Genomic DNA, 57671 nt, shown 5'->3' with positions numbered 1-57671 from the left:
ACTCTTGTTTTTCATCATCTTTCTTCTCCTTTTCATTTTTTTATTACAACAAATATTTACAGATGCAAGAGAAATATTTTATTTTCCTGCCTTCTACTATATAAGACAGGGGCAAATGGAAAAAGGTTTTAAAGTTTTCAAATTTTTTAAAAATTTTTTTCACCTTGACTCATACTGTCCAGATAAAACGAAAACGCCGTCTGTAATATTCCTACCACAAACGGCGTCCTTTGCTTTTACTGTTATTTTGTTATTTTGTTACATTGACCTTGGAAGATAAGCCTTTGCTCTTAAACAGCTTCTGATAAGAGGAAACCTTCTTCTTAGGTACCTTGATCGTTGTAACCTTGGTTATACCCTTAAACGCATTTTTAGAAAGCTTCTTTGAGGTTATCTTTGAAGACTTAATTGTAATTGTCTTCAGCTTCTTACATCCGCTAAATGCCTGATCTCCGATCTTCGTTGTCTTCGCCGGAAGCGTAATACCGGTAAGAACCTTACAGCCCTTAAATGCATTTGCTCCGATCTCCGTTACGTTCTGTCCCATAGTAACGGTTTTAAGTTTTATTGCTCCATTGAAAGCATTCTTGGAGATCTTACTAACATTGCTTCCAATTGTAACCTTTGTTACCTTCTTATTATTCTTGAAAGCACCCTCTGCGATCTGTGTTACTTTATATTTCTTACCTCTGATCTTCACGGTTGCCGGAATGCTGACAGTCTTAGCCTTTTTATTTACAGGTGCTTTATATGCAACTGTTTTCTTGGATGTGCTTATAACCTGAACCTTTGCAGCTTTACTGTCATCAGAAACCACATCCCCCTTCTTGAGCGGTTTTACTATTGGTTTTTCCGGTGTCGGTTCCTGAAGCTTTGCGATTGGCTCTGTTCTTGTCTTTTTGCAGACGCTGCAGGTATATGTCTTTACACCCTCTGTCTTTGTAGTTGGCTGTGTTGTAACCTTTCCTTTATCCCATGTATGTCCGGTTGCCTTCAGTTCTTCTGTATCTATAACCTCATTACACTCGGTACATCTATATGTGATAGAACCATTTTTCTCACAGGTTGGCTCAACTCTTGTTCCATTATCTTTGATATGTTTTGTATGTGGTGCCTTAACCTTGATTATTACTACATATTCGTCAGATGTATATGCTCTTTCTTCTGTATAGGATGTTACTGTAATTGTAGTCTCACCGCATCCCGTTATAGTAACTTTACCGGTCTCATCTACAGCAGCAACCTCCGGATCAGCCGAAACATACCGTAATGCAGAGAGCTTGGATTCAAGCGCTGCATCCTTCAAAGCCACATCCAGTGTAAATGCACTATCGCCAAATACCTTCTCATAAGTCTCCGTACCGGTTAATTCAAGTCTGGTAGTTGGAAGAACCGTTACTGCAATCCTCTTTGTTGTAGTGCCCTTACCTGTACTTGCAGTGATAATGGTCGATCCCTTGCCTAACGCAGAAATGGTAATTCCATCACAAGCAGCTATCTCTTCGCCGCCTTCTGCAACCTTATAGTCAATAACATCTGTTGATCCATCGTTAAGTTTGGCATCGATCCAGATCTTCTCGCCCTTATAAAGCGTCACCTTATATTCACCGGCTGATGCATCCCACGCAAAATCATCAGAATCGGAAGTGATCGTAATACTGGTTCCCTTTACATACTTTGTTAATGTAACATTTATGGAATGTGATAATTCAGAATCTGCATAGTAGTTTACTGCACTATCCTTAATTGTTACATTAACAGCGATTTCTGCTGTTCCTGCCTTTGAATAGGATGTATCATAAGCAGTCGTGATAACTCCGTTTGATACATTTGCCACGATATTTGACTGATCGGATATCTTCTTATAAGATACAGTATATTCATCTGCTGCAAGGCCTTCGATCTCGCCAAATTCTATCTGAAGCTCATGCTTTACATCATTCTGAACTGTAAATTCATTTGATCTTACAAGTGCATCGATATCCGTAAGCTTCGCTTTTGCAATTGTAAATGTTGCTTCCTTACTGTTTGTAGTATGAATACCATCACCCTTGATCGTAAGTCTACCGGTACCGGCATTCACATTCTCACCATACTCTACCGTATACTGATCGTCCGGAACAACTGCGCCATCGATTGTAACTTCGATATTTTCCTTATCCGGTGTCTGCTGCGTTCCATCATAGGTATATTCGCCATTTACTGCTACTGCTGCCTCTGCAAGATCATAGTATAAGGTTGGCTGTGTGATCACTATTGTATACTGGATCACTACTGTTTTTGCTTTATCTACATATATATCTGCTACATATGTTGCCTCAACCGCATTCTGTCCGACTACCTCACTTGATACAAAATCGATCTGACCAACTGTATTGGTAAATCCCTGTACCTGAAGACGGATCTTATCCTTCAGTGCTGAGATATCACCGACATTCTTACCTAATGCAAACTTAACAACATGCTCCTCATTATCTACATCTGTAGCAACAAATGATTCGCCGCCCGCAGTAAGTGTGGTCTTTCCCTTATTTAAGCCTGCAAAATCAAATACAGTTATCTCATAGGATGCTGTAATATCATCACTGTATCTGTCATCTGCAATATACTGAAGTGTTACCGTCTGTGCAGAAACGCTGTTCATATCATAGCCTGTAACCTTCAGCTCTTTATCAATATCAACCGGTGCAGTCTTCTTATTCTTATAAGTCTTTACCACCTTCAGACCATTCAGATCAAACTCTGCCCCTTTGGCAAATGCTGTCTTATTTGGGAAACGTTCGATGCTGATCGATTCTACGGTTGATTTTGCTTTTACTGCAAATTTTATCGTCTCACCACGATATTCAGATACCGATAATACTACATTGTACTCTCCTGTTTCCTGATTCTTTGTAACATAACTGCTGTCATTTATAATGGACTTGCCATCCAACAGGATATCTGTGATCTGGAATCCGTCATGTGCAACAATGTTATTAATTGCATATGTACCGGTAGTAGTATCCTCCAGGCTGGACTCATCAATGATCAACTGGTTCTCTGCAAGATTTCCCTTTGCATTGTAGGTTACACCATCATCAATATCCAGTTCAAGGTATACTGCAATCTCCCCTTCCTCCGGAGTCTGATTCTTTCCCTTTGTGATAACACCATTTCCGGTATATTTACCATTCATAAAGAACTTACCGTAAATATTAGCATTTTCTTCCAGATTAAGAGAACCGTTCAATACAATGATACCATATTCGGAATCCATCGCCATTGTTCCCTTAACTGTTAAAGTACCATTGATGATTAACTGTGCATCACTGTCAGCTGCCCAAACAAGCGCACCCGGAAGTACATTATCATGCTGTGGATCAACTACAAGTTCAACGTCCTTAGGAATGATCAGCTTGGATGATGACGGTAATTCTAATGTTGTTCCTGCTTTAATATGTGTACTCTTGCGAATGGTTGCTGTTCCATAAACCTCATATGTCTTTCCTACGAACAGAACAGAGTTAGAAACAGTTCCCAGAACAGGAACATCCTCTGCCTTTGCTCCACAGATATTATCACCGATAATTGTAATATCAGAAGCAGATGAGCCATTCAGTGCTCCTACTGCAATACCATTTTCAGCACTGAGGTTGACTGTTGCATCTGTTAAGACATTTACGTTCTTAACATCTCCTGCATAAGCACCGATTGCCGGACCATTTGCAGCAATAACTATAAGCTTTCCTTTTGTCTCAACGACCTCGCCGATAATATTAATATCCCTTGTCTCTGAATTCAGACCGGCTCCGATACCGGCTCCATTTCCTCTTGCTCTGATACTAATAAAACCTGTATTTGAAATATTAATATTTGTTGCCTCTGATACAGTATCTGTTGCTCCGGAACCAATACCGGCTCCGTTTTCTGTACCATCGACAGTCAGATTTCCTGCATACTCTAAATAAATATTGATATTATCAACGGATGCATTCTTACCGGAACCGATACCGGCTCCGTCTGTTCCTGCTGTTACCGTTACAGCTACATTTCCTGAAATGTAAATATCGGAGGCTGCACCTGCCAGACCGGAACCGATACCTGCTCCATTTGCTCCACCAACTGCTGTTACAGTTCCACCTGATATCGTAATATACGATACCTTTGCATTTGCTCCCGAACCAACACCGGCTGCATCTGTGCCACCTGTTGCTTTTTTTACAACACCGCCTGTTACCTTAATCTCTGTTGCTTCTACATCAGATCCGGAACCGATACCGGCTCCACCGTCTCCACCGGTCGCTATTACAGTTCCTCCTGAAATGGTAATACCGGAAGCAAGCTTTGCTTCATCATTTATGTAAGCACCGGAACCAATACCGGCTCCGCCAATATTTTTAGAACCGATCGTTCCACTTCCCGCTGTTGCATTTACGATTCCGCCTGCAATCTCGATATTGGCAGCATCAGCATTTGCACCGGAACCGATACCTGCTGCTCCGTTTGCACCAATTGCTGTTACGTCTGCATTTTCTGAGATCCGGATGCCATCAACCGGCATATTGTACTGAGAACCGATACCGGCTGCTCCATATGCTGCATAGCTTTCATTTGATGGCTGTGATCCCCTTGCTTTTATAATTACATTTCCATTTATCTCGATATTTGAAACAACCTTTAAGGTTTTATCTGTACCACCACCGATACCGGCTGCTCCATATGTCGCATTGTTACCGGCAGTTGCATTTATAGTACCTTTCGTCGTAGAAGTCAGTACCAGCTTACCGCTTCCATTCTTCTGGATCGCTGCATAAGCTCCCGATGATGTCAGATTGTTTGTTCCGTAAGCAGTGATCGTCACGGTCTTACCCTCTGCCGGATTTACTGTGATCGCTGCCCCCTGAGTATTCCGTGTGATCGTCAGACTACGGATCGCAAGATTCACATCAATATCCCCTGCTGCCTTGATCTGACCCTTCATAACCTTACCGGATTTTGTTCCGAACAGGATCATCTGCTTATCAGACTTGATCGTAAGTCCATCTGTCTCCGAATAAGAATAGTCATCTTTTGTTGCTGTTTCCGCTGTGTTCTTTACTCCAAGCCAGAGTCCATCCTCCAGCTTCGTGTATTTGTCATAGCCATATGGATCAGTGATCGTATTTGTAAATGTACCATACGCTGTCTCCATACCGGATTTTGACACCGCATATTTTGTAGTATTACTTCCTACCTGATACATACCGGTATTATCATATGAGATCGATACGCCGGATGTCTTTGACTCTACATATCCCCTATGATATTCACCATCAAAAGTAATCCTTATATCATTCGGAATCACATAAGGTGCTCTCTTACAATAAAGATAAATATATGCACCTCCGGCATTTTTATTGAGATCTCCATCAATCTTGTTCCAGTTGCTGTCAACATTCTCGACCCTCTCTGCATTCTGGCTTTTAAGACTGCTTCCTGAATTTCCTCCGGCATACTGCAGCTTTTTATCAGTGTCATTCCAGATACCAAGTGATGAGATTGGATCTCCAGCATTCCTGTCCTTTGTTGCATAGATGTAGATATAACCGGATTTTGAACCTACACCATCATTCAGGTCACCCGTCTTTCTCTCAACGCTATATCCGTCAAGACTGCTTGAAGTACCTGAATTATTCTGCCATACAGACCATATTCTTGTATATGCCTGTGCCGGATCTGTGGTCGTCTTTACCCAGATGTATTCATCTGAACCTTTACCACATCCCCTGTTTACATTTCCCGCATTTCCATCAATAGACAGTCTTGTATATCCTGCATAATTGGCACCAAATCCACCGGATTTAATATCACAGATATACAGTGTCTGACGTGTCGCCGCTTCCGACTTTATATTCGGAAAAAAGTTACCGATACCTGCAACCATTGCAAACACCATAGTTGCAGCCACTACCACTGACATGAAACGCTTCACAAATTTAATTTTCTGTTTCAATCTTATTTCCTCCTTTTTATTTTTTTATATAAAAGAGCCAAATGCTCTTATATATTAAAGCGTCTGTTTTATAACAGACCAATCTCCCGACCGCGTTCGACTGCCTCCTGACGCGTCGGAACCTGCAGCTTACGAAAGATATTACAACTATGGAACTTCACGGTTCCCGTCTTTTTGCCCAGTTGTCGTGCAATATCATCATTACTTAAGCCCTGTGCCATCAAACGAAAGACTTTTTCTTCCATCTGAGTCAGAGGTTCATAATATTCATATGGAGATTTTAAATAATCAGGGAAATAAGTACCGACCGAATATGCAAGTTCTTTAATCTCACTTATGAAGGAATCTTCTTCATATTCTTTCTGATAAATTGCCAGCATTTGTACCATACAATTGCCTGTGTCCGCAAGCAGTCTGATATAACCACACCTTTTTGCAAGCGCAATGGCCTTGGAAAGCTCCTCACACATGCCTTCCATATTCTTCATCTTATAATATATGATAGCTGACAACATATAGCATTCACACAAATCCATATAACGTCTGCCCGGAATCAACAATGCAATAAGCTGGTGTGTGAATACATAGGCAGCCATATATTTGCCTGTCTGTATATAACATCGCACCTTAACCATCCATGCATACATATCCATCATGAAGATGCCCTTATTCTCATCCGGTGCTATCTCATCTAACCAACGCTCTACATCCTGTAGTCGCCCATCATAACAGGCACCAAGACATTCGATCGCATTCAGACTTGAAGTTAATTCATCCCACCCCGTAATCTGTATCCGTTTCCGAATCTTTTCCACCAAAGGACGTGCAGCTTTTGTCTGTCCATTTACCAAAAGGATCTTCATCTGAAGTGCAAGTGCCACAAACAGACAACGCATATCCTTCTCCTGCTCGATCAACGGAATCGTTCCGGTCACAAGAATCAGTGCTTCAAAACAATTATTGTTCTGATAATACCATTCTGCCAGCATGATCTCATACACTTTCTGTCCAACACTTCCACCATATAATCGGCATGCGGCTTCTGTTATCTCGTCCTTGCTTTTTTTCAGATATTTGCCATATCTTGTAAAGTCGCGAAAACCATTCAGTATACTTGGTCTGCATGCTGAAAGCGTAAGACCCATCACGGGCACCAGATTTTCTTCAATTAGAAAGCTTACGATCCGAAAAAACATTGCATCACTTATATATGGCATGACAAGTTCTGTTTTGATACGACAAATGTCCATCATATCATATGTATCCATTTTCACCAGCCGCGGTGTCTTCCCCATAAACTGTACATATGCTTTTGCCTGACTCAAGTCCCCATCCATAGCAGATAGCAATGCAAGATGAGTAAACAGAACCGGATGTGCGGACAGCTCTTCTTTTTTCAGCCCGTAGAAATATGCCCGGCACCCCCAAAGTACCGGCATGGAAAATGGTTTCTTCACAAACTCATCAAAAATAATCTCTAACAGATGGCCTTCTTTTTTTGCTGTCGCTAATATCAACAACACTTCTTCTTCCGATCGTGGATAAATTATCTCGTTATTCATTTGTTTCATACATACCCCCATAACCCTGACGCTTATAGATTATATTATTTATTCCTGTTTTTGTATAGCAAACCTTTCAGACATAAAAACCAAACCCTTGCCCAAACCCTTGCGGTTTTCACACCTGACCGGAACGCTTTTTTACAGAACATATTTTGTGAATAAAGTAAAAAACGGATCCACCTTCCGATGAACCCGTCTATTGTCACAATTGTTTCCTTACATAATATCTACATCTGCACTGTAATCTACACCATCGATCTTAAATCCGAACATATTGTAGAACTCATCCCAGTATCCATCGATATCTGCAAGCTCTTTTACATTTTCGCTGGTAACCGCATCCCAGTTCTTTGCAACTGCTTCCTGAATGTCATCTGCCATTTCCCAGTCATCCATACGAATAAATCCATTCTCGTCTGTCTCTGCTTCTCCAGCCATCTTATCAAGGAAAAGTCTTGCCATCTGCTCGATACAGCCCTCATGAACACCCTTTGCCTTCATCTGCTTATATAACAGCGTGATGTATAACGGAACAACAGGAATTGCTGCACTGGACTGTGTTACAAGTGCCTTGTTGATTGCAATATAAGATGTAACATTTGCAAACTTCTCATTGATGATATCACTTGATCTGTACAGATCCTTCTTTGCCATACCGATCGAACCTTCCGCATAGATTGGGAATGTGATCTTTGGTCCGATATAAGAATATGCAACAGTTGTCACATGCTCTGCCAGAACGCCTGCATCTGATAATGCCTGCATCCAGTCGATCCAGTCCTCACCACCCATAACCTTGATGGTGTTCTCGATTTCTTCCTCGGTTGCTGCCGGGATATGTGCCATTGTTACTGTATTGTCCTTCAGAACTAAAGTCTTATTGGAATACTCCTCACCTACAGTCTTAAGTACAGAAGAATACTTATGTCCATCCGGCGTTACACGTCTTGGTGCTGCAAGGCTGTAAATAACCATATCGACAGTTCCAAGATCTGCCTTGATCGTATCAATTACCTGTTGTTTGATCTCCAGTGAGAATGCATCTCCGTTGATGGATTTTGCATACAGCCCATCCTTCTTTGCTTCTTCTTCAAATGCTCTTGTATTATAGAAGCCTGCAGTCGCTGTTCTTCTTCCATTGGATTCCTTCTCGAACATAACACCAAGTGTATCTGCATCATAGCCAAATGCAACTGCGATTCTGGAAGCGAGTCCATATCCGGTCGATGCTCCGATCACAAGTACCTTCTTTGGTCCCTCAACCTTTGGCTGTGCCTTTACATACTTGATCTGATTCTTTACATTTTCTGCACAACCAACCGGATGAGCGGTGGTACAGATATAATCCTTTACTCTTGGTTCTACTACCATTTTAATTTTCTCCTCTGATCTTCCGATTTATTCGGACTTTCTTTCTCGATTTATATTTATACATTCCGTATTAATATCTTTTTTCTGATCCGTTACATCTGCGGGTGCTCTTTATTTGCAAACTTCGTGTAATCCTGCATCCATACAAGATCAACGGAACCTGTCGCACCTTTTCTCTGTTTTGCGATGATGATCTCAGCGATACCTTTTTTCTCGGTATCCGGATTGTAATAATCATCACGATAGATGAACATAACAACATCGGCATCCTGCTCGATCGCACCGGATTCACGCAGATCGGCAAGCACCGGCTTATGATCCGGTCTGGAGTCAACTGCACGGTTCAACTGTGACAGGGTAATAACCGGAACATTCAGTTCTCTTGCAAGCACCTTTAATGCTCGCGATGTATCAGAAATAAACTGCTGTCTGGACTCTACATGCTTGTTCGTGCTCATCAACTGTAAATAGTCGATGATGATAAGCCCCAGGTCGTTGTTCTGTTTTAATTTTCTGCATTTGGAACGCAGGTCGGCTACCGTGATCGCAGAATTATCATCAACAAAGATCGGAGCATCAGCAATAACCTCTGTACTCTCCATGATCTTATCCCATTCATCATCTACAAGCTGTCCCGTCTGGATCTTCTGTGAATTAACAAGTGAATCCAGCGCGATCATACGTGTTACCAACTGTTCCTTCGACATTTCCAAACTGAATATTGCAACCGGAATACGCTTCTTTACAGCTACATGATGTGCGATATTTAAGACAAATGCAGTTTTACCCATAGCAGGACGAGCCGCTACCAGGATCAGTTCCGATCCATGCAGACCTGTCAGCATATTATCCAGATCGATAAATCCGGTCGGCACACCGGTAACTCTGGTGTTCTGTCTGGATGCAGCCTCGATCTGATCGATAACATCTAATACGATTGAATCGATCGACGCAAAATCATTTGCACCGTTTCTCTGCTGTACGATCTTGTAGATCCCACTCTCTGCTGTCTCAAGCAGACCATCCACGTCATCCGTATCCAGATAACAGTCCTTTTCAACATCCTCACACATCTTGATCATGCGGCGAAGCACCGCTTTATCTGCTACGATCTTCGCATAATACTTGGCATTTGCCGAGGTTGGCACTGCGGCTATGATATCTGCAATATAACTCATACCCGCCACATCTTCCGGAATATTCTTCTCCCGGAGCCGGTTATTCAACGTGATCAGATCGACCGCCATTCCTTCCTTGAACAGCTCGATCATGTTCTCATACAGAATCGCATTCTGTGCACTGTAAAAGTCTTCCTTCGTAAGTATATCCGATACGTCTACGATCGCATCACGATCCATGATCATAGAACCGATAACTGACTGTTCTGCATCCAGGTTATATGGTTGTTTCTTCCTGATAAATGCGTCTTCCATTAGTCAGCCTCTTCTACCTTTACTGTTAGCTCTGCCTGTACCTGTGGATGCAGCTTGATCTTAACAGTAAATGTTCCCATTGCTTTGATCGCATCCTTCAGCACGATTTTCTTTTTATCAATATCATAATGCAACTGGCTCTTGATCGCATCTGAGATCTCCTTGGAGGATACAGAACCAAATGCCCTTCCGCCTTCTCCTACCTTGATACCGACGGCTACAGATGCCTTTTCAAGCTCTGCTGCCAGCGCCTTTGCTGCTGCAAGATTCTCTGCTGCAACCTTTTCTTCATGCGCTTTCTTTAACTTATAATCATTCAGGTTCTTCGGTGTTGCCTCAAGTCCCAGCTTTCTCGGGATGATATAATTTCTGGCATGACCGTCACTGACATTTACCAGCTCTCCTTTTTTTCCGAGACTCTTTACATCTTCCAGTAAGATAACCTTCATATTAAATATCTCCTTCCTTGTACATCTCCTCAAGTAAATTGACAAGCTGTTCCTTTACTTCTTCCTTTGTTGTATTCGTGAACTGTGCGGCTGCAATATTCGCATGGCCACCGCCACCCATACGTTCCATGATGATCTGTACATTTACATCATCGATCGACCGGGCTGATATCTTAACATCATCTCCAAGCTGTGCAATGACAAAGGAGGCACGCACGCCTGCTATATTTAACATCTCGTTTGCCACCTTCGCTGTCAATACGATCGGTGACTCCGGACCTTCTTTCGGTTCAAATACAGATACCGCAAACATTCCGAGAACCATCTCGGCATTTCTGACACCATCTGCCTTCTGTCTGTAAGAATCAATATCACTCCGGAACATCTTACGGACACGCATAACATCCGCACCGCTTCTTCTTAAATATGCGGCCGCTTCAAAGGTACGCACGCCTGTCTTTGTCAGGAAATTATCCGTATCGATCAGGATCCCGGCATACATAGCATCCGCCTCGGACGGACGCAGCTTAATTTTTTCATCCATGTACTGCAACATCTCTGCGATCATTTCACATGCAGATGATGCAAATGGTTCTACATAAGAAAGGGTTGCATTGGCAATGACATCCTTAGTCTGTCTGTGATGGTCGAATACAACCACCGTCTTTGCATAGGAGATCAGCTCCTCACATTCCGTCAGACTTGGATTATTGACATCCACAACAACCAGCATGGTATCAGCATTGATCATCTCGATCGCCTGCTCATTGTTGATGATCATATCATCCCCATACATACTGTTGGCAGTAAAATTACCATAGATCGGACTGATGGCAGAGGACACTTCATTGATTACGATATGTGCCTCCTTATTCATGGAATTTACCATCCGGTATACGCCGATCGCCGATCCAAATGCATCCATATCCGGATTCTTATGCGCCATAATGATAACTTTTTCTTTTGTTTCCAGTAATTCCTTGAATGCCAGGGTCTTAACACGGGCTTTTACTCTGGTTGATTTCTCAGTACCCTGACTACGTCCACCGTAATAAGTGATCTTGTCATTCGACTTTAATACAACCTGATCACCACCTCGTCCAAGTGCAAGTTCCATTGCAGAACGGGCAGCTTCAAAATCTTCTATAAAGCTCTTATATTCCGTGCCCAGACTGATTGAAAGCGTCAATGGAAGATCATTTCCGATATTGATTGCTTTTACTTCATCCAGCAACGCAAACTTATTCTCCTGAAGCTGTGGAAGATATTTTTTCGGCATGACAAACATGTACTTGTCCTTCTCAAAGGAACGTACAATGGCATCTACGTTTGCCATATATTTATTGATCTTTCGATCGACGAGAGCAACCAGCAGAGAATGTCTTACCTCTTCCAGGTCATCAAATATCTCATCGTAATTATCAATGTAGATCAGACCGGTCACCAGCTTCTGCTCTTCATTCTCTTTTGCCAGTTTATTCCGTTCTGTCATATCAAACAGATACATAGCAGTGAAGTTTGTAACTCCTGTATGTTTTTTCCGTTTGATCGTTTTCTTCTCCTGTGGCTGGTCCTCTGTAACCGGCAGATTCTCCATTTCCTCCTCATGTTCTGAGGTCTCCTGTTCCTGGACACTGTCTACCGGTCCATCCGGATTTACCCGGATATTCTTAATCTCAACTCTGTACTCTTTTCCATCGTATTCAATATCCGCATGTACCGGCTCATCACACTCACCCGGTATCATCTCATGGGTCAGTCCCTCAAATACCTGCATCGCAGTCAGACGCATCAGCTTCCGCTTGCTGGTGTTCGTAATATGAGCAAATTCATCATTCACCCATGCGAGCCTGCCTGTCTTATCCAGTATCGCATATGGAATCGGGAACTCACGGATCAGATCTTTCTGAACCCGCCCATTTTCCATTGCACGATTTGCATATGCGGCTTCACTGGACACTCTGGAAGAAATATAAAGGACTATCACCACAACCGAGTACACTGCAGTAAATATGATCCCTACAATTCCTGCAACAACACTGACCGTCAGCATCCAGATATCACAAAGTACAAATAATGCGATCACATAAAGCGGCATCTGTAAATATATTTCATGTCTGGTGTCTGTATGTCTGTTATCATTCATGGAGATAATCCTTTCCGGGCATCCTGAAAAATGCCCTGTCTTTATTCATATTTGTATGTGAGTCTATGATCTATTTCTCATTGTCTTTCTTATACTGACTCATTCTGGTATCAATCTTGTTTGTAATTCCAAGACCAAATGCCTGCTCATTTTCCTTATACTGCAATAACGCACGGAACATGTATACATCCTCCGGTGTTGTTACCTTGATATTTCCTCTGTTGCCTTCTACGATATGTGCAACGATATTCTGGCTTCTGATGATCGTACATGCATCTACCATTCCTTCATAACCGGTTGGTGTAGCGCGGACAACATCATGTGCTGCAATGATATCCTTCAGATAGAAGGACTGTGGCGCCTGTGCAGAATAAGTATCCTTTCTTGGTGGTACGGAATCGATCTCGATACCATCCTCACTGATCATAATCGTTTCATAGCAGGCTGTTGATGTGATCGCATTTCCATATTTCTTAACGGTTGCAATATTGTTTGCAATAACATCATAAGATACATATGGACGAACGCCATCATGGATCAGCACGATAGAATCCTCCGGGCACTCTGACTCTGCCATCTTAAGTGCGTTGTAAATAGAATCCTGTGAAGTTGCTCCACCTGCTAATACATGCTTTACCTTTGTAAGGTGATATTCGTTTGCAAGATCCTCTACATAAGGAATGTAATCCTTCAGAACAGAAATATAGATCGCATCAATCTGATCATGGTACTGAAATAACTGTAATGTATGGATCAGAATTGGCTTTCCATTGATCTCAAGAAACTGTTTTGGGACACCTGCTCCCATTCTTACTCCGCTTCCACCTGCAAAAATAATTGCTATATTCATCTACTGTTTTCTCCTTTTTTCTCTAATTATTTTCATGAAACCGGACTGCCGTCTGGCAATCCCCTCACAGAATGTTCCTGTATATACTTATCCCATTCTGCATAGATATATTAATATTATAACGTATTCACAAAAAATTCAACTATAGGTTTTTCACAACCTCCAAAATCCGCTCCGTTGCCTGTCCATCACACATTTGCATATGGTATTTCAGGCATTCCCGGATCTCATCTGTCCGATTCTGTGTGAATTCCCGGTCTATCGCAGCCACCAGCTTCGTTCCATCGGATACGATCTGGCATGGGAAAGAATCATATGGAACATAGAATCCTCTGGCATGGTCAAAGGAATCAAAATCCGGTGCAAAGAATAAAAACGGCTTCTCATATACCATATAGTCAAATAATACCGACGAATAATCCGTGATCAGCAGATCTGCAACTGCAAATATTTTCTCGGATGGCAGATCGCAGTTCGACTTCATTCCCTTTTCTTCCAGATGCGGATGCAGCTTGATCACCCAGTAATACCGGTCTGAGGTTTCTTTCATGGCTCTCTGTATTTCTTCCATTCCACAGAGCGTCGGCATAGCTGCATTTCCACGAAATGTCGGAGCCCACAGGATGACTTTTTTCCCTTTTGCATCTGGATATTTCCGGTAGAATTCCTCACGGTTTGCCTGATTCCACGCTTCATCATAATAACAGTCTGAACGGCTGATCCCGGTTGCCTGTACAACACCCGGTGCAAGCCGCATCGTCTTTGTAAATACCGGCACACAGCATAGTGCACTGACGGTCAGCAGATCATAGTTTTTGTAAACCGAACCGCCTTTATACATCTTCGGAATATCCTCCGTCGTATCATATCCGCTTTTTTTAAGCAGTCCTCCGGAATGCCAGAGCTGCACAACCTTCGTCTCCGGACGTTTTGTGCAGGCAGAAACCGGAAGGAAATTATCACAGATAAACACATATTCGGCGGCCGCATACCGTTTCATAAACTGCTTCAACCATTTTAACAGGCTGCCATATCCCATCTTTCCAAAATCAGTGACCCACGTTTCATTCTTATACTCTGGATCTCCCTGCAGTGTTTCATACATTTTTCTCATGGAAAAAGGTAGATCCTCATGATGTGCATCGGCAAAAATTACCAGCCCCTTTTCGACCGGCTTTCCGGCATACCGTTTGTAGAGCATCGGCAGATAGACCTGCTGCATCGCCATTTTCAACACCTGTTTTATATAAAATACTATCTTCATGTGCTTCAAAATAAACCTTTCGACTATTTTGAAAACCGGCGGCATCCGCGTTTTCATGCGTATGCCGCCGGCTTATCGTCATCTTCTATCTAACTTTATTAACCATTGATTCTGGAAAGAAGCTCTTTGCCAAGTTCTTCATTTCCTGGTTTGCCAAGTAATGCGAACATGTTCTTCTTGTAGCTTTCTACACCTGGCTGGTTAAATGGATTTACACCAAGTGTGTATCCACTGATACCACATGCAAACTCAAATGTGTAGAACAGCTCACCTAATGTGAACTCATCGATCTTGTCGATGTTAATCTGGATGATTGGGATTCCACCATCAACATGTGCAAGAATTGTTCCGTTCATAGCACTCTTATTTGCAAAATCTACTGTCTTGCCTGCAAGGTAGTTCAGACCATCAAGATCACAATCCTCTTCTTCCATAACGATCTCACATGTTGGATGTAACACATTGATTACTGTCTCGAAATGGTTCTGTGAACCCTGCTGGATAAACTGTCCTAATGAATGAAGGTCTGTTGTAAAGTCAGTTGCTGTTGGGAATAATCCCTTACCATCTTTTCCTTCGCTCTCGCCGTATAACTGCTTCCACCATTCTGCTACGAAATGTAATGCCGGCTCAAAGTTGGCAAGGATCTCGATAGACTTGCCCTTTCTGTACAGAATATTACGAACTGCTGCATACTTCATAGCATCACTGTCGTCGAAGTTCTCTGCAAGACAATCCTTTCTTGCTGATGCAGCACCTTCCATGAGCTTATCAATATCTGCTCCGCTTACTGCGATTGGAAGAAGACCTACTGCTGTCAGAACTGAGAAACGTCCACCTACATCATCAGGTACTACGAATGTCTCATATCCTTCTTCTGTAGCAAGTGTCTTTAATGCTCCCTTTGCCTTATCTGTTGTAGCATAGATTCTCTTAGCTGCTTCTTCTTTGCCATATTTCTCAATTAATTTCTTCTTGAAGATTCTGGATGCAATACCAGGCTCTGTTGTTGTACCTGACTTGGAAATAATGTTGATAGAGAAATCTCTGTCTCCGATCACCTGTAACAGATGTGCCATATAGGTACTGCTGATATTACTTCCTGCATAATAGATCTCAGGGGTTTTACGGATCTCTTTATCTACTGAATTATAAAAGCTGTGTCTTAAAGCTTCGATCGCTGCTCTTGCACCAAGGTAAGAACCGCCGATACCGATAACTACCAGAACATCTGAATCTGACTGGATCTTAGCTGCCGCTTTCTTGATTCTGGCGAACTCTTCCTTATCATAGTCAACCGGAAGATCGATCCATCCAAGGAAATCGTTTCCTTCACCGGTCTTGTTTACAAGTGTTGATTTTGCTGCAACAACTTCTTCCTTAATAGCTGCGATGTCCTCAGCGGAAGCCATACCAGCAACATTCTTAAAATCGAAACTTACTGTCTTTGCCATTTTATTATCTCTCCTTGCTTATATGATTTTTCAAAGCTATGGATAATTGTAGCAAAAGGAACCCCCATAATCAACTATTTTTCGAACATTTCATCAAGTGATACAAATCTGTAACCAAGTTCTGTTAAATTTGACAACATTGTATCTAACGCCTGCGCATTTGACTCCGACACATTATGCATGAGCGGGATCGCTCCATTATGATAATATTTATCAAAATGCTCGATCACATAATCCTTCCCCGGCTGATTATTTACATCATAATCCAAATATGCCATGCTCCAGAAAATGGTCTTATACCCCATATCCTTTGCCAGTTGGAGTACCCTTTCACTGTACTCACCGCTTGGCGGTCTGAAATACGGATCCATCCGGTAGCCCGTGGCCTCCTTCATATAATCAGCACAGGTCTGCAATTCTTCCTTCTGTTTCTCCACACTGATACCGGGCATGGAAGGATGGGTAACGGTATGGTTGCCAACCTGGTGGCCCTCCTCTTTCATTCTTTTTACCAGCTCCACATTATCCCTGATATACGTCTGTGTAACAAAAAAACAAGCTTTTGCATTATGCTTCTTTAACGTGTCCAGTATCTGTTCTGTATATCCGTTCTCATAACCGCAGTCAAAGGTCAGATACATAACCTTGTCATCTCCTGCATCCTGATCCACATAATATGCATCATACTGTTCGATCGAAAAACTGTGATCGCAGTCACTGATCCCATGATTTTTATCCCGTACAATGTACCATGAAAACTTCTTATTGCTGACCGCATCATAATCCCGAAGCAGCGTCATATCCTCCGTCGTCGCCTCTGTCCGGTCTTCTACACTTCCATTATCATTTCCTCCTTTTCGTCCATCCGTACTGTCATTTTGTCCACCGGAACCATCAACTGCCTGATTTCCCTCTTTCTGCACCCGACAGTCTCCCGGTGTTGCTACATTTCCGTTTTTACCAGCTCTGCTCTTTGCCATTCCGGCACAGCCTGTCAGAAACAGACACATCATAATTCCCGAAACTACATACAGTTTTTTGACTGCAACCACTTCCAATTGTTATTTTGGATATAATATATGCTGTTTCTTCTGCTGTTTATACCTATACCTGTCAGGTTGTACTGATTCCCTGCAGCAGCTTGTCAAATAATGCATCACACGCCGCAATCTGTTCCTCCGTTACCTCCCGCTCTTCAGCCTTTGCGGTCTGTTTCAGAGACTGCTGCTCTTCAGTTGCCGTCTGCCGCCGGTTTTTCTCTGATCTGCGTTGCTCTGCCCTCATTGTTTTTTTCGATTTTGCCGTGATTCTTTCCCGTGCAGGATCAGACTCCTGCATGTTTTTCTTCTTGCTATCCGCTTCCCGTCCTTTTTTACGCTCTGCTTCTGTCTGTTTCTCGCTCCGTCTGTCCTTCTGCTCTCCCATCTGTGCCAGTGCCGCATCAATATCAATCACATTTGGCTCTATAATAGCCGCTGCTGTCTGTTTCAGACCACTCCGGCTTCTGTCTTCTGCTTCCTGTTTACTGCTCTCCATCTGTTTTTCCTGTTCCCGTTTCAGGCGGTTTGCCAGGCTGTTATTCATATAGTTGACAAGTTCCGCTGATAGCATTTCACATTTTCTCCGGGTATTGAATACGTTGTAGACCATCTGCATAACCCCACATGCAACAATGCCCCACATGCCAATCTGTGTACTTGCAAATACAGAACTGCCTGTCCGATATTCCCACCAGGTTCCGATCAGCCCTGTTCCGGCGGCAAGGATCATCATATTACTGCAAAAGCTGTTCCAGGAGCTGACGTAGCTCTTACCAAACTTCAGTTTATATATGTATTTCTCGACAAACGATCTCGTATCCCGGATACCCACATCAAGATACGATAACTCCTCGTACCTTTTTCGTATCTCCACCAGTGCTTTCTTTTTTGTACTTTTCATACTTCCGACTTCTCTGACCAGCCCCTTTAAAAATCCATTCATTATCAGCTTTGCTGCAATTCCACATATTCCCGTTGCCGCGATCACATACAAAAAAATACTCTGTTCCAAAATAGTTCCAAACATAACCATTTCCCCTTTTCAAATAATTTTTCATGTTTTCAGTTCCGATACCCCGCTCCGGATTCAGGGTGGTTCCATTATAGTTTTGAATTTTTTGATTTTTCAAGCCAAATCACACGACAAATGTTTACCTTTATTTTCATTTTTGGTATACTGGTTTCGATTTGAACCCATTTAAGAATGTATATAGTTATTTTGGACTATAATAGAAAAGAGGTAATTTAATATGGATTACAAAACAAAAGGAACCTGCTCTACTAATATTCATTTTGAAGTAGAAGATGGAAAAGTTAAAAATGTTTCTTTCACCGGTGGCTGCAATGGTAACCTGAAAGGTATCAGTGCCTTAGTCGAAGGTATGAAAGTAGAAGATGTCATTGATAAACTGGAAGGAACAACATGCAGCTTTAAGCCAACATCCTGTCCGGATCAGTTAGCAAAGGCGCTTAAGAATTATCTTCAGGGGGCATAAATATATGAAACGAATCATCCTTACCGGTGGCGGAACTGCCGGACATGTTACACCAAATATAGCGTTGATACCGGAATTACAGAAGCTTGGATATGATATCCATTATATTGGTTCTTATAACGGAATGGAACGTAAGCTGATCGAGGATCTGAACATTCCTTATCATGGAATCTCCTCCGGTAAGCTCAGACGTTATTTTGACCTTAAGAACTTCACGGATCCATTCCGCGTTATTAAGGGTATGGGAGAAGCCAAGAAGTTAATGAAGGAACTGAAGCCGGATGTCGTATTCTCAAAGGGTGGCTTTGTAACAGTTCCTGTCGTATTTGCAGCCAAATCCTGCAACATCCCTGTCATCATCCATGAATCTGATATGACACCGGGACTTGCAAATAAGCTGGAGCTTCCAAAGGCATCCCGTGTATGCTGTAACTTCCCGGAGACAAAGAATATGTTCCCGGAGGGCAAGGCAGTTGTGACCGGAACTCCGATCCGTAAAGAGCTTTTCAACGGAAATGCAGTTGATGCGATCAACTTCTGCGGATTTACAGACAACAAGCCTGTCATCCTGATCGTTGGCGGCAGCTCAGGAAGTGCCGTGATCAACAGAGCGATCCGCGAAAATATTGATAAACTGCTGGAGCGTTTCAACGTGATCCATCTCTGCGGTAAGGATAATCTGGATCACAGCTTAGATAACAAGCCGGGCTATGCTCAATATGAATATATAAAGAAGGAACTGAGCAGCATGCTCGCTCTTGCCGATCTCGTGATCTCCCGTGCCGGTGCAAATGCGATCTGTGAATTACTTGCCCTTCGCAAACCGAATATCCTGATCCCGTTATCCGCTGCTGCAAGCCGTGGCGACCAGATCTTAAATGCGAAATCCTTCAAAAAGAGCGGCTACAGCTATGTGATAAAGGAAGAGGAATTATCCTCCGAAACATTATTCGCTGCGATCGATGATGTATACAATAACAAACAGACTTACATCGAAACAATGGAGAAGAGCAACCTTACAGATTCCACTTCAATTATAGTCGGCATGATTGAGGAGCTGGTAAATAACAAATAAGCACAGCAGCAGTCAAATACAGACTGTTTGCTGCACCAGTTGGCTTGCAGTTACCAAATGCCGGCATAACGCATATAAAAAACAGGCACATATCAAAATGATATATGCCTGTTTTTTTTATGGTATGTATTAAATTACTTCGCTGCATTTGCAATCTTTTCATACGCGGCTGTCTTCGCCTGATCTGTAGAAAGAATATCTCCCTTGATCTCCATTACGATATCAACCTGAGAATTATTTCGAACTGTAAATGTTACCTTCATCGGCTGTTCTGTATACATCTGATCCATGCCTGCTGTTGTCAGATCCATTGTTGCCTTTGAACCATAGAATGTAACCATCCAGTCACCATTTGCCTCTTCTTCATAGTACCATGCACAGCTCTTACAAAGTCCTTCAAGTCCTGCACCGAATGTCTTCTCAGTTCCCGGAATCTTGGTTTTCTTGATCTTATCAACCTGAGTCTTAGCTGTTTCATTTGTACGGTACTGAATATTTCCCTTTACATACATCTGAGATGTTTCCGGAAGAATACAGTAAATTCCAAAACATAATGCTCCAACAATGATAATTGCTACTAATATCTTCAAAAAAGTTTTCATATTAACACTCCCATTTCCTTTACACTATTAAATCTAAAATAGCTCTTTTTCCAACTGAAAGATAAATTCTTCAAGAAGCTGCATACGCTTATTGTATTCCACTCTTCCTGCATCGGTTTTACAACGTCTGATCTTCGGTTTATTAATCCTGTAAAAGTTTTTAATTCTGTAATATGCTCTCTTATAGCTGGCATCATCCTCCAGCGCTGTAGCCATTGAATCCCAAAGTACACTGACAGCTCCAACCTCATCCAGAAGATCAGCATCCATAACGATACGGCATTCCAATGACAGGTCTGCATCTGTATCCTTTTCTTCATGGATCATAATGATCTCTCCGATCTTGGCAATCTTCTCCGGATCAACTCCTATGCTGTCAAGATATTCTACTGCAATCTCTGCTCCAACCTCTCCGTGAGGTCTGTTCTCATCCCATCCAATATCATGCAAAAGTGCCGCAAGTACAATAATATCCAAATCACCGCCTAATTTAGACTGTAATTTGATCGCCCATCTGTACACGCGCATTGTATGCTCGAATCTACTTCTAAACTCATAATTTGGCGGTCTGCCATTCTCCGCGGTCTGCGTTTTGACAAACTCAATTACATCAGCGTAGTTCATCTCTGTTCGCCCCTTGATATCTACCTTTTTTGTATCTTTCGTACTGTCAGAATATCTGAAGTCCTACTAAATATCATTTCTCCAGAACTTTCCCATAAAAAAAGAAAGTATCATTCTCTATGATAGCATCTTTTATATAGATTTGCTATAATTTTTTGAAAATTTTATAAATATTTTTATCAAAAAAATCCATGCAGTTTTCTCTCGAAATGCCGCCATAAGCGTTACCTTAGCAGTTAACTCAGCCCAGGCACCCTCGCGGCACACAGGAGATTCTCCTTAGTGCTGCTTCGTCTCCGACCTGACACGGTTCGAAGAGTCCTGTTGCGCAAGACCCAGACATCAACGCCACTTACTAAGGGCAGCCCTACAGTGGACATCCCTCAAGAAAACTATCACCCCTGCTATAGCGGATTGCAGGTTCAGGGCACCGCTACTTCCCCGGTTGCATGGAAACTTTATAACATATTAAATTGTACGCCATATTTTGACGCATACTTGATTATAAATGACGATCGCACATACGTCAACCTGTTTATTTTTTTGAAATAACACCTTTCCGCAGGTCTGCAAAAAAGTTCTTCATCAGGCTGCTGCACTCCTCCTGCCGGATACCATATACAGTTTCTACCTGATGGTTAAACGCAGGCATATCAAACATATTCAGGATTGAACCGGCACAGCCGGCTTTCTTATTCATACAGCCGATCACAACCTTCGGGATCCTTGCCTGTACAATGGCTCCGGCACACATCTGGCACGGTTCTAATGTTACATACATCGTGCAATCCTCTAAGCGCCAGTCACCGAGTTTCTTTGATGCCTGCTCGATTGCAAGCAGCTCTGCATGTGCCAGTGTTGTCTTCTTCAGATTTCTCTTGTTATATCCTCTGGCAATCACCTTATCATCCTTTACGATCACACAGCCAATCGGAACATCCCCCTGCACATAGGCTTTCTGCGCCAGCTTGATCGCCTTTGCCATATATACTTCATACATTTTCCTGTCTTCATCGGATATCTCCGGTTCTGTCACCTGTTGATCTGCACATATATCTTTTTCTTCGTCTTCTCTGTTCCGTATATTCTGATCATTATTTATTCTTTGTTCTATTACATTTCCTTCTGTACTCTGTTCCATCTTTTTCTCCACACCGGCATTCTCCGTCATTCAACCAACATTACTTTTTGCCGCAGTTCTTTTTATTTCAGATCTACCACCCAGTAACCAAAGCTTCCGGTTTTGATCCTTGTCTCCTTCACCGGTATAAAACGTTCGAATCCAAAGATTCCCGCAAGATATTTTTCTTTGGATGAATACTCTCCCGGCACTCCCAATATGTATCCATTCGTATCTTCTTCATCAAACAGCACCCTGCCGAGCATCAGATATTTGTAGCTGTAAAATCCATGTGTCAGAAAGCTGTTCACCCCCAGCCGCCAGTTATCCATGTTCAGCAGTCCGATATCGTTCGGATTGATCTTCACACACTCGATCACTCCATTTTCTCCATCCGGGCAATTCGGCAGAAGCGGAAGTTTTTCCCGATTCGCCATCAGTTCTGCTGCCCTTCCGTCTTCTTTCATTGTTTCTAAAACCTCAGCTGCCGTTACCCGCTTCTCTGTTTCCTCATCGGTCCTGGAAAATGTCTCTTCATCCGGAGACTCCTCCGTTTCCGGCAAAACGGTTTCCCGGTTGTCTGTATCTGTATGTGCCATTTTTTTCACCTCTGAAGCCATTGTCTCCGCCTCAGATTCGCTGTCCATGTTTTCTGATTCCGTCATCGTCTCAGACACGATTCTTCCCCGATCATACTCCGTTGCTGCAACATCTGCTCTTCTTTCCCGTTCAGCTTCTGCTGCCTCCCGCCGGGCAAATGCCTGACTGTAATCCACGATATTATCCGTCCATGAGGAGCAGAAAATATCACTTTCTTCTTCACCCATCCGTCTTATGATAATGCCGCTCCATGCTGTGATCGGCCGACCGGTATGATTGACATTATTCCAGTCAAAGGTAAAGCAGTCTTCTCCTCTTCCGGATTTCAGGCTTAATTTTCCAAGATACAACACAACCGGAATCATGCTGTCCGGCACAGCCTCCGGATATTCCTCCGGATCTGCAAGCGTCTCACGATACAGATAAACCGAATACAACCCCTCTTTCTTGACCTGATCCTTAAAATTCACCTGCATCTTGCCCTTCTCATTCTGCTTCTGCACCTTCGCAAATCCCGTGTTCTCGCATTTGTCATATTCGTGATACCTGAAAATATATGATATAAATCTGTTCCAGTAAACCATAGATACCTCCGTCTCTTTTTTCTATCTGACATTTTTTGTCCGACAGGAAGTCATGTCTGCGTCCGACATTCTCCCCGAAAGACAAGCCTTACTTGTATCTATGCATTTTTACTGTAACTTATTCCTTTATTCTTCGGAAATAATATCACTTAACTTTGCAAATTCTGCCAGCGTTAAACTTTCTCCCCGAACATTTGCGGCAAGTCCCATTTTTTCCAAAGCTTTCTCCACCTGTGCTTTTGAATATGGAAGCTCCGGGCTGTTTGCAATTCCATTCTGTAACGTCTTTCTTCTCTGGTTAAAGGATGCCCGGATCAGCTTGAACATCAGGCTCTCATCCTTTACTGTCACCGGCGGCTCCTCATATCTGGTCAGCCGTATCACCGCAGATCCTACACCCGGTCTTGGGATAAAACAGTTTGGCGGCACATTTGCGGCAATATACGGTTTTGCATAATACTGGACTGCAAGTGACAACGCACCATAATCTTTCGATCCCGGTCCCACCTGCATCCGGTCTGCTACTTCCTTCTGTACCATGACCGTAATTGACTGTAATGGTACATGACTTTCAAATAAGCCCATAATGATCGGAGTTGTAATATAATATGGCAGATTGGCAACGACCTTGATCGGCTTGCCTGCATTTTCTTCCGCCACCAGCCGGTTGATATCTAACTTCAATATATCTTCGTTGATAACGGTTACATTATCATATTCTGCCAATGTTTCTCCAAGGATTGGGATCAGGTTTTTATCGATCTCAACTGCGATCACCTTTCTGGCTGACTCTGCCAGATACTGTGTCATTGTTCCGATTCCCGGTCCGATCTCCAGTACCAGATCGTCCTTCGTAATTTCTGCCGCATTTATAATTTTTGTAATCACATGGTCATCGATCAGGAAATTCTGACCGAATTTCTTCTGAAATGCAAACTCATATTTCTTTATTGTCTGTATCGTAACCTGGGGGTTACTTAATTTCTCCATGTCTTGTCCTCCATTCTGTATAGCTTCAGACTGTTTTTAAATGTCACGTCATACACTTCTTCTTCCGTAACTCCCTTTAATGCTGCGATCTCTTTTGCCACATAAGGAATATTAAGGGCAGAGTTCCGTTTTCCACGGAATGGTACAGGTGACAGATACGGCGAATCCGTTTCTAATACGATACTGGTAAGCGGAATGGCTTCCACTACTTCTTTCAGCTTACGTCCATTGTTAAATGTCACTACGCCGCCAACGCCGATATAATATCCCATCTTAATATATTCTCTTGCAATCTCTGTACTGTATGAAAAACAGTGAATGACGCCACCGCAAAGTCTTCCCTGCATCTCTTTCATGATATCCATGGTATCCTTTGCCGCATCCCTGCTGTGGATCACAACCGGAAGCTTCAATTCTTCTGCCAGCTCCAACTGCTTTCGGAACCAGTGGATCTGCACCTCTTTGGGAACATCCTCATGGAAATAGTCCAGTCCGATCTCTCCGATCGCCTTTACCTTCTCATCTGTTGCCATCTGCCGATACATCTCGATCGCCGCATCTGAAAGCTCCGGTGCATCATCCGGATGCGTTCCGATCGCTGCATAGATAAAATCATATTGATGCGCCAGTTCGACAGATGCCTTTGAAGTCGCAATATTAGCTCCTATATTCATAACATACCGGATATCCTGTCTCTGAAATTCTTCTAATAACTGCTCTCTGTCTGTATCAAACTGCTCATCATCGTAATGTCCATGTGTCTCAAATATCATCTTCATATTCCTCGGTCATTTATTTTCTCAAACTGCTCCAGTCCGTATGCTTCGCTGCATCCCATTCTTCTTTCCGGCTCTCGTACTGCTCATTGAGCCAGTCTACCGCTGCAAGTTTTCCTTCTTCCGAAAACGGAAATTCCTTTGTCAGCTTCTTTTCATCATCCGTATTCTCGTAACTGAACGGCTCCGGCCAGACCGTTGCCATCAGAGTTCCTGCATCCTGTACTTCTTTCGGTTTAAAAAATACATTTTCAAGCGGATTTCTGGCAAGGCGGAACCGCATGCCCTGATAACTTCCCTTAAATGCCTTTCCATACAAATAATAATTAATATGATAAAATGTTGTTTCTTCAATCTTTGGTGTGTCACCCATATCTCTCATCTGCCTTTCATCTGCCGGCACATTTTTCTTCATTTTTTTAAGTATACACTACTAAGATCAGCATATGCAACCAACTGTTGTCATTCTTTACCCCAATTGGCTTCCTTTATGCCGCACAATTCATCTTTTTCTTACCAGTCAATCCCCATGCAAAAAGACCCTTATCCACATCGGTTCTTGTATATCTGCTTCCACTTCTGTGAACAAAGGTCTTTTCTATGAAAATCTATATTCTGTTTATGCTTCGTCTTTTACCGTAAAAACAACTCCGACTACCTTTGGTCCTGCATTCGAAGCAACCGCTGCTCCGATCTGGAAGAAATCGTCCGGCGCATAACCAACCTTTTCTGTCATCTTGGCAGCCAGTTCATCCCTGCATACATCATCGCATCCATATACGATCTGATATGGCGAACCCGGAAGCATCTCTGCAGCTGAGACATCCGCCATCTTTGCCAGTAATTTCTTCTCGCCGCGGCATTTGAATGCTGTAACGATCTCATTTGCCCATATCTTCATGATCGGTTTTACGCCAAGTGCATCACCGACCAGTGCTGCTGCACTTGGAATACGTCCCGATTTTGCTGCATATTTCAATCCATAGATACCGAAGTAGATCCGTCGCTTCGGAAGAATGTCTGACAGATAAGCAGTGATCTCATCCACTTTTTTTCCTTCTTCTGCCATCTTTGCTGCCTGCACAACCGGATATCCATACTGACCGCTGTATCCAACACCATCAAAGATCTGAATCGTTCCTTTTCCTGCATACTCCGGATGCTCCTCAAAAAATTCATTCTTTGCCATGACTGCATTATCATGGGTAGCAGAACCCTTTTTATTGATGCTGACAAATATAATATCTGTATATCCTGCATCAAACTGCTCCTTATACAGCTCGTCGAACTGGAATGCTGTGATCTGCGCCGTCTTTGGCAGCTCGTTTGGATTTTCCTCCATTAACTTATAAAAACCGGTATTGTCAAAATCGACTCTGCTCATATAAGATTTGTCACCGATCGTTACCGGAAACGGAAGGATTAATATATTATATTTCTGTTCCTCAGCAGTCGAAATATCACTGGCTGAATCTGTTATGATCCTGATCTTGCTCATAGGTAAAACCTCATCTTTCTATTTGTAAACCGGCACTTCAAAACTCTTATACACTCTACTAATTTCAAGTTTCAAAAATGCCTGTATCCCTTAACTTTTTATAATATAGATGATTCAAACAGCAAATGTCAATCGTAGTTTCTATATAGAAAAGCCATGGTTTTCGGGGCTTTGTAACATGGTTTGAAAGACTAGATATTTTATTTTTACTTTTTGGGGAAGACTCCCTATCCGGCAGTAAATTGTGTTACAATAAAATCCATAAACAAACTTGAAAAGCAGCATTGCATGTGATTCGCACATGCAGACAGGTTACATAAGGGGATTGCATATGTTGAATTTAAAGGCAAATGATCAGAAACCACCTAAGAATAAACCGACAATCGAAACAGATCTCTCTGAAGCAGCAGAGAAATCTGATCCTCCATATTCACAGGAATATTTTGATCTGATGGATATGATCGACAATACCGATAAACAGATTGAATATTATAAAATGGTATATACCGCCGAGATCGACGGACTTCCTAAGAGGAGGCACAGTCTGAAAACACATTTTATCTATAATGTGATTTTCTTAATTCTTCTGCTTGGATATGATTATTTTCATCTTACAGTCATTGTTATGGGTGGCGGAATGATTCTGAGGACGATCACAGGTTTGATTGCTTTGGGTGTTTTAATTCTTGCTACTATATACATGATCGGTCACACCATTCGTGCCTATATTCTTTACCAGATCAATATGCTTCCCGATTTTATGACAGATTACCTGCAAAAGTATAATATCCATACCATGGTGGAGGAAGAAGCCTATTGCAGAAATGTTCTCCGACAGATGTTAGCATATGAAACAACACTGGCTCATATCAAAAAAGCAGCTCCGAAAACAACAACAGAGATCAACGCTGCTATGAGCGAGATCTCTGCTATGAATTTTGATATTAAAGATTTCCATTATAACGCCGGTCGGACGATAAAATAATATATATTTTCTGATCTGACCATTTCTGCATCAATGTCGGCTGTTTAACAGCTTCTGTTTCAGATCATATAACGGTTTTGACAGATCGACAAATACCTCCTGTGGATTTACCAGTCGTCTGGTCTCATCCCAGAGTGTATTCAGTTCTTTCTGGCAATACTCGCGGATCTCCATCGTGGATGGATTCTGATATACGCACTGTCCCTTCAAGAATACCGGGACAAGCATCTCACGGATCTCATAAGAACCACCCGGAAGTGTCGAACGCTTCCATGTAGCCATCTGGTCAAATATCTCCAGATCCTCCGCTTCATTATATGTCTCATCGGAAAGTGCGATCAGATCCGCCTTGATCTTTCCGGTCTCCTTATTATACAGACGGAATACCGTCTTATTTCCTGGATTTGTAATCTTCGCCGGATTCTCTGATATCTTGATCTTCGCTGTGAATTCTTCATCCTCCGGCTTCCTGATCGCCGCAAGCTTATAAACACCGCCAAAAGATGGATTATCTGCTGATGTGATCAGGTTGGTTCCAACGCCCCATGACGTGATCGCTGCACCCTGATTCTTCAAACTGTTGATCAGATATTCATCCAGATCAGAGGACGCTGCAATGACTGCATCCGGATATCCCGCTGCATCCAACATTTTTCTGGCTTTCTTCGACAGATATGCAAGGTCACCGGAATCCAGACGGATTCCATATCTGGTCGGCATCTTTCCCTCTGCCTTCATCTCATCAAATACCCGAATTGCATTTGGCACACCGGATTTCAATGTGTCATATGTGTCAACCAACAATGTACATGCATCCGGATATAATTCTGCATATCTCTTAAATGCTGTATATTCATCTGGGAAGCTCATGATCCAGCTATGTGCATGTGTCCCAAGCACAGGCACGCCGAACTGCTTACCGCAGATTACATTTGAGGTTCCGACACAGCCACCGATAACTGCCGCCCTCGCACCGAAGGTTCCGGCATCCGGTCCCTGCGCACGGCGAAGTCCGAATTCCATGATACCATCCCCTTTTGCTGCATAGCAGACCCTGGATGCCTTTGTAGCGATCAGGCTCTGATGGTTCACGATATTTAATAATGCGGTCTCAACCAACTGCGCTTCCATGATCGGTGCAACCACCTTCACAAGTGGCTCATACGGAAATACTACAGAACCTTCCGGGATCGCATAGATATCACCTGTGAAATGAAATCCTGCAAGGTAATTCAGAAATTCTTCATCAAACATGTTCAGACTTCTTAAGTAATCAACGTCTTCATAGGAAAAGGACAGATTCTTGATATAGTCGATCACCTGTTCCAGACCACAGGCGATCGCATAGCCGCTTCCGGATGGATTTTTTCTGTAGAATGCATCAAATACAACGATATCATCTGCTTTCTCACGGAAATATCCCTGCATCATCGTCAATTCATAGAAGTCTGTTAATAAGGTAAAATTTCTCTTTTCGTCCATATCTCTGTCCTCCTGCCTTTCTTTTTTCAGCAGTTTATAATCTCTACTATTCTATCATACATGATCGGCGCATCGTTTTCTCACACATTACTGCCCACATAACATCTCATTTAACTCATGGTACAACCGGGAAAGCGGAAGTCCGACAACATTGTCATAACTGCCCTTGATCCCTTTCACAAACAGGCCACCCTGTGTCTGTATCCCATAGCTTCCTGCTTTGTCAAACGGATCTCCCGTCGCAAGATATCCGGTGATCTCCTCATGCGTCATCGGATAAAATGTAACCTCTGTATTCTCGTAAAATGTCTTTGTCCGGCATTTCTCTCCGTCATAATACATAATAGAAACACCTGTATATACATTATGTGTCTGTCCTGACAAACTATTCAACGTATTATATGCATCGTCATAATCAACCGGTTTTCCAAGGATCCTGCCATTTAATGCGACGACCGTATCGGAACCGATCACGATAAACGGCTGTGTCTCTGCTTCCGTACCGGCACGATCTGTACATACCTTTTTATATACATTTTCTGCCTTTCTCCCGGCAAGCTCCATTACCATATCCTTTGGAAAACGGATATCGGTAGCTTCATCGCAGTCACTTGGCATAACAGTAAATGTATAACCGGCTCTTTCAAGCAGCTCTTTTCTTCTCGGTGAATTCGATGCAAGTATGATCGGAATCTGTGTAACCATGATGTTCTCCTTTGATTACTCCATCTCTTTTGCAAGTTTCATTGCTTTTTCAAATAACGGAAGTGCGCGTTCTACCATCTCCGTTGTGGTACAGTAAGCAAGTCTCATATGTCCCGGACACATAAAGCTGTCTCCCGGTACCAGGATCAGATCCAGCTTGCTGGCTGTCATACGACAGAATGCATTTGCATCCGCAATCGGAGTCTTTGGGAACATATAGAAGGTTCCGCCCGGTTCTACACACTCATATCCCATATTTGTAAGCTCTTTATATAAAATATTCTTATTCTTCTCATAGATTGACAGGTCAGCTGTCTTATCGATCACTTCTGCCACACCAAGCTGGATCATGGATGGCGGACAGTTATGTCCTGTAAATCTGGAGATCTGACCACACATCAGAACGATCAGCTTCGCATCCTTACATTTCGGATTTACCGCTACATATCCGATACGCTCACCCGGAAGGGAAAGTGACTTACTGAATGAATAACAGCAGATACTGTTGTCATAGAAGGATGAAATAAATGGCGAATCCGTTCCTTCAAATACGATCTCACGATAAGGTTCATCGGAGATAATATAGATATCATGTCCATATTCCTTCTGCTTTTCTTCCAGAATTGCAGCCAGCTTCTTGATCGTCTCTGTTGAATATACGATACCGGATGGGTTATTCGGAGAGTTAATAAGAACTGCCTGTACATTTGGATTTAAAAGCTCCAGAAATGCATCAAAATTAATCTGGAAGGATGTAATATCCGCCGGCACGATCTTAAGCACCGCACCTGTTCCGTCAACATATGGAACATACTCAGGGAAATATGGAGCAAATGTAATCACCTCATCTCCCGGCTTTGTTACACAACGAATCGCATGTGCGATCGCACCTGCTGCACCGGAGGTCATGAAAATATCATCTGCTGTATATTCCATTCCAAATCTTCTATTTAAAGAATCTGCAACCGCTTCTCTGACGGACATAATACCAAGTGTCGGGCTGTATCCATGAAGTGTCAATGGATTTTCTTCTTTTAACATCCGTTCCAATGTCTCTGTAAACTCCGGACATACCGGAACAGAAGGATTACCGATCGTAAAATTGTATACATTCTCTTTTCCGATCTCTGCCGCACGTTTTGACGCATACTGCGCAAATTCTCTTATTATAGAACCTTTGGTTGTCATATCTGCATATTTTTCCGAAATCATACCTGTTATCCTCCGTCTGTTGTGAATTTAATAATGGAAGTATACCGCCGAAAAGGCAAAAAAACAAGTGGTAATAAATCGGGGAAAAGACTTATTACCACTTGCAAAAAATGAGGGGAGAGAGGATTCAAATAAATGAAAAACTCTTACAATACATAGTATATAAGGGATGTGTGTCTAAACTGTGTTTATTTTCTGATGTATTTATAAACAGATTCTACATTCTATTTACAAATTCTTTATTATATTGTCCAGATCGGAACAATGTAATTTTCTGAATCAACAGCCGAAAGTTCCGAACGCATACAGATGATTGCTCCCTTTCCTCTTGGAACTGCTCCTTTATCCAGAATTCTGAATGCCCTGGTCAGTTCACTTCCGGGATTTACTGAGCGTTTTATCTCTAACGGATGCACCATACCATCACTTTCAATCACCATATCAATTTCATTACTGTCTTTATCTCTGTAATACCACATAAGACATTCATCCGCTTCATTTTGGTATGTCTTCCGTATCTCGGAAACAACATAATTTTCCAGTATTGCTCCATTAATCGCCCCATTTTCAAGTATTTCTGGAGTTGTATATTTTGTAAGATATGCAACCAGGCCCGTATCAAAGAAATATAATTTAGGAGTTTTAACTGTTCTCTTTAACAAATTATTAGAGTAAGGACGTAAATAAAAAATAATATCCGACTTCTCAAGCACCTGCAGCCATCGCTTAATTGTCTCATCTGAAACACCAACGTCATTTGCTATATCATGTATATTTAACATTTGTGCACACCTGCATGCTGCAGCTCTTACAAAGTCCATAAATACAAGTTTATCAACATTTGTAATCAGCTCTGATACATCTCTGTCAATATATGTTTGAATATAACTGGAATAAAAAACATTTCTGTCTTTATACCGTCCGCTTCTATATCCCGGCATAGATCCCATCCAGATTCTCTCATATAGCTCCGACAATTCCGCCTTTGTTCCATTTTTACTTCGCTGCTTTAATGTTTCAAGATCAACGCTAAACTCAATATTATCGCCTGCTCCATATAACTCATGCTGCGATAAAGACGACATATGGATAATAGCAGTTCTTCCCGCCAAAGATTCCTGTGCAAGCTCCATCATCCGAAATGCCTGCGACCCGGTCAACCAAAATGATGATGCCGATGCTCCATTATCTATAGCCATCTTAATATATGGAAATAATTGCGGAGCATATTGTACCTCATCTATTAAAATGGGAAGATCATGCATCTGCAAAAACATAGCAGGATCTGTCTGTGCCAGTTTTCTTTCTTCCAAATCATCCAGACTCACTACCGTCCTGTTCTCATCCATTAATTTTTTAAATAAAGTGGTTTTTCCAACCTGCCTCGGCCCTGTAATCAATATACAGGAATAGTCTTCTGCTAACTCTTTTATCTTTTTTTCTAAATCTCTATGAATATATTCCATATAGCTGCACCTCTTTTTTCGGCTAAAATAAGATTCAATCTTATTTTAGCCGAAAAATAAAAATTTATCAAGAATAAAGCGCCACATACGACTCTTTTGTACCCAAACGGAATTATAAAAACAAAAAACAAGTGGTAATAAATCGGGGAAAAGACTTATTACCACTTGCAAAAAATGAGGGGAGAGAGGATTCAAATAAATGAAAAACTCTTACAATACACAGTATATAAGGGAAGTGTGTCTAAACTGTGTTTATTTTCTGATGTATTTATGAAGATCATAAACAAAACTTTATAAAACTAACACAACCTGCCCGTCCGTCTCTGTCAGTCTCCTTGGCTGGTATGGGTGGCTGGCATGGGCAGTTGGTCTCCCCACTATAATATGGCATCAGCGAGAATTTCGTCGTGAGATGCACATTGCCAGTAAATACGGGTGCTTGTTTGAGCCGAAGGCGAGTTAGCACAGGAGTATTTACGAATCAGGCATGTGCAACGAACAGAAATCGCAGCAAGCCATATTATAGTAGGGAGGCCAACTGCCCATGCCAGCCACCCATACCAGCCAAGGAGACCGACAGAGGCGGACAGGCGGACTGCGACTTCTCCCAATTTCAGGCTTGTAAGAATAATTCGTTTTATGTATAATAAAACGTACGGTGTTTTTTCCACACCGCCTTGATTTTTCAAGGAAAAATGAGGTTTTATGATGTTCGGGCAGACAGATATATCTGACCAGACCAAAAACGTCTATATAATAATAGGAAAAGAGGATAAACATGTTAGAAAACAACCATGAAAAAAAGCCAAAGAAATACGCTGGTATTCTGGCACATCCGACTTCATTTCCAAGTCCTTACGGAATTGGTGATCTCGGCAAAGGTGCATACCGGTTTATAGACTTTCTGGCAAATTCGGGCTTGAATCTGTGGCAGGTGCTTCCACTTGGACATACCGGATTTGGTGATTCACCATATCAGCCATTCTCCGCATTTGCCGGTCAGCCGTTAATTATTGACCTTGATGCATTAAAAGAATACAAGCTTCTGTCAGAAGATGATTTTACCGATATGCCGGAATGGGATCCCGTTCACATCGATTACGGAACCTTGATCACATTTAAGACAAAGCTGTTAAAGCTCGCTTACGAACGTTTTACTGATCCTGACCATGAGGACGGATTATCAACAGACGAGGAACAGATGGCAGCATTTGCTTCTTTTAAAAAGGATTCCTCCTGGCTCGCTGACTACTCCCTGTTTATGGCAGGTAAGGATTTCCATGAAGGAATGCCTTGGTATATGTGGGAAGATTCCCTGAAAGCACCTACCAAAAGACAGCGTACCACATGGGAAAAGAAGCTTGCAAATGAGATCGGTTACTATGATTTCATCCAGTTCTTATTCCATACACAGTGGATGGCAATCAAGGAATACGCAAATGAAAAGAACATCAGCATCGTAGGTGATGCTCCGATCTTCCTTGCATGGGACAGTGCCGATGTATGGAGCCATCAGGAGCTTTTCATGCTGGACTCAAAGGGATACCCAACTGAAGTTGCCGGTGTACCACCTGATTATTTCTCAGAGACCGGACAGTTGTGGGGCAACCCACTGTATAACTGGCCAAAGCATACCGCTACCGGTTATGAATGGTGGATCGAGCGAATCAAATACCAGCTCACTCTGACAGATTTCTTAAGAATTGACCATTTCAGAGGATTTGACCGGTACTGGGCTGTACCTTATGGCGAAGAAACCGCCATCAACGGAGAATGGAAGCCCGCTCCCGGTATCAACTTCTTCACACAGTTACAGGCAAATCTTGGCTATGACCTTCCGATCATCGCTGAGGATCTGGGTGAGATTGACGATTCTGTTATCGAATTGCGTGACAAATTCAATCTGCCTGGCATGAAAATCTTACAGTTTGCATTTGAAAATCCGGAAGAAAATGATTTCCTTCCACATAATTATACAAGAAACTGCGTATGCTACACAGGAACACATGACAACGACACAACACTTGGCTGGTATCAGAAAGCATACGAAGCATCCAAGGACAAGCTTCGCCGCTATTTCAGCACAGATGCCAGTGATATCTGCTGGGTTATGATCCGTGCATGTTTCTCATCTGTCGCAAATATGGCTGTTGTTCCTATGCAGGATGTTCTGAAATTAGATTCATGGGCTCGTCTGAATACTCCGGGTGTAGGAGAAGGCAACTGGGCTTGGCGCTTTGAGGATAAAGACATGGATACTAAATTAGAAGAACGTCTATTTGAGACAGCAAAACTCTACGGCAGATAGAACAGGAGGATATATTTGAGAACCATTATTACTGTACTGTTTGCGGTACTTGGAATCATATTTTGTTTTCCATATCATCTGTATCTGAAGCAGCTTGCAAAAAAAGATCAGGACAAAGCTTACATCAAGGCTCAGAAGCTGGTAAAAGGATTTTTCGGAGCAGTTATGTTCTTAACCGGATGTAAACGAACAGTTATCGGCAAGGAAAACATTCCTACCGACCAACCGGTCATGTTCGTTGGTAATCATCGAAGCTATTTTGATATTTTATCCTGTCACAATGCAATCGATATGCCTCTTGGCTTCATGTCCAAAGACAATATCAAGGATATACCTCTGCTTTACAAATACATGGATGATATCGGATGCACCTATCTGGATCGTACCGATCTGAAAAAGGGTCTGGAAACGATTTTACAGACTGCTGATATCATCAAATCCGGTCACTCCATGATGATCTTCCCGGAGGGAACAAGAAATAAGGGCGACGAACTGCTGCCATTTAAAGACGGTGCATTCAAGATCGCTCAGAAAGCCGGATGTCTGATCATCCCGGTTGCTATCTGTGGAACAGACAAATGTATGGAAGCAAATAAACATAATTTCCTTCACAGCAGCAAGGTTGTGATTGAATTCTTAGAACCGGTTGACATCCGTGGATTGAAGCCAAAGGAACGTAAAGAGGTTCTGGATGCAATCCCCGGTAAGATTCAGGCAGCCCGGTTAAAAAATCTGCCTATGATTGAAAAATAAAATAATAATATAAGGAGGAACTTATTATGCCTTGGTGGGGATGGATGTTAATCGTCATCGCAATATTAGTTGTAATCTTAGTAGTACTTTACATAGTAGGAAACCGCCTGCAGAAGAAGCAGAGCGCACAGAAAGAAGCTATGCTTCAGGCTGCACAGCCTGTCACGATGCTGGTCATCGATAAAAAGATGCTGCCTATGAAAGATGCAAATCTTCCGAAACAGGTATTGGAATCAACTCCAAAGCGTTACCAGAAAGCCAAGCTTCCTATCGTTAAAGCCAAGATCGGTCCACAGATCATCAATCTGATCTGCGACGATGGAATCTTTGATATTATGCCTGTCCGCGGCGAAGTTAAAGCTATGGTCAGCGGTATCTACATCACAAGCGTTAAGAATGTTCGTGGTAAAAAAGCACCGGAACCTGCAAAGAAATCATTCAGTCAGAAACTTCGTGCAAAACAGAAGAAATACGAGCAGACTTATGAGCAGGAAACTGCCAGCATGAAACTCAGCAAAGAAGAAAAAGCCGCAAGAAAAGCAAAGGCAAAGGAAGAGAAAGAAAGGGCAAAGAAGATCCAGTAATCATGATAAATACTCGTGTCGACCTCAGAAAATTAGTTATTACCTGTCTGGTTCCGGTTACCACATTACTGATACATAATATTGTATATCTTGCAGGCACCCGGATCTGTGATCTTGCAGGCAGTCAAACTGATTCTGTCGGCAGTATCACATCATGTATTTCATATATTCTTTGTATTTTCGTTTTCGGATATCTGTATCTGAAATACGAAACCATATTCGGACAGTCTCAGGCCGACAATACGCAGAGTAGCAGGCTGTCTGACAAGACAAAGCACGCAGGAAAGGAAAAATCTTTCCTGCGTGCTTTTGTTATCTTTCTTCTGATCCTGATTCTTGGTATCAGTCTTCAATTCCTGACAACCTGTATTCTTCGCCTGATCGACATTTGCAGACCGGATCTGCTGTCCTCCTATCACGAACAGGTACAGCGATCCTTTTCTATTAACAATGGAATCATACGCATCTGTACCGTTGCTATCCTTGCTCCGATCGCAGAAGAATTTGCCTTTCGTGGCACAGCATTAAAGCTGTCTGCTTCCGCATTTTCAAGCCGATACGCAGATCTTTACGCCATCTTATTCACAGCATTCTGCTTCGGCTTCTATCATGGCAACATCGTCCAGTTCTGCTACAGCGTTCCGGCAGGGATCATCCTGGGCTGTCTTGCCATCTGGTCCGGATCAGTTGTACCGAGTATATTTCTGCATATGGTATTGAACGCATCGTCCTACATCATTGGCACCATCGCCATCCCAACTTCTATGTTATACGGAATCATTATCTCTGCTCTGTTCCTGTCTGCAGCCTGCATGACAGGTATATATAATGTGTATAAATAAGGCGGTCTATCTGGCAGTAGGGCTGTATATTGACTTGCTGCCAAATAGACCGCCTTATTTATTCTACACTACAAAATATCGTGACAAATGATATACCAGAACCTTCTCATCCGGGTCTTCTTCATAACCGGACAATTTGATCATCTTCTTTAAAACGAACAGGTTGCAGTCACGGATTGCTTTCTGATATTCAAATGTCGGATAATAGATCAGAAGTTCAATATCTCTCGGCTGTCTCCGTACCGATGCGATGATATTATCCAGTACCTTCTTGAAGGTTGCGCCGGAAAATGGATTGAAGAAATAGAAATAATTGTCTTCATCTCCGATCTCATATGCCTCTGCCTCCACATTCAGGAACTGCATCCGTTCCTCCTGATCAAGGAATTTGCTCTGATAGCTTGCGGCATTTGTCAGAAGTCTGTCATAGACCCTGGCATTGTTCTCGATTCCAACCGTCCGGCAGTAATGTCTGGAATTACAGTAAAAAAGCACTCTGCCAAGTCCGCAACCAAAATCCACAAGCGTATCTTCCGGCTCCATGCTGATCTCATCGAACATCGTCACCAGATCATTATAATATGTAACCTCATAATTATTATCTTCTTCGTTCACCGGAAGACATACATCCATATCTCCAAATGCTGTCTCCGCGATCGTTTCAATCCCCAGAAAGCTGTCGAAGGATTTCTCACTACCCATATATATTTATACCCCTTCGTAGTCCGCAGTCACATTCAGACTGCAATCCGTAATATAATCATTGTTAAAATCAATACAGTAACGAATATCGATCCGAATCCCCTTCTCGGACTGCTCCATATGATATTCTTCCGTACAGATATTCATACAGATCGGTCCGACCGGAGTTACATAATGTACCGAGCTGTTCTTCTCACGGTCAAATAACATAACCGTGTTCACACTGCCACGTTTCGTAAGCTGAAGTGCATGCTCATCGAATCGCAGAAGATTCTTCACCGGTTCTTCCACATCTTCAATGAACTCATCATATTTGATATAGCGGTTTCCGTTTTTCTCAGAGTATGTTCCCCGCGTCTCAAGCTCCAGAACCTCCGGCTCATCATCCGCTCCGGCAACACTCTGTACACCCGTTACTTTTATCTTTATATCTCTCGTCGTCATAAATTATCTTTCAAATGCCATCTCGATCAACGTATTTACAAGGGTCTTGATATCATATCCCTCTGCATCCCACAGCATCGGATACATACTGATCGATGTAAATCCAGGCAATGTGTTTACTTCATTAAATATTACACGATTGGTGTCCTTCTCAAGGAAGAAATCCACACGGGCAAGTCCAAAACCGTCAATCGCATTAAAGATACGGATTGCTTCTGCACGAATCTCGTCCTCAGCTTCTTCCGGTATATCTGCCCCGATGATCGTCTTGGAATCTGCATTGTTGTATTTTGCATCAAAATCATAGAAATCTGCATTTGCGGCAGCAAGGATCTCTCCAACACCGGATGCCTTTGTATGATTGCCATATCCGAGTACGCCACATTCCAACTCTCTACCGACAATCGTCTCCTCAACAAGAATCTTGGAATCATGGTTGAGTGCTTCATGCAGACCAGCTTCTAACTCAGCTCTGTCATGCGCCTTTGTAACACCCTTTGATGAACCCGCGGATGATGGTTTTACAAATACTGGATAGTTCAACTCGCTCTCTACCCGATCCATCGCAACATCCAGATCATCAAAATCATCTTCTACTACAGGAACGAATTTTGCCTGTGTTACATGGATATGATCAGCAATGATCTTTGTATGGAATTTGTCCATTGCAGCAGCCGATGCAAATACACCGCAGCCCACGTATGGAATGTCCGCCATCTCAAACAATCCCTGAATCGTACCGTCTTCTCCATATAAACCATGCAAAACAGGGAAAATAACATCTACAGGCTCCGCATAGATTCTGTCGCCATCTTTTATGATAATCTCTTTTGCAGAATCCGGTGAAATCACAGCACGAACCTGACTGTCGTACCAGCTTCCGTCAGCAATACTCTCAATGCTGTCAGCTTTCAGCCATTTGCCGTCCTTTGTGATTCCGATCAGTGTCATATCATATTTGTCCGTATCCACCGCTTTGGCAACTGTCTGAACTGAAATGCATGAAACTTCATGTTCCGATGATCTTCCTCCAAAAATAACTACCAGTTTTTTCTTAGCCATATTCCCTTGAGCTCCTTTGAACTATATAATCAAAATATCTCATATCATACCACAACCACCTGTATAATTCAAGGATTCCGGGGATTTAGGGGTGGATAGAAAAAACCGTCATAATCATTTCAACGTCACACACAAGGTCTCATAATATCCGGCCGGATAAGCAGCGTCATTCAAGGTTGCTGCCGGAAGGTTCAGATATTCAAAGGCGGACCAGGCAGTAACCGGGATGCCATATTCCTCCGCACTTTCCTCTGCACAGGCATCGATATATTCTTTGCTCAGGATCAGATTCTTACGCACAATGCTTTTCTCCTGATCGTTATAGTCTGCGCCAAGCTTCTCGGCTATACCATAAAGTACCGCTTGCTCAACATATGAAGTAAATTCATCCAATTGCTTGTCCGATAAATTCTCATTTCCTTCATATCTTATTCGAATCCGGATAACATCTGATGTTTTATTCTGAGCACTTATCTTGCTCTCCACAAGCTCCGTTTTTGTTTTGCCGGACTCTATATTATAATCGTTTTCTCCGTCGGTCTTCTTCTCACTTGTATCTCTTGCTATATCATCATACACCGCTTCCAACTCCTGTAACTGCTTCTGTGTTTCGTATGCATTTAATGTTGTGCCATCCAGAATACGAAATGCGGTCTGTATATTATTTGACAGTTCTGTATCCTGTCCATCCAAAGTATCCTGACCATTTACCATCTGGTTCGATCTGCCATTCTTACCATCTGTCTGTGAAGTTTTGTCACCGGTTATTCCGGCATAATTTTCCTCGGTACTATCATAGGCTATATCTTCATCTCCCTCCGCATACTCAACCAGATTCATCACCTGCTCAACGCTGTTTTTCGCGCTGTATAATCTTTTCAGTGCTCCCATTTCCACATATAATGTTCCACAAAATAAACCGATCAGGATTCCGGCAACTGCCGCTCTCACTGCTCTACCCATTTCCATAACCTCCATTTTTCTTCATCAAAATCTAACACTTTAAACCATATCTACTCCCCCAGTGTCGCCAGACACTCTCCTTTGTAATGCGCTGCAATATACTTCCGGATGCTTCCGGACGCTTCACCCTGATAAAGCGAATCGGTGCAGACCACCTCTACATAATTCGTTACAAATTCTTTTATCAGCTCCGGATACATCTGCCGCAGGGTTTCTTCGGAATCCACCACAATATATTCCACATGGCTCAGGTCAAGACTCCGGTCATGCGCTTGATCATATTCAGCCCGTGCTCGCTGCAGGCTCTCCGCAACGACCGGATACTCTCGTTCCTCCGATTCGGCTGCCGACTCCGCTCCCTCCAGACTGTCCGTGACAAATGTATACTCATATCCCCTATCTGTTTCAGAAATCATCACCACCCGGAGATAATCTACCGCCTCAATGGATCTGTCCATGCACCCGGACAATATGCTGACAAGTAATATCCCACCGATCACTTCTGCAGCCATCTTTGCAAGCTTCCCCGGATTTGTCCGTTTTCTCCCAACAAATGCCGGTACAAGAACCGACAACGGAATATCAACGGCGGCAATGTAGATCATAAATGCCCGACCGGCATCCCGTTCTCCAAGGAACCGGCTCATCCATAGAAACAGCAGAAACAAAACAACCACACAGCCGCTTCTTATCCACAGGCTTCTTTTTTCTTCCATCACTTTTTTATCCATTGCATTATCAGAATCACGTCCATGTAACTCTGTACTCTTATCATTCCCGGCTGCTCTCATCCCGCCGCTCTTTCTCCATACACAGATGATCTTCCAAATCTCATCCACAAACTGACAAATGAACACAATGTGGATAGCCAGAAGCAGAAGTCCAAAGATTATAAGCAGGTAACAGGCGAGTAAACCGAGTCTCGCATTTGCACCTCCGGGGAACATCATCGCACCCACAACATTTAGTATTCCCTTTGAAGTCATTGTTTTACCTTGCAAGCCAAGCAACGATATCACGAAACAGGAAGCAACAATGGCTAACACAACCGGAACAGATACTGTCCACACCAGCATCCCTCGTCTTCGTTTCTCTACTCTCAGATAGAGATACATGACAAATTCCAGCATAGATAATCCTACAATTAACAGATATCCTTTTATCAGAACCTGACATATCGTGTTACATACAGATGCCTGCATCTGGAATTCTACATATTCTTTTAGTCGAGAAAAATCTGCATTCCAGAATCCACAAATAATAAACAGCACCAATGTGATCCCGATTCCGATCACACTTGCTTCCGCAAATCCGATATAACCACGCAGCCCCTTTCCTGCCATATAGAAAAGTGCCAGTAATACCGGAACGACCAGAACCGTTCCTGCATAATCCGGCAGCATCAGGATCCGGCTCCCCTGTACAAAGAAATAAAGCAAAAAAAGAACCCGGATTGCATATCTAATCACATAAATAGATGCAATAGCTGCTTTTTTCTTATTATTCCATACTTTTGCACCCGTTATCTCTGTCTTTTCTTTAGCTGGATCTGACATTTTCACTACACCGGAAAGCGCAAGATGTAGTAGTACCACATAAACCAGAGCAAGCATTAGCATCAAAAAAAGTGACAACATTCCATTATTTTTTGAAAAATCCGTCATAATCTGTACCATATTCCAGAAAGCAATCGGAAAAATCAGGCAAGTTCCCGTTATAAAAAGCTGTCGAAACGTCACATTTCTATAACCCATATATTAATTCACACCCATTCATCATTACTTTTTGCGAAGCCGTCTGCGCTCCCGATAGTTCGCCCATGCCGGTCGAAAGATAATTTTTTTGATTGGCTTACGAATGACAAAATCTTCCATTCCATCCTCTGCATAGCCACAGGTTACGACCGGTGCCATGTACGGAACACCAAAGCTGTTCAGACCGGCAAGATGATAGATCAATAAAAGCATCACCAGAAGGAAGCCATACAGTCCAAAAAAAGCAGCCGCCAGTATAGTTAGAAATTTTAAAAGACGGAACACCGACGCAAAAGCTTCATTTGGAATTGCAAAAGAAGCAATCGCTGTCAGCGCAACTACGATCACCACGATGGTACTGACAATCCCTGCTTCCACCGCAGCCTGTCCAACGATCAGACCACCAACAACGCCGATCGTATTTCCCAGCTGACTCGGCAGACGGATTCCTGCCTCCCGCAGCAATTCAAACAACAACTCCATGATCAAAACCTCTAACACGATTGGAAAAGACAACTGATTTCTTGCAACTGCAATCGCATAGAGAAGTTTATCCGGTATCACCTCCCGGTGATAACAGGTAACAGCTATATAGAAGCCCGGCAGCCCCACCGCGATAAATGCCGCTATATAACGAATGATTCTGGCAAAAGTTGCAACCGGCCAACGGTTATAATAATCATCGGCAGTCTGGAATAATGTATTGATCGTCGCCGGCGCAATCAGAACCTCCGGCGAATTGTCAAATACAATTACAACCCTGCCATCTGCCAGTGCCGCCGCCGCTTTATCCGGTCTGGTGGTTGACTGGAACACCGGAAACGGCCGGTACCATTTCTTCTCCATCAGATGTTCCGCCATGCCACTGTCAAATATGGCATCTATCTCATATTCATTCATCCGTTCTTTCACCTGTTCAACCAGCTTCGTCTCTGCAATATCCTCAATATACATGATTCCATACTCGGTTCTGGAACGAACACCGATCGTATTCTGGATCAATTTTAATCTTGTATCTTTAATCCTCCGCCGAATAAGGGCTGTCGATGTACGGATACTTTCATTAAAACTATCCCGCGGACCACGCATTCCACCCTCGGTAGAACTTTCTTCCACCCCACGTACCGGCAGCTTCTTGGAAGACACAACAAACGCCTGATCTGCATCCGATACAAATACCGCTGTGTCTCCTTTTAATATCGAAAACATCACATTTTTAAAGTCATTTTCTGTCTTTATATCCGTCGATTGTGTCTCAAATGAATCCATTGCCTCCCACAGGGAACTGCCATGCTCATGCCGCCACTCCCAGGTCACCGGCTTAATGATCGTATCCTCGATCAGACCATTGTCACATAACCCATCAATGTACACTACATAGATTGCTCCTACCGAAGCGGATGTCTCATCTGCTGATCCGGTGGTATCTTCTGCATACACATCCATTCCGGTTCTTCTTACTGTAAACCGACGTTCCACGATGTCTCCCCAATCAGCAAACAGCGACTTTACCCGGCTGATATTTGCATCTATGTCTTTATCGATCCGGCTGTCTGCACTATAAATTCCGCCTTCCGCATCTCTGTCTTTCCCCAAACGTTCCACCTCCCGCTGCTCCTATGTACATTTATATTTTTTACGACTCTGACCGACTTTCCCCAACCTTATTCCTCCATGATCTAACTATTACTTGTTTTATCTTCTTACTATTTCCAGTATTACCAGCAACTCTCTGAACTATACATAAAATGTTACATTGAATCATGATATAATGAACGCAAAATTATTTGCTTGCAAGGATGCTGATTTTGCGGAATGCATAGAATGTGCGAAGCACATGATATAATGATGAAAAATCGCTTGCTTGCAAGGGTCGATTTTTCGAATGCATTGAACGAGTACGATATAATGATCATTATGATGGGATGCGCTTGCACAAATCCCCAAAAGCTTCTATAGTAATTACATAAAATCATAGAATTGCTCACATATGATGAACCCGGCAATATTCAAATAGCTTCAGTTGCATCAGTACCATATAGAATTTTAAGAAGAAATATAGAAATAATATGACTTCATAAACCGCACAGAAAGGAATGAAAAAAGATGATAAAATCAGATAATATATCCGACTACAAAAAACATACAACAGATCCAGATCATAAATCAGACAACAGAAATGCTACGGCAAACTCAGACACCAGATTAGAAAATAGAAAATTACGTCTCGCCATCCTCGGCGCAGGTGGTATCGCCTGCAAGATGGCGGAAACCGTTAACCAGATGCAAGAGGTTGAACTCTATGCTGTAGCAAGCAGAACAGAAGAAAAAGCCAGACAATTTTCAGATACTTATCATGCATCCAAATGGTATGGCTCTTATGAAGAAATGGTTGCTGATGACGGGATTGATCTTGTCTACGTTGCAACTCCACACTCCCACCATAAAGAGCATACGATGCTGTGTCTGAATCATAACCGGGCTGTTCTGTGTGAGAAAGCATTTGCCGTAAATACAAAAGAAGCCGAAGATATGATCCGGCTTGCAAAAGAAAAGAATATATTACTGGCAGAAGCGATGTGGGTTCGCTATATGCCAATGTCATTTACCTTAAAAGAGATTATAGATTCCGGCGTTATCGGAAAAATAACAGGCCTGACCGCAAATCTTGGTTATTCCCTGATGCAGGTAGAACGCCTGATCCGCCTAGAGCTTGCCGGTGGCGCACTCTTAGATCTTGCACCATATACCTTAAACTTTGCGACCTGGGTGCTTGGCGACAACGTATCTGCGATCCACACAACGATGACTCCACACGAAACGGGCGTAGACAAAACAGAATTTATCAACCTGACATACCCGAATGGTGCGATCGCCGGCTTGTTCACAACTATGGAATCAGCAACCGACCGCCGCGGCGTGATCTACGGAACAAAAGGCTACATCGAGGTTGACAACATCAATAATTACGAAGCATTTCGTATATATGAAAATGACCGCCGACTGGTTCAGACGATCAACTGTCCTGCCCAGATCAGCGGCTATGAATATGAAGTGCTCGCCTGTAAGCGAGCACTTGAAAAAGGTCTGATTGAATGTCCTGAAATGCCACATAAACATACTTTATATATCATGCGGCTATTTGACGAGATACGAAAGAGCTGGTAACAGCATACAAAAATCCCACTATAACAGATGATATGCACCTGTTTCACTGATTGTCCAATAAAAAGGGGACATCTATCATCTGTCACAGTGGGATCTCTTTAAATATTCATTTATCTAAGCAGCATATTGCCTGATAATAGCTGAACCAACGGATAATATTTTGCGGCAGTAAATCCTGACAGATATAATAACAACGGCAGAAGTACAACCGCTGCTGCGCAGAATATTGCACCATTTGTATTCCTGATCAGTTTTCCAACCAGAACATACAGACCTGTCAATATCAGAATAGTGAGTAATCGAATACTATATACCAGCAGAAAATATCCTGTAATACTGGTGGATATACTGACATGCGCCAGATACGGAAGTGACTGCGCCAGATATTTTCTACCTGTCAGCCCAATCTCACTCTTTACCCACATTAACTCCGGCAGATAAACCATGATATATATGACAAGAATAGTCAAGAACAACCGAACTGCTTTAATCACATGAAGTTTCCTGTAATTCTCTGTAATATCAATAATGCCATTAATCTTATACCTGTAATCTTCCAAATACAGAAATGCAGTTGTAAGCATTAATACAACAATAATCTTTGCTGCATTCATTACATCATCCTTATAATCTCTACCACCAGCAAGAATATTCCAGCCTCTGTTATAGACAAATCCCATCTGCTCCAACACAGCAGGATCAGCTTCTGTAATCTGCGATGTAATTCCACATTGCTCCTTAATATAATCTACATATTCCCGACAACGATTAAACCCTTCCTCATTTTCAAGCTGTTTATTCAGTTCTCTCCATCTTTCACTATATTCTTCTTCTGTTATCTTCCCTGTATCGTAATCCTGCTCAACCTGATCTCCAGCTTTGTGGATATTTGCATACCGTTCTGTCTCTGAAGTTATATAATCAAGCTTTCCCTGTGTGATCACTCCCTCAATTTGACTGATATAGTATTGGTACACATATTCATTTGTGCTCCACCTTACAGATTTGTTCTGATAAATATACACCTGAAATATAACCAGCAACAGAATAACAAATATCATTTTATATCCCATCCACAATTTATAACCTTCCAGTCTCCATATGGAAGGAAGCGTCTTGTGGGCTTTCGCAGCTTTTCTTTTTATTCGTATACGTGTCTCCTGATAATCACTGCTTCCTTCCAGATATAGTACAGACGATATAATAAGAAGCCCTGCTATTAGCACAGCACAAACTACACAATCCAGATAGATGGCTGGTCTTGCATGAGACATCAGATTATAATTCTCATACTGGAAAAATTTTGTTGTATCAAGCATCGAAAAGATAGAAAATCGATATAAAAATATAAGATTAAGCCTCTCCCCCAGTACAGAAAACAACAATTCCACAAACATCGCAGCTGCCGTCCATACACATAGCATAATCTCATTCGAAGAAATAACTGCAAATGTGAATAATGCCGCAAGAATCACAGAAAAGATCAGAATTTTCACCACACAGACAAGAACAGCAAATGTACCAATTCTGCATGAAAAACCATATCCGATATAGTCCATCAGGCTCTGTACCGGCGCTGACAGATCCACAGCTCCAAACTTCCATTCTGCAACCAAAAAATTGCTTAAGGATATACCTGCTACAAAAAGTGCCATATAGACAACTGCTGCCGCATACTTAGACAGCAATAATCGACTGTCTCCATTCCATGTTGTCTTATACAGATTTGCCAGACCATTCTTCTTATCACGTAGTACCAGCTCCAGCACCAGCACAACAAGAAAAAAGAAGATCAGAATATAACTTCCGGTAAAATTCAATGCCTTACCGATTCCATATCCGCCAACAAAGGATGCTTCTGTTCCCACTAGTCTTTCAAAATCCCTCTTTGTCCGTTCCAGATTACTGATTGAGAACTTTGTCTGAAATATGGAAATCGACGGGTTCTTCTCTGCATCTTCTATAACCTTCTGCAGATATTCGTCATACGTTGTGCTTGCCATATATTCATCAAACAACTGTTTATATGTCTCTGATTCCGGATCTTCCATATACATATCCATAATGGAATCCGGATCTGTCCGAAGCCTTGCATACTGTGTACTATCCACCTCATCAGTAGCAAAGGCTACTATCAACAGGCCCACATTCATAACTAAAAACAACAAAAAACATAATATTAATTTCCGGTTATATAAAATAGCCCGTATTTCATTTATAAAAAATCGAAAAAATCCGCCTCTTCGTCCGGAATGACTGATGGAAGCAGCTTTTTCCATTTGTCTTGATCTACTCATATCGTCCTCCAATTCCGCAAACCGTCACCCTCTCTGTAAAAAATGACTGATATGCAAAAGCTACTCTCCAAATATACTAAGATATACATCTTCCAAATCAGGATTTTCTTTATCTGTAATTCTTCCGGTCAAAATCTCCGGTGCTGCCATCTCGATCAGTACACCCTTTTTAAGTAACATAATCTGACTTGCTATGTCCTCAATATCCTGAACAACATGAGTAGCAATCAAAATAATCTTCCCTGCAGAATTGTCATGGATCAGATTTCTCACATGGATTCTCTCCTTAGGGTCAAGTCCTGCCGTCGGCTCATCGAATATTATAATCTTCGAGTCTCCAAGAAATGCCTGTGCGATCAGAAGTCTCTGCTTCATACCACCGGAATATGTTCCAACTTTCCGATCTAATACATCAAGAAGATTTACCTTTGATGCGTATTTCTCAATCTCAACATTCAGCATCTTCTTCTCTACTCCCTTCAGCAGCCCCATGTAGGCAAGAAACATTCGTCCGGTATAAAACGGATAGATCTCCTGCTGCTGTGGCATATAACCGATCAACCGCTGATATTCCCGTTTTAAGTCATGAATATTCGTTTCATCCAGATAGATCTCTCCTGTGGTCGGTTTGATATTCCTTGTAATCAATTTCATCAAGGTACTTTTTCCTGCCCCGTTCGGTCCAAGTAAGCCATAAATCCCTTCTGAAAATGTCATCGAAAAATCATCAAGCGCTGTTGTATTTTTATACTCTTTCGAAATGTGTTCCAGTTTTAACTCCATACGTTCATCTCCCTTACTGCTTTCTGATCCGTAATTTTCAATTTTGCAAATCTCAAAGTTACAATCTACTGTACATTAATAAGTAACTTTAGCCTTTCCATATGATCTACTAAACTTACCATCTTTCCTTGCAGTCACTGTATTATTCAATACCATCTTTCTTTTTTCAGCTGTATTATATTTCCCATCTTCCTTTTCTGAAACCCAAACTGTTACTTTTGAGCAGCTTGTTTTTGCTGTAAAAGTATTTGTCACTGCTATTACCTTTCCATTTTTATCCAATTCTCTGGCAACTCTCATAATTCCTAATAAATCTACTTTTCCACTCTTTCTAACATAATAATTATAAGCCGCATTTCCACCATATACTTTTGTTGTTACACTCTCCGCATGTGACGGTATTGCCATTGTTCCTAATACCATTACTACCAGCATTGCTGCAACCATTAATTTATTTTTTAATATTTTTGCTACTTTTACCATTTTTCTTTCTCCTTTTCATATGTTTTCTATACTTTCAAACCCACTATTTACACTTCTATTTTTCTCTATTCTCCTTTATTTCGTATTTACATGCATATGAAAAAGCGGTATATTTATCTCATGTACTTTTTCATAAGTATATATGGCTACGAGGCTCTGGTTCTCTTCGCAAAATTGTGCCAGAGTCTCTATTTTTTTATGGCCATTTCACCCAGTCAAATGTCTTTACGACGCTCTGATCTGCATCCTCCAGTTTTGTAAAATATGTGTCCCGGAATTCTTCCCATCCTGTCACTGTCTGTTCACTCTGATCCGATGTGATTACATCACCCGGTTTCATACCAGTATAATCATGTCCATCTATATATATCTTGTCACTTGATTCATCCAATCCATAGATATCGGATATATAGGTTCCTTCTCCTGTAAAACAGGTATTTGCCAGATAAATTGTTCCTGTATCACATTGATAAAAAAACTTATTATAATCTGTGCTAATCGCATATAAATATCCATCCATACAATCAACACTTCCCCCTACAAACCGAAAAATCTCTTTCTGATTCTGTATATTTTCATCACATGAATATATCACACTCCACTCTACATCATTATCCAATTCTGTCGTCTTTATATAATTTCCACTTGAAGTGCTGATAATATCAAAATACTCACCATATTTTGTATTTAGATCATCTTCGACAATTTCATCTGCGTGTGTTTTTATATTATATGTAAACAGTATTGTATGCCAGTTTTCCTTGCTATCTTCATATCCATATGTCAGATAAAGCTTTTCTTTATTCTTATTATTTAATATATATAGTGCAGCATTGTCATGCTCTGCATCTCCTTCATAGCTTAACAATGTCCGTAACCGATTCCATCTTAAATCATATGCATATAGCGTACAGTCATGCTGATATTCATTCAACTTAAATCCATCATGATACTTCCATGTAGTGAAATACAATACTCCATCTACCATTTCCATGCCTATAACGGCTCCTTCATCTGCAGAATACAAAACTCGAGCTCCACTTCCATCTTTATTTATTTCACGAATCTGTGCAACTCCTTTTTGTACCGCATCACCATCGTCATTAAATGTTAACTCAGAATCAAATTCACTTATGTATATTTTATCTCCATAGCAAAGCATAGCAGGCTGAACATCTATTGTATATGCATTACACTTCGTTGTATTATGTTTACAATTCGCTTTATTACAAACTACTACCGATTCTCCTGTCGCTGAATCCAGGAAATAAAGCATATTCCTTCTTGCATAATACATACCGTTATCTGTAAATGCCCTTAATGCCGAATATTCTATCTCTTCCGGATATTTTTTCATTTTTCGTAAGACAATATATCCCAACCCTAAAATCAAACCGACACATAAAACAATGCAAATAATACGCACTACTTTCTTCATCTGTCTACCCCGCTTTCATTATTTTGTAAAAACATCACAGGAATCTGCCATTATTGCAGATTCCCGGATGTCCATACACCTAAGTTATAATCTAATATACATTAATAAGTAACTTTAGCCTTTCCATAAGCTTCCTTATATGATCGTCCATTTTTTAAAGCAGTCACCGTATCACCTTTTACCATATTAGAACGACTTTTAGTCGCATACGATGCTTTTGAGTTTTCTCTAACCCATACTTGTGCCTTACTGCATCCCATCTCTGCCGTAAATACATTTGTTATTTTACTTGCACTTTTCGAAACACGCATTATACCCAATAACTCTGTACCCCCTGCCTTTCTGACATAATAATTATAGGCGGAACCTCCTCCATATACATTTGTCTCTACAGATGCTGCATGCACCGGAACCATTGCCGTTCCAAATACCATTACTACTACCATTGCTGCAATCATTAATTTATTTTTCATTGTCTTAACCACTTTGCTCATTTAAAAATCTCCTTTGTATATTTTCCTATACCTTCAAACATGCATATTTACATTTCATCTTATGTAATGCTTCCCTCCTTTGTTTTGAATTTACATACATATGAAAAAGCGGTATATTTATCTCATGTACTTTTTCATAAATATATATGGCTATGAAACTCTGGTTCTCTTCGCAAAATTGTGCCAGAGTCTCTTTTTTCAGAGCACTTGCATTAATAGCGAGTGTCCTTACATCTATATCCATTGACCATCTTTATATAATGATCAAGGTATATCATTTATTTACTCTTAGGATTTGTCAGTTTGCCAAAAGAACAATTATGTGTGCCATTAACTGTTTTAATTGTTGCTTTTGCATAACAATACGGATTTGATGGTGGATTACTGCTTGTATAAACAAAAGTCCTCGTATTTTTTCCTGTCTTACCGGAATGTGTCACTGTGTTATTATGCCAAGTTGATATTCCTTCTGCTTGTGTACTTAAAACACTGGATTTCAAAGTCACTTTTGCAGATACATTCATAACCACCTGATACTGGGGTTGATTCTTAGAATTTTTACCCAGATAATAATAACTAGCATTGCAAGTTACTTTATCATCAGCAAGAGAATACAATAATATGCTCACCTCTTTTTGATTTATTACTTCACGAACAATACTTCCATCATACTTTATATGTACAACTTCCTGTCCTATCAATTTCATTGGTCTTTCTGTTTCATCTTCCACCGTTATTTGCTCTGTTGTTTCCGCATAGGAAGACATTGGAAGCCCCAAAATTAACATACATGCTAATGCCATACTTACTATCCTTCGCACTACTTTCTTCATTTTTTTACATCTCCTTTTTTCTTTTTTGTTTTATTAAATGCCAGATAACATTTCCTATACATACAATAACGCACATTGACTCGAATACTATCTTTATTATTGCTGTCTTTATATCAAGGTCATATTCCATATAAACAGCCGTATTAGGTGATGGATGAACCATTACATAATTATATCCCCTATACAGTATCCTACATTCCGTAAACAACAGATATCCCACCACGATTCCGATCAATATCCAGATCACAGCAAGCGCCCATTCTTTCGTTCGCTTTCCCATTCCGAGATCTTCATATTCCTGAATAATGTCTGAGGCTTCTCCTAGTTCTGCGATTGCTTCCTCTATGGTTTCTCCTTCTGCCAGTTTATCATCTAATGATCGTCCCAGATCCTTTACCATCTGTATTCGTTCCTTTAATGGTGCATGCAGATGCATGAATATCTTCATAAGATATTTCTTCTTTTTCATTTCTTTTGTTCCCCTTTTTATTTATAGCTTATTATCTTTTTTCTTTGCTTTTCTTCGTCTTTTAAAATGATAGATTACGTTTCCAAAACAGATACAAAATCCTATGCTTTCCACGATCACTTTGCCCCACGTTCCCCCTGCCTTTGGTCTAAAATCAATCCACTCATATCCTGTCGGTGCTATATACTGATTGATCTCATGATATCCGGTATATAATGTATATCCGTCAATCACCAACAGAACACCAAGACAGATTCCAACCAGGATCCAGAGCATCATCCATACATACTCCTTTGTCTGCTGCCGCATACCGATATCGTTATACTCTTCTGTCAGTGCGGAAGCTTCACCAAGCTCCTCAAACACTTCATCGATCGTCATGCCCGAGTCCAATTTATCATCTATAGATCGTCTTATCTCTTTTACAAACTGCATCCGCTGTCCAAATGGTGCATGCAGTAAAATAAATATTTTAATCAGATATATGTTTTTTCTCAAAGCCTCGTACCATTCCTTCTATCTGCGCCCAGCAACTCCACTGTTCTTCCAATAGAAGCTTCCCTTCTTCTGTAATCTTATAGAATTTCTTTGGTTTTCCATTCTCGGATGCCATCACCCATTCACTAACGATCGCACCATCTTCTTCTAATCTGTGCAGGATCGGATACAGTGTTCCTTCTTTGATATCCATTCCGGCAACACATCGTGCATTAAAACGATTGACAATGTTATAACCATAATCCTTTTCATCTGCTATGATCTGCAGGATAAGCATGGGAAGTATGCCTTTTTTAAACTGATTCATACTTTGATTTGCCATAATTTCTCTTCCTATTATTTTATACCTAGTAATACCAAGTATATGGCATACATATGTATTTGTCAATTTATTTTACACGCTTGATGTATTCAGAACACCTCTACTATAACAGATTGTTCCTGAAAAAACTGCAAAATGAACCGAGTGGTCAAAAACAGGGAGTGAACGGTAAATTTCTTACTGTCCACTCCCTGTTTTTGACCACTCAGTCTTATATAGTATCCTGTTTCTGTTTGATATTCTGAATCACGATCTGCTCCTGATCGTAAATATGCTGATGCATAACTGCTTTTGCTTTCTCTACATCTCCATGCAATATCGCCTCCGTGATCTCGTCATGCTCACGAAGCAGCTTGCCATGATATCCGGTATCCCGCACATATTCCACACGGTATCGGTACACCTGCTCTCCGAAGTTCTTGGTAAGACTCACAAGTCTTGGATTGTTGCTTAATTCACAGATTGTCTCATGAAAGGCAACATCTGTATCTACGATATCCGGCACACGACCGGAACGGACTGCCTCACGGAAATTCTCACAGGCTTCTCTTAATCTGAGTCTGCCGTCTTCATCAATCCGCTTGCAGGCAAGTTCGACTGCCAGTTCTTCCAGACTCAGACGGATCTCCAATGCATCCCGGAGATCCTTCTCCGTGATACGGGCAACCTCTGCACCTTTCCTTGGAACCATCACGACTAAGCCCTCTAATTCCAGCATCCGGATTGCTTCACGCACCGGAGTCCGGCTGACACCCAGACGTTTTGCGAGTGCCACTTCTAATAACCGTTCGCCCGGTTCAAATTCTCCATGTACGATGGCATCCCGCAACGCTTCAAATACAACCTCCCGAAGCGGAAGATACTCATCCATATTTAACTTCAACTCCATAAGTTACCCCATTTCTCTCTATTTCTTCTGCAGAACAACTCCCTCTGTCCTGCCTGATCTTACACATTATATGGCTGTGTGACAAATACCTGCTTTGCCAGCTTCCGGCTACGGATCGCATCTGCCGCTTTCTCCGCTTTTTCCTTCTCTGTAAATATACCAAATACAGTCGGACCGCTTCCACTCATAAGTGAATTCATTGCACCACATTCTTTCATGCAAGCTTTGATCTCTGCAATAACCGGATACCGTACCTCAGTTACTGTCTCTAGCACATTCTCCATACGTTCCGTGATGCCCTGTAAACTCTGTTCTTCCAGTGCCATCACCATGCCGTCTATATCCGGATGTTTTTCTAATTCATTTGCATGCAGGTTCTCATATACCATCTTCGTCGATACCGCGATCGGCGGTTTTGCAAGTAGGATATAGCAGTCCGGCATCGGTGCAAGTGCTGTCAGCTTCTCGCCGATTCCTTCTGATAATGCAGTTCCTTTCATGATACAGTATGGAACATCCGCACCAAGCTTCACTCCATATTCCATCAGCTTATGTTTCGGAATCTGAAGATCAAAGATCTTATTCATTCCGATCAGCGCTGCTGCCGCATCAGCACTTCCACCAGCCATTCCGGCTGCAACCGGAAGCTCTTTCTGAAGAAATACCCGGATTCCACGCGTGATCTGATATTCCTGTTTCAACATCCGACATGCTTTATATACCAGATTATCTTCATTTACCGGAAGCTCGTCCGCATTTGTGCTGAGAACGATCACATCCTCATCCACTGTCTCAAATGTCAATGTGTCATGTAACTTTACTGTCTGCATGATCATCTTTACTTCATGATAACCGTCCGGTCTTCTTCTGAGCACGTCCAGCCCCAGATTTACTTTACCATATGCCTGTAATTCTATCTTCATGTTTCTTATTTCTTCCTCACTGAATATCCGAATTTTCCCAGTTTCTTTCCAAGTTTAAAATATTCTCCATGGGAATAAGCCACCAGTCCAAGCTGGTTAAGCTCAAATTTGCCATTTTCATTCATGTATACTTCATCCACCTGTACGCCGGTCACCTCTGCCAGGAACATATGATGACTTCCAAGTGGGATCACTTCTTTTACCTTACATTCGATATTGACCGGGCTCTCCGCGATACCCGGTGTGGCAACTGTAAGTCCCGGACAGGTATGAAGTCCTGTTGCTTTGAATTTGTCTATATCCCGTCCACTCTTTACGCCACAATAATCGGTCGCAAATGTCAGCTTCTCAGTCACCAGATTGATCACAAATTCTCCACTGGCTTTTATAATATCATAAGAATAGCGTTCCGGTCTAACAGATATTGAAACCATCGCCGGAGAACTGCAAATCGTTCCTGCCCATGCGATCGTGATGATATTCGGTTGTCCACCTTCCCGCTTACATGTTACCATAACTGCCGGTACCGGGTACAACATATTTCCCGGCTTCCATAATTGTCTTCCCATCTATAACCTCCTGGTGTTCGACTTTTATTTTCTCAATTCTTATATTTTATACTATTTTCATGGCTTCTGTATACTATCTGATTGAAAATTTCTGATTAATTCTTCTTTCCGGCTCCGGCTCATCTGCTTGATGTGCCACTCTCTGCTCATCGCTTCCTCCGGCGTCTCTGATTCCTCATAATAAACAAGGACAACAGGACGCCGGCTTCTGGTATACTTGGCGCCCCCTCGTCCTTCATTATGTGCTTTCATCCGCTTTTCCAGATTATTCGTCCATCCGGTGTAATACGTTCCGTCCTTACACCGGACTATGTAAGTATAGTTGTGTTTTTCTTCTGTCGTACTCATTGTGTTCTTACCCACATGTTTTCTTTTTTATCCAAAGCCGATATCGACTTTCTATGTATCCGGGTATGCCGCCGGAGTTTCTCCGGCAGCTTTCCCCTGAACTCATTTTTGAATCCATTATAATAAAGCAGACAGATCCCTGTACTTCATCAGTAAGTCTCGCATCTTCATGCGCTCTCATATCCGGCTGTGCTTCACATTCCGGCATCTTTCTCTCATTATTCCGTCTGCGCGTTTACTATAATTATACTCATAAACTGTCATTTTGCTACTAAAAAATGAAAGATACATCATTATTATGACGCAAAACCTGTCTGTAGGTTTTTGAATCAAAATGGAAAATACATTACATATTATTTCGCAAGTCGTTTGCACTCTATTTCAACGCAACGGTGCTAAGCTCCTCGCCTGTGGCGACTCACTAAGAACCGGCGTTGAAAAAGGCTTGCTACATAATAGTAATGCTATTTCCCATTTTTGCTTTATATATCAATACATAAACAGGTTTTGCTTCATCTTAATAATGTATCTTTTATCTTTCATTTTTGTTCCAAAGACTTACCGGCAGGTCGACTATTTACGCACGCTTCTTTGCTGCTTTTTCTTCTGCGAGTACTTTCTGGAATTCCCGCATATCCGTTGCGATCTCTTTGCTTAACAGAAGCAGGCAGATCAGGTTTGGAATCGCCATCAGTGCATTTGCAATATCCGAGAAGTTCCATGCCAGATCCAGCGAAGTCGTCGCACCGATGTATACTACAAGGGAGAATACGATACGATAGATCATATTGTATTTGTGGGAATGGAACAGGTATTCAAAGGCCTTCTCTCCGTGATACTCCCATCCAAGGATGGTCGAGAATGCAAATAATGCAATACCGATCGTTACCAGCCATGCTCCCGCCTTACCCAGAACTGTCTCAAATGCTTTGATCGTCAGTGCCGATCCTGTATAGGCTTCTTCATAATAATATGTACCATCTTCATCAAAAATATAAGCATTGCAGCCAGAGGTCCATGCACCTGTAATCGCACCATTCTCATAAACTGCTTCCAGACTGTCCGGCTGATGCTGAAGCTTTGCAAATGCTTCACTATCGGAAGCGTCTGCATATGGTGTCAGAACGATATCCTCTGCTCCCCCGGACAAAGTCATTGTTCCATCTTTGTATGTAACAGTATATTCTGTCGTCACCATCTTGCCTTTTTCTTCATGTGTCAGAGCCAGTGTATCTTCGGCTTCAGAGGTGATTGCATATGAGCCTTCCGTCGTTGTCGATGTCTTACCGATCACACCGGAGCTTGCAATTACCAGACCAGTGATCGTACATACAACAATCGTATCCCAGAAGGTTCCTGTCATGTTGATATATCCCTGACGAACCGGGTTATCTGTTGTAGCTGCTGCTGCAGTGATCGCTGCTGATCCCATACCTGCTTCATTTGAGAAACAACCACGGGCAACACCAAACCGCATTGCATTTGTCATGGATGCAACTACGGTACCAAGCACACCGCCGGATACGGATTTCATGGAAAATGCCATTGTAAAGATCTCGCGCAGGCCTTCCGGCACATTCGATATATTTCCGATAATTACTATAAGTCCTGCAAGTACATAGAAGATTGCCATAAACGGAACAACGATCGCTGAAATCTTTGATATGGATTTGATACCACCGATAATGATCATTAAGGCAAGGATCGTAAGGATTACACCGATGATAATCGGATTGATATGAAAGGTCTCATTCATGGAGGATGCGATCGAGTTCGCCTGTGTCATATTTCCGATACCAAAGGATGCAACAACCGCAAAGAATGCAAACAGCCAACCGAGCACACTTCCGAATCTTTTGTGTTTCAATGCTTTCTTCATCGTATACATCGGGCCGCCGGAGATCTCTCCTTTGGCATTTACCTCACGGTATTTGATCGCCAGCATACATTCTGAAAATTTCGATGTGATTCCGAACAACGCCGA

At 41.9% G+C, this 57671-nt stretch carries 52 protein-coding genes and 1 other RNA gene (2 of these 53 only partly in view); 8 read left to right on the top strand and 45 right to left on the bottom strand.

What is annotated here, in order from left to right; all coding sequences use genetic code 11:
• The 12 genes from DWW85_RS06445 to DWW85_RS06390 form a co-directional block, all read right to left on the bottom strand.
• Positions 1-18, bottom strand: partial view of a hypothetical protein gene (locus DWW85_RS06445; protein WP_117808054.1) — the start only. 1074 nt of this gene lie to the left of the window's left edge; 18 of the gene's 1092 nt are visible here — the first part of the coding sequence; the start codon lies at positions 16-18; its stop codon lies off the left edge, out of view.
• A gap of 232 nt (positions 19-250) precedes the next feature.
• Positions 251-5974 (bottom strand): leucine-rich repeat protein, encoded by a 5724-nt coding sequence (locus tag DWW85_RS06440; protein ID WP_117808053.1) that lies wholly within the window; start codon positions 5972-5974, stop codon positions 251-253.
• 68 nt (positions 5975-6042) lie between these two features.
• Positions 6043-7536, bottom strand: coding sequence for a LuxR C-terminal-related transcriptional regulator (locus DWW85_RS06435; protein ID WP_181986519.1), 1494 nt, complete (start codon positions 7534-7536; stop codon positions 6043-6045).
• Between the two features lie 219 nt (positions 7537-7755).
• Complete coding sequence (gene fabV, locus DWW85_RS06430) at positions 7756-8910, bottom strand: enoyl-ACP reductase FabV (protein WP_117808051.1); 1155 nt, start codon at positions 8908-8910, stop codon at positions 7756-7758.
• 92 nt (positions 8911-9002) lie between these two features.
• A complete protein-coding gene (gene dnaB, locus DWW85_RS06425; RefSeq protein WP_021944647.1) occupies positions 9003-10343 on the bottom strand; it encodes a replicative DNA helicase in 1341 nt (446 codons plus the stop codon).
• Complete coding sequence (rplI, locus tag DWW85_RS06420; protein ID WP_021944646.1) at positions 10343-10792, bottom strand: 50S ribosomal protein L9; 450 nt, start codon at positions 10790-10792, stop codon at positions 10343-10345. The genes dnaB and rplI overlap by 1 nt, the downstream gene beginning before the upstream one ends.
• A 1-nt stretch (position 10793) precedes the next feature.
• On the bottom strand, positions 10794-12938 hold the full coding sequence (locus tag DWW85_RS06415) for a DHH family phosphoesterase (protein ID WP_117808050.1): 2145 nt from the start codon (positions 12936-12938) through the stop codon (positions 10794-10796).
• A gap of 70 nt (positions 12939-13008) precedes the next feature.
• A complete protein-coding gene (locus tag DWW85_RS06410; protein WP_021944644.1) occupies positions 13009-13788 on the bottom strand; it encodes an IspD/TarI family cytidylyltransferase in 780 nt (259 codons plus the stop codon).
• A 142-nt stretch (positions 13789-13930) separates the two neighbouring features.
• A complete protein-coding gene (locus DWW85_RS06405; protein ID WP_181986518.1) occupies positions 13931-15052 on the bottom strand; it encodes a CDP-glycerol glycerophosphotransferase family protein in 1122 nt (373 codons plus the stop codon).
• 98 nt (positions 15053-15150) lie between these two features.
• A complete protein-coding gene (locus DWW85_RS06400; protein WP_008402430.1) occupies positions 15151-16506 on the bottom strand; it encodes a glucose-6-phosphate isomerase in 1356 nt (451 codons plus the stop codon).
• A gap of 74 nt (positions 16507-16580) precedes the next feature.
• Positions 16581-17558 (bottom strand): polysaccharide deacetylase family protein, encoded by a 978-nt coding sequence (locus tag DWW85_RS06395; protein WP_242996073.1) that lies wholly within the window; start codon positions 17556-17558, stop codon positions 16581-16583.
• 61 nt (positions 17559-17619) lie between these two features.
• Positions 17620-18573: a hypothetical protein gene (locus tag DWW85_RS06390; protein ID WP_117808048.1), complete on the bottom strand. Its 954-nt coding sequence runs from the start codon at positions 18571-18573 to the stop codon at positions 17620-17622.
• Positions 18574-18796: 223 nt separating this feature from the next.
• On the opposite strand from DWW85_RS06390, the gene DWW85_RS06385 reads away from it, so the two are divergent.
• Together DWW85_RS06385 and DWW85_RS06380 are read left to right on the top strand one after the other, a co-directional pair.
• Positions 18797-19042 (top strand): TIGR03905 family TSCPD domain-containing protein, encoded by a 246-nt coding sequence (locus tag DWW85_RS06385; RefSeq protein WP_008402427.1) that lies wholly within the window; start codon positions 18797-18799, stop codon positions 19040-19042.
• Positions 19043-19046: 4 nt separating this feature from the next.
• A complete protein-coding gene (locus DWW85_RS06380; RefSeq protein ID WP_117808047.1) occupies positions 19047-20117 on the top strand; it encodes an undecaprenyldiphospho-muramoylpentapeptide beta-N-acetylglucosaminyltransferase in 1071 nt (356 codons plus the stop codon).
• A gap of 134 nt (positions 20118-20251) precedes the next feature.
• Here DWW85_RS06380 and DWW85_RS06375 read toward each other — a convergent pair whose 3' ends face one another.
• The 9 genes from DWW85_RS06375 to DWW85_RS06335 all read right to left on the bottom strand — a co-directional run bounded on the left by DWW85_RS06375 (position 20252) and on the right by DWW85_RS06335 (position 26911).
• Positions 20252-20719 (bottom strand): hypothetical protein, encoded by a 468-nt coding sequence (locus tag DWW85_RS06375; RefSeq protein ID WP_021944639.1) that lies wholly within the window; start codon positions 20717-20719, stop codon positions 20252-20254.
• 33 nt (positions 20720-20752) lie between these two features.
• A complete protein-coding gene (locus DWW85_RS06370) occupies positions 20753-21343 on the bottom strand; it encodes an HD domain-containing protein (protein WP_021944638.1) in 591 nt (196 codons plus the stop codon).
• 189 nt (positions 21344-21532) lie between these two features.
• Positions 21533-21796: signal recognition particle sRNA large type (ffs, locus tag DWW85_RS06365), an RNA gene on the bottom strand.
• Between the two features lie 82 nt (positions 21797-21878).
• Positions 21879-22496: a tRNA adenosine(34) deaminase TadA gene (tadA, locus tag DWW85_RS06360; protein ID WP_330599107.1), complete on the bottom strand. Its 618-nt coding sequence runs from the start codon at positions 22494-22496 to the stop codon at positions 21879-21881.
• Positions 22497-22546: 50 nt separating this feature from the next.
• Positions 22547-23647, bottom strand: coding sequence for a DUF6128 domain-containing protein (locus DWW85_RS06355; RefSeq protein WP_117808046.1), 1101 nt, complete (start codon positions 23645-23647; stop codon positions 22547-22549).
• A 126-nt stretch (positions 23648-23773) separates the two neighbouring features.
• A complete protein-coding gene (rsmA, locus tag DWW85_RS06350) occupies positions 23774-24637 on the bottom strand; it encodes a 16S rRNA (adenine(1518)-N(6)/adenine(1519)-N(6))-dimethyltransferase RsmA (RefSeq protein WP_117808045.1) in 864 nt (287 codons plus the stop codon).
• On the bottom strand, positions 24625-25410 hold the full coding sequence (locus DWW85_RS06345) for a TatD family hydrolase (protein ID WP_181986527.1): 786 nt from the start codon (positions 25408-25410) through the stop codon (positions 24625-24627). Before DWW85_RS06345 ends, rsmA begins: the two co-directional genes overlap by 13 nt.
• 19 nt (positions 25411-25429) lie before the next feature.
• A complete protein-coding gene (locus tag DWW85_RS06340) occupies positions 25430-25828 on the bottom strand; it encodes a hypothetical protein (protein ID WP_117784502.1) in 399 nt (132 codons plus the stop codon).
• Positions 25829-26032: 204 nt separating this feature from the next.
• Complete coding sequence (locus DWW85_RS06335; RefSeq protein ID WP_117808043.1) at positions 26033-26911, bottom strand: DegV family protein; 879 nt, start codon at positions 26909-26911, stop codon at positions 26033-26035.
• A gap of 331 nt (positions 26912-27242) precedes the next feature.
• Between DWW85_RS06335 and DWW85_RS06330 the strand changes: the two genes are divergently transcribed.
• Positions 27243-27896 carry a hypothetical protein gene (locus tag DWW85_RS06330; RefSeq protein WP_117808042.1) on the top strand — a complete coding sequence of 218 codons (654 nt, stop codon included), beginning with the start codon at positions 27243-27245 and terminating at the stop codon, positions 27894-27896.
• A gap of 30 nt (positions 27897-27926) precedes the next feature.
• On the opposite strand, the gene DWW85_RS06325 is transcribed toward DWW85_RS06330, so the two are convergent.
• From DWW85_RS06325 to DWW85_RS06310, 4 genes are all read right to left on the bottom strand, one after another.
• Complete coding sequence (locus tag DWW85_RS06325; RefSeq protein WP_117808041.1) at positions 27927-29378, bottom strand: nicotinate phosphoribosyltransferase; 1452 nt, start codon at positions 29376-29378, stop codon at positions 27927-27929.
• Positions 29379-29465: 87 nt separating this feature from the next.
• Positions 29466-30083 (bottom strand): Maf family protein, encoded by a 618-nt coding sequence (locus DWW85_RS06320; RefSeq protein WP_117808040.1) that lies wholly within the window; start codon positions 30081-30083, stop codon positions 29466-29468.
• Positions 30084-30098: 15 nt separating this feature from the next.
• Positions 30099-31295, bottom strand: a complete 1197-nt coding sequence (locus tag DWW85_RS06315; RefSeq protein ID WP_008402408.1) for a pyridoxal phosphate-dependent aminotransferase — start codon at positions 31293-31295, stop codon at positions 30099-30101.
• A gap of 242 nt (positions 31296-31537) precedes the next feature.
• Positions 31538-32761, bottom strand: coding sequence for an ATP-binding protein (locus tag DWW85_RS06310; protein WP_117808039.1), 1224 nt, complete (start codon positions 32759-32761; stop codon positions 31538-31540).
• 778 nt (positions 32762-33539) lie between these two features.
• Between DWW85_RS06310 and malQ the strand changes: the two genes are divergently transcribed.
• The 4 genes from malQ to DWW85_RS06285 are packed head-to-tail and all read left to right on the top strand — an operon-like array spanning position 33540 to position 37248.
• On the top strand, positions 33540-35069 hold the full coding sequence (malQ, locus tag DWW85_RS06300; protein ID WP_117808037.1) for a 4-alpha-glucanotransferase: 1530 nt from the start codon (positions 33540-33542) through the stop codon (positions 35067-35069).
• A 15-nt stretch (positions 35070-35084) separates the two neighbouring features.
• A complete protein-coding gene (locus tag DWW85_RS06295) occupies positions 35085-35822 on the top strand; it encodes a lysophospholipid acyltransferase family protein (protein WP_117808036.1) in 738 nt (245 codons plus the stop codon).
• Positions 35823-35848: 26 nt separating this feature from the next.
• Positions 35849-36406 (top strand): hypothetical protein, encoded by a 558-nt coding sequence (locus tag DWW85_RS06290; protein WP_117808035.1) that lies wholly within the window; start codon positions 35849-35851, stop codon positions 36404-36406.
• Between the two features lie 2 nt (positions 36407-36408).
• The gene (locus DWW85_RS06285; RefSeq protein ID WP_117808034.1) at positions 36409-37248 is read left to right on the top strand and encodes a CPBP family intramembrane glutamic endopeptidase; all 840 of its coding nucleotides are present in this window, start codon (positions 36409-36411) and stop codon (positions 37246-37248) included.
• A gap of 63 nt (positions 37249-37311) precedes the next feature.
• Here the strand turns inward: DWW85_RS06285 and DWW85_RS06280 are convergent, their stop codons facing one another.
• The 6 genes from DWW85_RS06280 to DWW85_RS06255 all read right to left on the bottom strand — a co-directional run bounded on the left by DWW85_RS06280 (position 37312) and on the right by DWW85_RS06255 (position 43778).
• Positions 37312-37950, bottom strand: a complete 639-nt coding sequence (locus DWW85_RS06280; RefSeq protein WP_117808033.1) for an SAM-dependent methyltransferase — start codon at positions 37948-37950, stop codon at positions 37312-37314.
• Between the two features lie 6 nt (positions 37951-37956).
• Positions 37957-38394 (bottom strand): DUF1934 domain-containing protein, encoded by a 438-nt coding sequence (locus tag DWW85_RS06275; protein ID WP_008402400.1) that lies wholly within the window; start codon positions 38392-38394, stop codon positions 37957-37959.
• Between the two features lie 3 nt (positions 38395-38397).
• Positions 38398-39456: a D-alanine--D-alanine ligase family protein gene (locus DWW85_RS06270; protein WP_117808032.1), complete on the bottom strand. Its 1059-nt coding sequence runs from the start codon at positions 39454-39456 to the stop codon at positions 38398-38400.
• A 114-nt stretch (positions 39457-39570) separates the two neighbouring features.
• A complete protein-coding gene (locus DWW85_RS06265) occupies positions 39571-40419 on the bottom strand; it encodes a hypothetical protein (RefSeq protein ID WP_117808031.1) in 849 nt (282 codons plus the stop codon).
• Between the two features lie 50 nt (positions 40420-40469).
• Positions 40470-42095, bottom strand: a complete 1626-nt coding sequence (locus DWW85_RS06260) for a hypothetical protein (protein ID WP_181986516.1) — start codon at positions 42093-42095, stop codon at positions 40470-40472.
• 102 nt (positions 42096-42197) lie between these two features.
• Entirely contained in the window at positions 42198-43778 is a 1581-nt protein-coding gene (locus tag DWW85_RS06255; protein ID WP_117808029.1) for a spore germination protein, read from the bottom strand.
• A 501-nt stretch (positions 43779-44279) separates the two neighbouring features.
• On the opposite strand from DWW85_RS06255, the gene DWW85_RS06250 reads away from it, so the two are divergent.
• On the top strand, positions 44280-45341 hold the full coding sequence (locus DWW85_RS06250; RefSeq protein WP_117808028.1) for a Gfo/Idh/MocA family oxidoreductase: 1062 nt from the start codon (positions 44280-44282) through the stop codon (positions 45339-45341).
• 110 nt (positions 45342-45451) lie between these two features.
• On the opposite strand, the gene DWW85_RS06245 is transcribed toward DWW85_RS06250, so the two are convergent.
• The 14 genes from DWW85_RS06245 to DWW85_RS06170 all read right to left on the bottom strand — a co-directional run.
• Positions 45452-47494, bottom strand: a complete 2043-nt coding sequence (locus tag DWW85_RS06245; protein ID WP_181986515.1) for a hypothetical protein — start codon at positions 47492-47494, stop codon at positions 45452-45454.
• A gap of 204 nt (positions 47495-47698) precedes the next feature.
• Positions 47699-48421 (bottom strand): ATP-binding cassette domain-containing protein, encoded by a 723-nt coding sequence (locus DWW85_RS06240; protein ID WP_117808026.1) that lies wholly within the window; start codon positions 48419-48421, stop codon positions 47699-47701.
• Between the two features lie 75 nt (positions 48422-48496).
• A complete protein-coding gene (locus DWW85_RS06235) occupies positions 48497-48904 on the bottom strand; it encodes a hypothetical protein (protein ID WP_117808025.1) in 408 nt (135 codons plus the stop codon).
• 196 nt (positions 48905-49100) lie between these two features.
• Positions 49101-50342: a hypothetical protein gene (locus DWW85_RS06230; protein ID WP_147340897.1), complete on the bottom strand. Its 1242-nt coding sequence runs from the start codon at positions 50340-50342 to the stop codon at positions 49101-49103.
• Positions 50343-50443: 101 nt separating this feature from the next.
• The gene (locus DWW85_RS06225; protein WP_117808023.1) at positions 50444-50836 is read right to left on the bottom strand and encodes a hypothetical protein; all 393 of its coding nucleotides are present in this window, start codon (positions 50834-50836) and stop codon (positions 50444-50446) included.
• A gap of 278 nt (positions 50837-51114) precedes the next feature.
• Positions 51115-51669, bottom strand: coding sequence for a hypothetical protein (locus DWW85_RS06215; protein WP_117808021.1), 555 nt, complete (start codon positions 51667-51669; stop codon positions 51115-51117).
• A 4-nt stretch (positions 51670-51673) separates the two neighbouring features.
• Positions 51674-52138, bottom strand: coding sequence for a hypothetical protein (locus DWW85_RS06210; protein ID WP_117808020.1), 465 nt, complete (start codon positions 52136-52138; stop codon positions 51674-51676).
• 21 nt (positions 52139-52159) lie between these two features.
• Positions 52160-52636, bottom strand: a complete 477-nt coding sequence (locus DWW85_RS06205; protein WP_117808019.1) for a hypothetical protein — start codon at positions 52634-52636, stop codon at positions 52160-52162.
• Complete coding sequence (locus tag DWW85_RS06200; protein WP_117808018.1) at positions 52611-52958, bottom strand: PadR family transcriptional regulator; 348 nt, start codon at positions 52956-52958, stop codon at positions 52611-52613. Before DWW85_RS06200 ends, DWW85_RS06205 begins: the two co-directional genes overlap by 26 nt.
• A 211-nt stretch (positions 52959-53169) precedes the next feature.
• Complete coding sequence (locus DWW85_RS06195) at positions 53170-53847, bottom strand: GntR family transcriptional regulator (protein WP_117808017.1); 678 nt, start codon at positions 53845-53847, stop codon at positions 53170-53172.
• Between the two features lie 59 nt (positions 53848-53906).
• On the bottom strand, positions 53907-54770 hold the full coding sequence (gene ispE, locus DWW85_RS06190) for a 4-(cytidine 5'-diphospho)-2-C-methyl-D-erythritol kinase (protein WP_021944190.1): 864 nt from the start codon (positions 54768-54770) through the stop codon (positions 53907-53909).
• A 5-nt stretch (positions 54771-54775) separates the two neighbouring features.
• Positions 54776-55339, bottom strand: a complete 564-nt coding sequence (locus tag DWW85_RS06185) for a flavin reductase family protein (RefSeq protein ID WP_117808016.1) — start codon at positions 55337-55339, stop codon at positions 54776-54778.
• 57 nt (positions 55340-55396) lie between these two features.
• Positions 55397-55687, bottom strand: a complete 291-nt coding sequence (locus DWW85_RS06180; protein WP_117784524.1) for a GIY-YIG nuclease family protein — start codon at positions 55685-55687, stop codon at positions 55397-55399.
• A 577-nt stretch (positions 55688-56264) separates the two neighbouring features.
• Positions 56265-57671 carry the 3' portion of a sodium:alanine symporter family protein gene (locus tag DWW85_RS06170; RefSeq protein ID WP_117808014.1) on the bottom strand. It continues 312 nt past the right edge of the window, so only the last 1407 of its 1719 coding nucleotides appear in the window; its start codon lies beyond the right edge, outside the window; its stop codon occupies positions 56265-56267.

Origin of the sequence: Clostridium sp. AF17-21AC (assembly GCF_003461365.1) — a bacterium.
GTDB classification, from domain to species: domain Bacteria; phylum Bacillota; class Clostridia; order Lachnospirales; family Lachnospiraceae; genus Coprococcus; species Coprococcus ammoniilyticus.
The sequence above is the reverse complement of the archived record's forward strand: the minus strand, read 5'-3'. Positions and strand labels throughout refer to the sequence as shown.

Bases quoted from the DNA above. Each gene is read 5' to 3' on its own strand.
- DWW85_RS06435 (WP_181986519.1), bottom strand. From the start codon at position 7,536: ATGAATAACGAGATAATTTATCCACGATCGGAAGAAGAAGTGTTGTTG.
- fabV (WP_117808051.1), bottom strand. From the start codon at position 8,910: ATGGTAGTAGAACCAAGAGTAAAGGATTATATCTGTACCACCGCTCAT.
- dnaB (WP_021944647.1), bottom strand. From the start codon at position 10,343: ATGGAAGACGCATTTATCAGGAAGAAACAACCATATAACCTGGATGCA.
- rplI (WP_021944646.1), bottom strand. From the start codon at position 10,792: ATGAAGGTTATCTTACTGGAAGATGTAAAGAGTCTCGGAAAAAAAGGA.
- DWW85_RS06415 (WP_117808050.1), bottom strand. From the start codon at position 12,938: ATGAATGATAACAGACATACAGACACCAGACATGAAATATATTTACAG.
- DWW85_RS06410 (WP_021944644.1), bottom strand. From the start codon at position 13,788: ATGAATATAGCAATTATTTTTGCAGGTGGAAGCGGAGTAAGAATGGGA.
- DWW85_RS06405 (WP_181986518.1), bottom strand. From the start codon at position 15,052: ATGAAGATAGTATTTTATATAAAACAGGTGTTGAAAATGGCGATGCAG.
- DWW85_RS06400 (WP_008402430.1), bottom strand. From the start codon at position 16,506: ATGGCAAAGACAGTAAGTTTCGATTTTAAGAATGTTGCTGGTATGGCT.
- DWW85_RS06390 (WP_117808048.1), bottom strand. From the start codon at position 18,573: ATGTTTGGAACTATTTTGGAACAGAGTATTTTTTTGTATGTGATCGCG.
- DWW85_RS06385 (WP_008402427.1), top strand. From the start codon at position 18,797: ATGGATTACAAAACAAAAGGAACCTGCTCTACTAATATTCATTTTGAA.
- DWW85_RS06380 (WP_117808047.1), top strand. From the start codon at position 19,047: ATGAAACGAATCATCCTTACCGGTGGCGGAACTGCCGGACATGTTACA.
- DWW85_RS06375 (WP_021944639.1), bottom strand. From the start codon at position 20,719: ATGAAAACTTTTTTGAAGATATTAGTAGCAATTATCATTGTTGGAGCA.
- DWW85_RS06370 (WP_021944638.1), bottom strand. From the start codon at position 21,343: ATGAACTACGCTGATGTAATTGAGTTTGTCAAAACGCAGACCGCGGAG.
- DWW85_RS06355 (WP_117808046.1), bottom strand. From the start codon at position 23,647: ATGGTTTACTGGAACAGATTTATATCATATATTTTCAGGTATCACGAA.
- rsmA (WP_117808045.1), bottom strand. From the start codon at position 24,637: ATGGAGAAATTAAGTAACCCCCAGGTTACGATACAGACAATAAAGAAA.
- DWW85_RS06345 (WP_181986527.1), bottom strand. From the start codon at position 25,410: ATGATATTTGAGACACATGGACATTACGATGATGAGCAGTTTGATACA.
- DWW85_RS06340 (WP_117784502.1), bottom strand. From the start codon at position 25,828: ATGAAGAAAAATGTGCCGGCAGATGAAAGGCAGATGAGAGATATGGGT.
- DWW85_RS06335 (WP_117808043.1), bottom strand. From the start codon at position 26,911: ATGAGCAAGATCAGGATCATAACAGATTCAGCCAGTGATATTTCGACT.
- DWW85_RS06330 (WP_117808042.1), top strand. From the start codon at position 27,243: ATGTTGAATTTAAAGGCAAATGATCAGAAACCACCTAAGAATAAACCG.
- DWW85_RS06325 (WP_117808041.1), bottom strand. From the start codon at position 29,378: ATGGACGAAAAGAGAAATTTTACCTTATTAACAGACTTCTATGAATTG.
- DWW85_RS06320 (WP_117808040.1), bottom strand. From the start codon at position 30,083: ATGGTTACACAGATTCCGATCATACTTGCATCGAATTCACCGAGAAGA.
- DWW85_RS06315 (WP_008402408.1), bottom strand. From the start codon at position 31,295: ATGATTTCGGAAAAATATGCAGATATGACAACCAAAGGTTCTATAATA.
- DWW85_RS06310 (WP_117808039.1), bottom strand. From the start codon at position 32,761: ATGGAATATATTCATAGAGATTTAGAAAAAAAGATAAAAGAGTTAGCA.
- malQ (WP_117808037.1), top strand. From the start codon at position 33,540: ATGTTAGAAAACAACCATGAAAAAAAGCCAAAGAAATACGCTGGTATT.
- DWW85_RS06290 (WP_117808035.1), top strand. From the start codon at position 35,849: ATGCCTTGGTGGGGATGGATGTTAATCGTCATCGCAATATTAGTTGTA.
- DWW85_RS06285 (WP_117808034.1), top strand. From the start codon at position 36,409: ATGATAAATACTCGTGTCGACCTCAGAAAATTAGTTATTACCTGTCTG.
- DWW85_RS06280 (WP_117808033.1), bottom strand. From the start codon at position 37,950: ATGGGTAGTGAGAAATCCTTCGACAGCTTTCTGGGGATTGAAACGATC.
- DWW85_RS06275 (WP_008402400.1), bottom strand. From the start codon at position 38,394: ATGACGACGAGAGATATAAAGATAAAAGTAACGGGTGTACAGAGTGTT.
- DWW85_RS06270 (WP_117808032.1), bottom strand. From the start codon at position 39,456: ATGGCTAAGAAAAAACTGGTAGTTATTTTTGGAGGAAGATCATCGGAA.
- DWW85_RS06265 (WP_117808031.1), bottom strand. From the start codon at position 40,419: ATGGGTAGAGCAGTGAGAGCGGCAGTTGCCGGAATCCTGATCGGTTTA.
- DWW85_RS06260 (WP_181986516.1), bottom strand. From the start codon at position 42,095: ATGGTACAGATTATGACGGATTTTTCAAAAAATAATGGAATGTTGTCA.
- DWW85_RS06250 (WP_117808028.1), top strand. From the start codon at position 44,280: ATGATAAAATCAGATAATATATCCGACTACAAAAAACATACAACAGAT.
- DWW85_RS06245 (WP_181986515.1), bottom strand. From the start codon at position 47,494: ATGAATGTGGGCCTGTTGATAGTAGCCTTTGCTACTGATGAGGTGGAT.
- DWW85_RS06240 (WP_117808026.1), bottom strand. From the start codon at position 48,421: ATGGAGTTAAAACTGGAACACATTTCGAAAGAGTATAAAAATACAACA.
- DWW85_RS06235 (WP_117808025.1), bottom strand. From the start codon at position 48,904: ATGGTAAAAGTAGCAAAAATATTAAAAAATAAATTAATGGTTGCAGCA.
- DWW85_RS06230 (WP_147340897.1), bottom strand. From the start codon at position 50,342: ATGAAGAAAGTAGTGCGTATTATTTGCATTGTTTTATGTGTCGGTTTG.
- DWW85_RS06225 (WP_117808023.1), bottom strand. From the start codon at position 50,836: ATGAGCAAAGTGGTTAAGACAATGAAAAATAAATTAATGATTGCAGCA.
- DWW85_RS06215 (WP_117808021.1), bottom strand. From the start codon at position 51,669: ATGAAGAAAGTAGTGCGAAGGATAGTAAGTATGGCATTAGCATGTATG.
- DWW85_RS06210 (WP_117808020.1), bottom strand. From the start codon at position 52,138: ATGAAAAAGAAGAAATATCTTATGAAGATATTCATGCATCTGCATGCA.
- DWW85_RS06200 (WP_117808018.1), bottom strand. From the start codon at position 52,958: ATGGCAAATCAAAGTATGAATCAGTTTAAAAAAGGCATACTTCCCATG.
- DWW85_RS06195 (WP_117808017.1), bottom strand. From the start codon at position 53,847: ATGGAGTTGAAGTTAAATATGGATGAGTATCTTCCGCTTCGGGAGGTT.
- ispE (WP_021944190.1), bottom strand. From the start codon at position 54,770: ATGAAGATAGAATTACAGGCATATGGTAAAGTAAATCTGGGGCTGGAC.
- DWW85_RS06185 (WP_117808016.1), bottom strand. From the start codon at position 55,339: ATGGGAAGACAATTATGGAAGCCGGGAAATATGTTGTACCCGGTACCG.
- DWW85_RS06180 (WP_117784524.1), bottom strand. From the start codon at position 55,687: ATGAGTACGACAGAAGAAAAACACAACTATACTTACATAGTCCGGTGT.